The organism is Shinella daejeonensis, assembly GCF_024281235.1.
GTDB classification, from domain to species: Bacteria; Pseudomonadota; Alphaproteobacteria; order Rhizobiales; family Rhizobiaceae; genus Shinella; species Shinella daejeonensis.
The window spans coordinates 625090-682468 of sequence record NZ_JAHWXY010000002.1 but is presented as its reverse complement, the minus strand read 5'-3'; the positions used below and the strand labels follow the sequence as shown (position 1 = coordinate 682468).

General features: G+C 64.4%; 52 protein-coding genes (2 of these 52 running past the window's edge). 12 read left to right on the top strand and 40 right to left on the bottom strand.

Annotated elements, in window-relative coordinates; genetic code table 11:
- Positions 1-402 carry the end of a DMT family transporter gene (locus tag KYK29_RS09720; protein ID WP_437437245.1) on the top strand. 525 nt of this gene lie to the left of the window's left edge, so only the last 402 of its 927 coding nucleotides appear in the window; its start codon lies beyond the left edge, outside the window; it ends in the stop codon at positions 400-402.
- 16 nt (positions 403-418) lie between these two features.
- Here the strand turns inward: KYK29_RS09720 and KYK29_RS09715 are convergent, their stop codons facing one another.
- On the bottom strand, positions 419-2203 hold the full coding sequence (locus KYK29_RS09715) for an IlvD/Edd family dehydratase (protein WP_254690680.1): 1785 nt from the start codon (positions 2201-2203) through the stop codon (positions 419-421).
- 174 nt (positions 2204-2377) lie between these two features.
- On the opposite strand from KYK29_RS09715, the gene KYK29_RS09710 reads away from it, so the two are divergent.
- Positions 2378-3277, top strand: coding sequence for a DMT family transporter (locus KYK29_RS09710; RefSeq protein WP_254690679.1), 900 nt, complete (start codon positions 2378-2380; stop codon positions 3275-3277).
- Between the two features lie 126 nt (positions 3278-3403).
- On the opposite strand, the gene KYK29_RS09705 is transcribed toward KYK29_RS09710, so the two are convergent.
- The 4 genes from KYK29_RS09705 to KYK29_RS09690 form a co-directional block, all read right to left on the bottom strand.
- Entirely contained in the window at positions 3404-3775 is a 372-nt protein-coding gene (locus KYK29_RS09705; RefSeq protein WP_254690678.1) for a c-type cytochrome, read from the bottom strand.
- A 136-nt stretch (positions 3776-3911) separates the two neighbouring features.
- Positions 3912-5483, bottom strand: coding sequence for a GMC family oxidoreductase (locus tag KYK29_RS09700; RefSeq protein WP_254690677.1), 1572 nt, complete (start codon positions 5481-5483; stop codon positions 3912-3914).
- A gap of 84 nt (positions 5484-5567) precedes the next feature.
- Positions 5568-6098, bottom strand: coding sequence for a gluconate 2-dehydrogenase subunit 3 family protein (locus tag KYK29_RS09695; protein WP_254690676.1), 531 nt, complete (start codon positions 6096-6098; stop codon positions 5568-5570).
- 61 nt (positions 6099-6159) lie between these two features.
- Positions 6160-6555, bottom strand: a complete 396-nt coding sequence (locus tag KYK29_RS09690; RefSeq protein ID WP_254690675.1) for a VOC family protein — start codon at positions 6553-6555, stop codon at positions 6160-6162.
- Between the two features lie 213 nt (positions 6556-6768).
- On the opposite strand from KYK29_RS09690, the gene KYK29_RS09685 reads away from it, so the two are divergent.
- A complete protein-coding gene (locus KYK29_RS09685) occupies positions 6769-7077 on the top strand; it encodes a ribbon-helix-helix domain-containing protein (RefSeq protein WP_254690674.1) in 309 nt (102 codons plus the stop codon).
- Positions 7078-7080: 3 nt separating this feature from the next.
- Here KYK29_RS09685 and KYK29_RS09680 read toward each other — a convergent pair whose 3' ends face one another.
- Positions 7081-7899, bottom strand: coding sequence for a MerR family transcriptional regulator (locus KYK29_RS09680; protein ID WP_254690673.1), 819 nt, complete (start codon positions 7897-7899; stop codon positions 7081-7083).
- Between the two features lie 164 nt (positions 7900-8063).
- Here KYK29_RS09680 and KYK29_RS09675 point away from each other — a divergent pair, with 164 nt between their 5' ends.
- Together KYK29_RS09675 and KYK29_RS09670 are read left to right on the top strand one after the other, a co-directional pair.
- Positions 8064-9341, top strand: a complete 1278-nt coding sequence (locus KYK29_RS09675; RefSeq protein WP_254690672.1) for a 4-aminobutyrate--2-oxoglutarate transaminase — start codon at positions 8064-8066, stop codon at positions 9339-9341.
- A gap of 91 nt (positions 9342-9432) precedes the next feature.
- Entirely contained in the window at positions 9433-10914 is a 1482-nt protein-coding gene (locus tag KYK29_RS09670) for an NAD-dependent succinate-semialdehyde dehydrogenase (RefSeq protein WP_254690671.1), read from the top strand.
- A 67-nt stretch (positions 10915-10981) separates the two neighbouring features.
- On the opposite strand, the gene KYK29_RS09665 is transcribed toward KYK29_RS09670, so the two are convergent.
- On the bottom strand, positions 10982-11845 hold the full coding sequence (locus tag KYK29_RS09665; protein ID WP_254690670.1) for a fumarylacetoacetate hydrolase family protein: 864 nt from the start codon (positions 11843-11845) through the stop codon (positions 10982-10984).
- A gap of 104 nt (positions 11846-11949) precedes the next feature.
- On the opposite strand from KYK29_RS09665, the gene KYK29_RS09660 reads away from it, so the two are divergent.
- The 5 genes from KYK29_RS09660 to KYK29_RS09640 all read left to right on the top strand — a co-directional run bounded on the left by KYK29_RS09660 (position 11950) and on the right by KYK29_RS09640 (position 17822).
- Entirely contained in the window at positions 11950-12510 is a 561-nt protein-coding gene (locus KYK29_RS09660) for a DUF2585 domain-containing protein (protein ID WP_254690669.1), read from the top strand.
- 258 nt (positions 12511-12768) lie between these two features.
- On the top strand, positions 12769-13971 hold the full coding sequence (gene repA, locus KYK29_RS09655; RefSeq protein WP_437437244.1) for a plasmid partitioning protein RepA: 1203 nt from the start codon (positions 12769-12771) through the stop codon (positions 13969-13971).
- A gap of 2 nt (positions 13972-13973) precedes the next feature.
- The gene (gene repB / locus KYK29_RS09650; RefSeq protein ID WP_254690667.1) at positions 13974-15014 is read left to right on the top strand and encodes a plasmid partitioning protein RepB; all 1041 of its coding nucleotides are present in this window, start codon (positions 13974-13976) and stop codon (positions 15012-15014) included.
- A 155-nt stretch (positions 15015-15169) separates the two neighbouring features.
- On the top strand, positions 15170-16456 hold the full coding sequence (gene repC, locus KYK29_RS09645; RefSeq protein WP_254690878.1) for a plasmid replication protein RepC: 1287 nt from the start codon (positions 15170-15172) through the stop codon (positions 16454-16456).
- Positions 16457-16706: 250 nt separating this feature from the next.
- Entirely contained in the window at positions 16707-17822 is a 1116-nt protein-coding gene (locus tag KYK29_RS09640) for an RHE_PE00001 family protein (RefSeq protein WP_254690666.1), read from the top strand.
- Between the two features lie 9 nt (positions 17823-17831).
- On the opposite strand, the gene KYK29_RS09635 is transcribed toward KYK29_RS09640, so the two are convergent.
- From KYK29_RS09635 to proV, 4 genes are all read right to left on the bottom strand, one after another.
- Positions 17832-19067, bottom strand: a complete 1236-nt coding sequence (locus KYK29_RS09635) for a mechanosensitive ion channel family protein (protein WP_254690877.1) — start codon at positions 19065-19067, stop codon at positions 17832-17834.
- A 197-nt stretch (positions 19068-19264) separates the two neighbouring features.
- Positions 19265-20134, bottom strand: a complete 870-nt coding sequence (locus KYK29_RS09630) for a glycine betaine ABC transporter substrate-binding protein (protein WP_437437239.1) — start codon at positions 20132-20134, stop codon at positions 19265-19267.
- Positions 20135-20204: 70 nt separating this feature from the next.
- On the bottom strand, positions 20205-21089 hold the full coding sequence (locus KYK29_RS09625) for an ABC transporter permease (RefSeq protein WP_254690665.1): 885 nt from the start codon (positions 21087-21089) through the stop codon (positions 20205-20207).
- Between the two features lie 22 nt (positions 21090-21111).
- Positions 21112-22317 (bottom strand): glycine betaine/L-proline ABC transporter ATP-binding protein ProV, encoded by a 1206-nt coding sequence (gene proV, locus KYK29_RS09620; RefSeq protein WP_254690664.1) that lies wholly within the window; start codon positions 22315-22317, stop codon positions 21112-21114.
- A 379-nt stretch (positions 22318-22696) separates the two neighbouring features.
- Here proV and KYK29_RS09615 point away from each other — a divergent pair, with 379 nt between their 5' ends.
- Complete coding sequence (locus KYK29_RS09615; protein ID WP_254690663.1) at positions 22697-23521, top strand: amidohydrolase family protein; 825 nt, start codon at positions 22697-22699, stop codon at positions 23519-23521.
- Between the two features lie 21 nt (positions 23522-23542).
- On the opposite strand, the gene KYK29_RS09610 is transcribed toward KYK29_RS09615, so the two are convergent.
- The 23 genes from KYK29_RS09610 to KYK29_RS09495 all read right to left on the bottom strand — a co-directional run bounded on the left by KYK29_RS09610 (position 23543) and on the right by KYK29_RS09495 (position 49651).
- Positions 23543-25336 carry an ABC transporter ATP-binding protein gene (locus KYK29_RS09610; protein WP_254690662.1) on the bottom strand — a complete coding sequence of 598 codons (1794 nt, stop codon included), beginning with the start codon at positions 25334-25336 and terminating at the stop codon, positions 23543-23545.
- The gene (locus KYK29_RS09605; RefSeq protein WP_254690661.1) at positions 25333-26277 is read right to left on the bottom strand and encodes an acetamidase/formamidase family protein; all 945 of its coding nucleotides are present in this window, start codon (positions 26275-26277) and stop codon (positions 25333-25335) included. Before KYK29_RS09605 ends, KYK29_RS09610 begins: the two co-directional genes overlap by 4 nt.
- A complete protein-coding gene (locus KYK29_RS09600; protein ID WP_254690660.1) occupies positions 26267-27904 on the bottom strand; it encodes an ABC transporter substrate-binding protein in 1638 nt (545 codons plus the stop codon). The genes KYK29_RS09605 and KYK29_RS09600 overlap by 11 nt, the downstream gene beginning before the upstream one ends.
- Before the next feature lie 18 nt (positions 27905-27922).
- On the bottom strand, positions 27923-28843 hold the full coding sequence (locus KYK29_RS09595) for an ABC transporter permease (RefSeq protein ID WP_254690659.1): 921 nt from the start codon (positions 28841-28843) through the stop codon (positions 27923-27925).
- Positions 28840-29739 carry an ABC transporter permease gene (locus KYK29_RS09590; RefSeq protein ID WP_254690658.1) on the bottom strand — a complete coding sequence of 300 codons (900 nt, stop codon included), beginning with the start codon at positions 29737-29739 and terminating at the stop codon, positions 28840-28842. The genes KYK29_RS09595 and KYK29_RS09590 overlap by 4 nt, the downstream gene beginning before the upstream one ends.
- Entirely contained in the window at positions 29717-30322 is a 606-nt protein-coding gene (locus tag KYK29_RS09585; protein ID WP_254690657.1) for an ANTAR domain-containing response regulator, read from the bottom strand. The genes KYK29_RS09590 and KYK29_RS09585 overlap by 23 nt, the downstream gene beginning before the upstream one ends.
- Positions 30319-31434: a transporter substrate-binding protein gene (locus KYK29_RS09580; protein ID WP_254690656.1), complete on the bottom strand. Its 1116-nt coding sequence runs from the start codon at positions 31432-31434 to the stop codon at positions 30319-30321. The genes KYK29_RS09585 and KYK29_RS09580 overlap by 4 nt, the downstream gene beginning before the upstream one ends.
- Positions 31435-31692: 258 nt before the next feature.
- Complete coding sequence (locus tag KYK29_RS09575) at positions 31693-32079, bottom strand: ectoine synthase (RefSeq protein WP_254690655.1); 387 nt, start codon at positions 32077-32079, stop codon at positions 31693-31695.
- A gap of 19 nt (positions 32080-32098) precedes the next feature.
- Positions 32099-33427 (bottom strand): amidase, encoded by a 1329-nt coding sequence (locus KYK29_RS09570; protein WP_254690654.1) that lies wholly within the window; start codon positions 33425-33427, stop codon positions 32099-32101.
- A 46-nt stretch (positions 33428-33473) separates the two neighbouring features.
- Complete coding sequence (locus KYK29_RS09565) at positions 33474-34124, bottom strand: GntR family transcriptional regulator (RefSeq protein ID WP_254690653.1); 651 nt, start codon at positions 34122-34124, stop codon at positions 33474-33476.
- A gap of 3 nt (positions 34125-34127) precedes the next feature.
- Complete coding sequence (locus KYK29_RS22480; protein WP_367880981.1) at positions 34128-35657, bottom strand: amino acid ABC transporter permease/ATP-binding protein; 1530 nt, start codon at positions 35655-35657, stop codon at positions 34128-34130.
- 86 nt (positions 35658-35743) lie between these two features.
- The gene (locus KYK29_RS09550; protein WP_254690652.1) at positions 35744-36601 is read right to left on the bottom strand and encodes an ABC transporter substrate-binding protein; all 858 of its coding nucleotides are present in this window, start codon (positions 36599-36601) and stop codon (positions 35744-35746) included.
- A gap of 235 nt (positions 36602-36836) precedes the next feature.
- Positions 36837-37817, bottom strand: coding sequence for an NAD(+) synthase (gene nadE, locus KYK29_RS09545; protein WP_254690651.1), 981 nt, complete (start codon positions 37815-37817; stop codon positions 36837-36839).
- Positions 37814-39343: a class I adenylate-forming enzyme family protein gene (locus tag KYK29_RS09540; RefSeq protein WP_254690650.1), complete on the bottom strand. Its 1530-nt coding sequence runs from the start codon at positions 39341-39343 to the stop codon at positions 37814-37816. The genes nadE and KYK29_RS09540 overlap by 4 nt, the downstream gene beginning before the upstream one ends.
- Positions 39344-39359: 16 nt before the next feature.
- Positions 39360-39614 (bottom strand): acyl carrier protein, encoded by a 255-nt coding sequence (locus KYK29_RS09535; RefSeq protein WP_254690649.1) that lies wholly within the window; start codon positions 39612-39614, stop codon positions 39360-39362.
- A 2-nt stretch (positions 39615-39616) separates the two neighbouring features.
- On the bottom strand, positions 39617-41572 hold the full coding sequence (gene asnB, locus KYK29_RS09530; protein WP_254690648.1) for an asparagine synthase (glutamine-hydrolyzing): 1956 nt from the start codon (positions 41570-41572) through the stop codon (positions 39617-39619).
- Positions 41573-41580: 8 nt separating this feature from the next.
- Entirely contained in the window at positions 41581-42639 is a 1059-nt protein-coding gene (locus KYK29_RS09525; protein ID WP_254690647.1) for a hypothetical protein, read from the bottom strand.
- A 221-nt stretch (positions 42640-42860) separates the two neighbouring features.
- Entirely contained in the window at positions 42861-43880 is a 1020-nt protein-coding gene (locus KYK29_RS09520; RefSeq protein WP_254690646.1) for a carbohydrate kinase family protein, read from the bottom strand.
- Positions 43877-44908 carry a hypothetical protein gene (locus KYK29_RS09515; protein WP_254690645.1) on the bottom strand — a complete coding sequence of 344 codons (1032 nt, stop codon included), beginning with the start codon at positions 44906-44908 and terminating at the stop codon, positions 43877-43879. The genes KYK29_RS09520 and KYK29_RS09515 overlap by 4 nt, the downstream gene beginning before the upstream one ends.
- 50 nt (positions 44909-44958) lie before the next feature.
- Positions 44959-45753: an ATP-binding cassette domain-containing protein gene (locus tag KYK29_RS09510; RefSeq protein WP_254690644.1), complete on the bottom strand. Its 795-nt coding sequence runs from the start codon at positions 45751-45753 to the stop codon at positions 44959-44961.
- The gene (locus KYK29_RS09505) at positions 45750-46751 is read right to left on the bottom strand and encodes an ABC transporter permease (protein WP_254690643.1); all 1002 of its coding nucleotides are present in this window, start codon (positions 46749-46751) and stop codon (positions 45750-45752) included. Before KYK29_RS09505 ends, KYK29_RS09510 begins: the two co-directional genes overlap by 4 nt.
- A 152-nt stretch (positions 46752-46903) precedes the next feature.
- Positions 46904-47917, bottom strand: coding sequence for a substrate-binding domain-containing protein (locus tag KYK29_RS09500; RefSeq protein ID WP_254690642.1), 1014 nt, complete (start codon positions 47915-47917; stop codon positions 46904-46906).
- Between the two features lie 174 nt (positions 47918-48091).
- A complete protein-coding gene (locus KYK29_RS09495; RefSeq protein WP_254690641.1) occupies positions 48092-49651 on the bottom strand; it encodes an FGGY-family carbohydrate kinase in 1560 nt (519 codons plus the stop codon).
- A gap of 155 nt (positions 49652-49806) precedes the next feature.
- Here KYK29_RS09495 and KYK29_RS09490 point away from each other — a divergent pair, with 155 nt between their 5' ends.
- A complete protein-coding gene (locus tag KYK29_RS09490) occupies positions 49807-51036 on the top strand; it encodes an ROK family transcriptional regulator (protein WP_254690640.1) in 1230 nt (409 codons plus the stop codon).
- Positions 51037-51136: 100 nt separating this feature from the next.
- On the opposite strand, the gene KYK29_RS09485 is transcribed toward KYK29_RS09490, so the two are convergent.
- The 6 genes from KYK29_RS09485 to glgA form a co-directional block, all read right to left on the bottom strand.
- Complete coding sequence (locus tag KYK29_RS09485; RefSeq protein WP_254690639.1) at positions 51137-51469, bottom strand: RcnB family protein; 333 nt, start codon at positions 51467-51469, stop codon at positions 51137-51139.
- Between the two features lie 129 nt (positions 51470-51598).
- Positions 51599-52498, bottom strand: coding sequence for a mechanosensitive ion channel family protein (locus KYK29_RS09480; protein ID WP_254690638.1), 900 nt, complete (start codon positions 52496-52498; stop codon positions 51599-51601).
- Positions 52499-52671: 173 nt separating this feature from the next.
- On the bottom strand, positions 52672-53157 hold the full coding sequence (locus KYK29_RS09475; protein WP_254690637.1) for a MaoC family dehydratase: 486 nt from the start codon (positions 53155-53157) through the stop codon (positions 52672-52674).
- A 131-nt stretch (positions 53158-53288) separates the two neighbouring features.
- Entirely contained in the window at positions 53289-55262 is a 1974-nt protein-coding gene (gene glgX / locus KYK29_RS09470) for a glycogen debranching protein GlgX (protein WP_254690636.1), read from the bottom strand.
- A 2-nt stretch (positions 55263-55264) separates the two neighbouring features.
- Positions 55265-56896, bottom strand: a complete 1632-nt coding sequence (locus tag KYK29_RS09465) for an alpha-D-glucose phosphate-specific phosphoglucomutase (protein ID WP_254690635.1) — start codon at positions 56894-56896, stop codon at positions 55265-55267.
- Between the two features lie 3 nt (positions 56897-56899).
- Positions 56900-57379, bottom strand: partial view of a glycogen synthase GlgA gene (gene glgA / locus KYK29_RS09460; protein WP_254690634.1) — the 3' portion only. The gene runs 960 nt beyond the window's last position; the window shows 480 of its 1440 coding nt (coding positions 961-1440); the start codon falls outside the window, past its right edge — the gene reads right to left on this strand; its stop codon occupies positions 56900-56902.

The following is a 57379-nucleotide window of genomic DNA, read 5'->3' as shown; positions in this document are numbered from 1 at the left end:
ACCGCCGTCGTGGCCGCGATCTTCTACGCCGGCTACATGCTGGTCATCGCCTATATCCGCACCCGGTTCTCCACGCTGCGCATCATGGTCTGGTCGACGCTGGCCTCGGCCGTCTCGATCCTGCCCTTCACGCTTTTCTTCGAGCCCGCGCTGTTTCCGGCCACGCTGTTCGGATGGGCGATGGTCGTCGGGCTGGCCTTCATCTGCCATGTCGGCGGACAGGGCCTCGTCACCTATGCGCTGGCCTATCTGCCCACGGCATTCTCGTCGCTCACCCTGTTGCTGCAACCCGTCGTGGCGGCGATCCTCGCCTGGATTCTGCTTGCCGAACCGGTCGGGCCGATGCAGGCGGCGGGCGGAGCGATCGTGCTGGCCGGCATCCTGGTGGCCCGCCGCGGCTGAAGGATAGCCGCCGCCTTCAATGGTTATGGCGCGGCGGCGTTTCGGCGATCTTGCGGAAGTCGGCCGCGCCCTCGATCACCGCGCCGTCGGCAAGCTGCGTCACCGTCTTGCGATAGAGACGCTGCCATGGGGTGGCGTCGGCGGGAACCGGCGGGATGCCGTCCAGCTTGCGCCGCTCGATCTCCGCCTCCTCCACCAGCATATCGCATCGCCCCCCGGCAAGGTCGATGCGAATACGGTCACCCGTACGCAACCAGGCAAGCCCGCCGCCGGCGGCGCTTTCCGGAGAGGCATTGAGGATCGAAGGACTGTCGGCGGTGCCGGACTGGCGGCCGTCGCCGATGGTCGGCAGGCTGGTCACCCCACGCTTCAGGAGATGATCCGGCGGTTGCATATTGACGACTTCGGCCGATCCCGGCCAGCCGAGCGGCCCGGCGCCGCGGATGACGAGAATGGTCCGCTCGTCGATGCCGAGCGCCGGATCGTTGATGCGGCGGTGATAGTCCTCCGATCCGTCGAAGACCACGGCCCGGCCCTCGAAGATATCCTCCCGGCCGGGCTCGCTCAGATAGCGCTCGCGGAATTCCTGCGAGATCACCGAGGTCTTCATGATGGCGAAATCGAAGAGATTGCCCTTCAGCACCAGGAAGCCCGCCCGCTCCTTGAGCGGCGCATCGTAGGAGCGGATGACCTCGCGATCCGTCGCCATACGCCCTTCCAGGTTTTCGGCGATGCTGGCGCCGGTGACGGTCAGACAGCCTCCGTCGAGCCTGCCGGCGTCGAGCAATTCGCGCATGATCGCCGGCACGCCGCCGGCGCGGTGGAAGCGTTCGCCGAGGAAACGGCCGGCGGGCTGCACATCGGCCAGAAGCGGAATGTCATAGCCGTGGATCTGCCAGTCTTCGGGCCGCAGATCCACGCCCGCGTGCTTCGCCATGGCCGCCAGATGCGGCTGCGCATTGGTCGAGCCGCCGATGGCCGAATTCACCCGGATCGCGTTGAGGAACGCCGCCCGCGTCAGCACATGCGAGGGGCGGATATCCTCCAGCACCAGTTCGACCGCGCGCCGGCCGGTGCGATAGGCCATCTGACCGCGCTCGCGATAGGCCGCCGGAATGGCGGCGCAGCCGGTGAGCGCCATGCCGAGAGCCTCGGCGAGCGCGTTCATGGTCGAGGCGGTGCCCATCGTGTTGCAATGGCCGATGGAGGGCGCCGATTCCAGCGCGGCCTGGAGAAAGCCTTCTTCATCGAGCGTGCCGGCGGCCAGCTTGCGGCGCGAGCGCCAGATCACCGTGCCGGAACCGACCAGCTCGCCGTCATGCCAGCCGTCGAGCATCGGCCCGCCGGAAAGCACGATCGCAGGAATATCGACCGTCGAAGCGGCCATCAGCGCCGAGGGCGTGGTCTTGTCGCAACCGGTCGTCAGCACCACGCCGTCGAGCGGATAGCCGTAGAGGATTTCCACGAGGCCCAGATAGGCGAGGTTGCGATCGAGTGCCGCGGTCGGCCGCTTGCAGTTCTCGAAGATCGGATGGGTCGGAAACTCGATCGGGATGCCGCCGGCGTCGCGGATACCGTCCCGCAGGCGCTTGGCAAGATCGATATGATGCCGGTTGCAGGGCGTGAGGTCGCTGCCGCTCTGGGCGATGCCGATCACGGGCTTGCCGGAGCGCAGTTCCTCCGGCGTGGTGCCATAGTTCATGAAGCGCTCCAGATAAAGCGCCGCCATGTCAATATGGTCGCGGTTGTCAAACCAGTCCTGGGAGCGCAGCCTGCGCCCGGAAGCCTTGTCCTTGGTCATCGTCTCTTCCCTGCCGCCGACGCTTCGACCGCCGGTGCCGCACTGTCCCACCGGGGCTGCCGGTAATCAACCGTCTATCGCCGGGACCTCTGCGAACCCATCAAAATTGCTGACTGGAACCCCGTGCCGGAATATGCCAGAGCCTTGGATACCCGATATCGAAAGCCGATCGCCATGACCGACATCGCCGCCTCGTCGTCCCCCGCAGCCGCCGCCCGCCTCGGCGTGCTGACGATGCTTGTCGGCATGCTGATGTTCGCGCTGAACGACGTTCTCGGCAAATGGCTGGTGGCCACCTATTCCGTCGGGCAGGTCATGCTGATCCGCAGTCTGGCGGCGCTCATCATCCTGTCGCCCTTCTTCTGGCGTATCGGCTGGCGCCGGCTTGTCGGCGTCGACCGGCCGCGGCTGCATGTGCTGCGCTCGGTGCTTTTTGCCGCGGAGGCCTCCGGCTTCTACTTCGCGGTCGCCTATATGCCGCTCGCCGACGTGATGACCTACTGGCTGGCGGCGCCGATCTATGTGGCGGCGCTGAGCCCGCTCCTGCTCGGCGAACGGGTCGGCTGGCGACGCTGGGCCGCGATTCTCGTCGGCTTTGCCGGCGTGGTGATCGCGCTCGAACCATCGCGGGATTCGTTCACGCTGCCGGCGGTGATCGCGCTGGGCGGTAGCCTCGCCTTTGGCGGCGCGATGGTGCTGGGAAGGATGCTGCGCGCCGCACCGGATACGACGCTGGTGTTCTGGCAGGTTGCCGGCGCGGCCATTCTGGCCGGCGTCTGGGTCGTTTTCGATCCACAGGGCTGGACGCCGGTCAACGGCGTCGATCTCGGCCTGCTCGGCCTGCTCGGCGTCGTGGCGATGAGCGCCCACATGCTGGTCAACCGTTCGCTCAAGCTGGCCGACGCCTCGATGGTCGTGCCGCTGCAATATACGATGCTGCTGTGGGCCATCGTCTTCGGATGGCTGTTCTTCGGCGACCTGCCGCGCGCCGCCATGCTGGCCGGCGCGGTCGTCATCGTCGCCTCGGGCCTCTTCATCTTCTTCCGCGAGCAACAGTTGAAGCAGCGCGACTGAGCGGGCCGTTGCCTGGAGCGGTTCCGGTTTTCACAGGTTCGGCAGAACCGCTCACTCTCTTTGTCTTAGCCGCAGTTCCGGACGCAAAACCGCTTCGCGCTTTTGCTGGAAAGGCTCTGGCGCCGCCTATCGGCTTCCGTTGGCCTTGAGATAGGCGATGACATCGGCGATCTCCTGCTGGCTCTTCAGACCGGAAAAGGCCATGCGGGTCTTCGGGATCATCGTCTTCGGAGCCGCCAGATAGGCCGAAAGCGTCGTCTCGTCCCAGACGACACCCTGCGCGCCCGCCTCCTTCATCGCCTTTGAATAGCCGGCGTAATCCTCGACGGCTGCGGCAGGTCGCCCGACGACGCCCGAAAGATGCGGGCCGACCCGGTTCACCGGCTCCGCAACGCTATGACAGGCACTGCATTTCCTGAAGACGTCCGTCTCCGCGCGGGCATCGGCGGCGATGGCCGCCGGGACGGCGACACCCGCGAGAATGAGCAGGATCTTCATGCTGGACGATCTCCTTTGCAAGACCGGACGGGCCGGTCGTAAAAAAACGGCCGGTCGCCCGGCCGGAATCGGCGCGGCATGCCGGCCGCGCGCGGTCGCCGGCGGCCAGTCCGGCGGCCGGGGAGGATCCGGTGTTTCAGATCGTGCCCGAAGCCATTTCGCCGGCGATATAGTCTGCCTGGCGGATGGCGAGGCTGACGATGGTCAGCGTCGGATTTTCCGCGCCGCCGGTGGTGAACTGGCTGCCGTCGGAGACGAACAGGTTCTTGATGTCGTGGCTCTGCCCCCATTTGTTGACCACGCCGTCCTGCGGCTTCTCGCTCATGCGGTTGGTGCCGAGATTGTGGGTGGAGGGATAAGGCGGCGTCGGGAAGGTGCGGGTCGCGCCGACAGCCTCATAAAGCGCCTGGCTCTGCTTGTAGGCGTGATTGCGCATGGCGGTGTCATTGGGATGATCCGTAAACCAGACGTCCGGAACCGGCATGCCGTACTTATCCTTGATCTCGCCGTGCAGCCGGACCGCATTCTGCTCCTGCGGCATGTCCTCGCCGACGATCCACAGGCCCGCCATATGGGCGTAGCTGTCCATGGCGGAGGCAAACGACCGACCCCATCCGCCGGGATCGAGAAAAGCGGCCATGAAGGGCACGCCCAGCGCCAGCGTTTCCAGTTCGTAGCCGCCGACGAAACCGCGCGAGGGATCATGTCCCGCCTCGTCGCGGATGATGCCGGCCATGGTGGTGCCCCGGTACATATGGACCGGCTTCTCGAAGACGGCGTAGACCGAGCCGGTGGTATGGCGCATGTAGTTCCGCCCGACCTGTCCGGAAGAATTAGCCAATCCGTCCGGGAAAAGGTTCGAGGCCGAGTTGAGCAGCAGGCGCGGGCTCTCGATGGAATTGCCGGCGACACAGACAATGCGCGCCTTCTGGCTGTGCAGATTGCCCTCCTTATCCGCATAGACGACGTTCGTCGCCTTGCCGTCGGCGTCATGCTCGATCCGCACGACATGGGAATCCGGCCGGACCTCCAGCTTGCCGGTCGCCTCGCCCTTCGGGATTTCGGTATAGAGGGTCGACCATTTGGCCCCCCATTTGCAGCCCTGGAAACAGAAGCCCGTCTGCTGACAGCTCATCCGGTCGTCACGGTCGGCCGAATTGATCGCCATCCGGCCGGTGTGACATTCCTTGTAGCCGATTTTGTCCGCGCCGGCTTTCAGGACCTTGAAATTGTTGTTGCCGGGCAGGCCCTCGATGCCGTTGGTGCGGGTCACGCCCATCTTGTCCTCGGCCTTCACGTAATAGGGCTCGAGCTCTGCAAGCGTCAGCGGCCAGTCGAGGAGGTTGGCGCCCTCGACCTTCCCGTAATGGCTCAGGGTCCGGAACTCGTAATCCTGGAAGCGCAGGGACGCGCCGGCCCAATGGATCGTGGTACCGCCCACCGCCTTGACGATCCAGGCCGGCAGGTTCGGAAAGTCCTTCGCCACGCGCCAGCCGCCGCCAGTCGTGCGATGATCGAGCCAGGCGAGCTGGGCGAAACTGTCCCACTCGTCGTTGATGAAATCCTCGTATTCGATGCGCGCGCCGGCTTCGAGGATAACGACGTCGATGCCCTTTTGCGCCAGTTCGTTGCCGAGCGTGCCGCCGCCGGCGCCCGAACCTATGATGACGACCACACCGTCGTCGTCGAGATCGTAAGAAGCTGCCATGATTTCCTCCCGATACAGTTTGGCGGCGGACGCCGTCAGGCGCCTTCCGGCCGCGCCTCCTCCGGCGCGGGCGTCACACCGCCGTCAAAGCCACTCGATGTCGTCAAAACCGCGGGTGATGTAGCCGCCCTTGGAATAGGATTCGCCCTCGTAGCCGAAATGCGGCCACAGCTCCTTCTGGTTATAGAAGGAGACGACCAGATCGCCGCGCACCGCCTGGAAGAACGGCGTGGTCTCGATCTCGCGCAGGATGCGGACGCGGTCGTCCTCCCAGCCGAGGCCGCGATAACCACCCTCCCCGGCCCGCCGGTCGAGATCGGCGATGCCGGCCTCGATCAGCTCCTTGTGGCCGGCGTCGCCTGCCGCCCTGGTATCGTGTCCCTTGACCGCGATGGCGTAAAAGCGGTCGGCGATCGCATCATGGGGGTAGATATCGCGCGCGAGCCTGATAAGCGTCGCCATCGTATCCGGCTTGAGCGCCGCGCTCTCCAGACCCCACGCCCGGTCCGGGCTGATCACGGCATTGCCGGTAATGATCAGCGCCGCGCCGATCGTGCCGCGCTTCAGAAGCTCACGCCGCGAAAGACCGGGGCGCTGCTCGTAGATCGTCGTCATTTCACGTTCCTCCCATTCTGTTTTCCGGCGGCCGCCGTTCCTCCAGGCGGCTGCCGGCCGTTCACTCGAAGCGGCCGTGCCGCTGCACAACCTCGATCTTGTAGCCATCGGGGTCGGTGACGAAGAAGAAGCGGGCAAGCAGGTTGCCGTCCCGTTCGAACTCGACGATCTTTCCAGTCGCATAGCCAAGGCCGCTGATGCGCGCATGTTCGGCGTCGAGATCGTCCACCGAAACGGCGAGATGGCCGTAACCGTCGCCCAGCGCATAGGGTTCGGTCCGTCCCTTGTTGATCGTCAGTTCGAGTTCGAATGCGCTTTCGGCATTGCGCAGATAGACGAGCGTGAAGGTCTCGAAATCGAGCCTGTCAGCCGTCTCCAGACCGAATGCCTGCCGATAGAAGTCCGCGGAACGGTTTTCGTCCAGGACGCGGATCATCGAATGAATTGCCTTAGCCACGCTTGACCTTCCCAACAGTTGCAGTTCGCTGTGAAGGCCAGAGTGCGCCGCGGCGGGCGACAGGGGGTAGTAGCCCGCTACCGCACGTGCATTTTCATTTCCGGAGTATTTGAGGAAAGATTTTTCGCCTGAGGAACCATGCACGAACGGTTTGACCTGGGCCGGACCCGACCGCATAATCCCGGTCATAAGAACAAAGCCGGAGGATATGCCATGTGTGAGGTCTTCGCGGGCCAGGACCCGCAACGTTATCGGCCTGTCAACCGCTCGGTCCGCATCGGCGGCCATTCGACGAGCATCCAGCTTGAGGCCGCCTTCTGGGATCTGATCGACGAAATCGCCGCCGGCCAGAATTTCTCGACGTCCCGCTTCCTCTCGACGCTCTACGACGAGGCGCTGGAGATCAACGGCACCGTGACGAATTTCGCCTCGCTGCTGCGCACCAGCTGTCTGATCTACCTCATGGGCGGCGTCGAAAAGACGGCGGACCGGCGCGAATTCCACATCGTCGCGGCCGAATGACGCTCAGAATGTCGGGGGCGTGTTGATCCAGATCAGAACGGTCTCGCCGTCATGGCGATTGCGCCACGCATGGCGGCGGCAGCTTGCGAAATAGAGACTGTCGCCGGGGCCGAGATCATGGAATTCCTGTCCGTCGAGCACCAGTTCGACGCCGCCCGACAGGACATGCACGAATTCCTCGCCGTCGTGGCGGTATTCGCCGTCGCTCGACGCGCCCGGCGCGAGCACGAAGCGGTGGCAGTCCATCATGTTGCGCCCGTCGGCCAGCACCTGCACCGTAACGCCGGGCGAGGTTTCCGGCCAAAGTTGCCATTCGCCGGCCCGGACGAGCGAACGGTGCCGCTCCTCTTGTTCCCCGGAAAGCTTGGAGACGGTGGTGCCGTAGTAATCCGCCAGATCGTGCAGCACCCGAAACGTCACACCCCGGGAGGTGCGCTCGAAGGTCGACAGGACGGATGTCGCAATGCCGACGGCGCCCGCCACCTGCTCCTGCGTCTTGCCCGCCGCATGTCGCAGGCTGCGCAGCTTGCGGCCGACGCCCTGCGGCGCGTCCCCCTCCCCCGTAAAAGCAGGCCCGTCGCCGCCGTCTTCGACCTCCAGCGCCACCCGGATGGCGGCGGGATTGAGCCCGCGCTCAGTGCGATACCAGGCGATACGTTTCAGCCGCGCCACATCCTCCGCGCTATACTGGCGGTGACCCGTCCCGGAGCGTCCGGGCACGATCAGTCCCTGGACCTCCCAGAGCCTGAGCGTCGAGGGCGATACGCCGGTAAGCCGCGCCGCTTCCGCCACCTTGTAGTGCACCGGTTCCGCAGAACCCATGGCGTCGAGTCTCCGATTCGCTATGATGTCCGCCTATAGCATTTCGCGGCGTGGTTCCGTCGCAAAATGCCGTTGCATTCTTGCAGAAAAAATGTAGCAATTCCACCAAGCCTTGCAGAAAAAATGCAAGTTCTTCGTTCGACCCCTCATTTCAGGATAGCGCCATGACCGCAACGCCTCTCACAGACCGCAAGAACGCCGCCATTTCCCGCGGCGTGGGCATGACCACGCAGATCTACGCCGATCGTGCCGAAAACGCCGAGATATGGGACAAGGAAGGCAACCGCTACATCGATTTTGCCGCCGGCATCGCCGTCGTCAACACCGGCCACCGCCATCCGCGCGTCATCAAGGCGGTGAAGAACCAGCTCGACCGGTTCACCCACACCTGCCATCAGGTCGTTCCCTATGAGAACTATGTCGAACTCGCCGAACGACTGAACACCATTACCCCCGGTGATTTCGCCAAGAAGACGATTTTCGTCACGACCGGCGCGGAAGCCGTTGAAAATGCGGTAAAAATCGCGCGTGCCGCAACCGGCCGCCAGGGTGTCGTCGCTTTCGGCGGCGCCTTCCACGGTCGCACCTTCATGGGCATGGCGCTGACCGGAAAGGTCGTTCCCTACAAGGTCGGATTCGGCGCCATGCCGAATGACGTCTTCCATGTCCCCTTCCCGGTCGAACTGCATGGCACCACGCCGGACCAGTCGCTCGCCGCACTGAACAGGCTGTTTGCCGCCGACGTCGATCCGAACCGCGTCGCGGCCATCATCATCGAGCCGGTACAGGGCGAGGGCGGCTTCTATCCCGCGCCGGTCGCCTTCATGAAAGCGCTGCGCGAATTGTGCGACCGGCATGGCATCCTGCTGATCGCCGATGAGGTCCAGACCGGCTTCGCCCGGACCGGAAAGCTCTTCGCCATGGAACACTACGGCATTGCCGCCGACCTGACGACCATGGCCAAGGGTCTTGGCGGCGGCTTCCCGATTGCCGCCGTCACCGGCCGCGCCGAGATCATGGATGCGCCCGGCCCCGGCGGGCTCGGCGGCACCTACGCCGGCAGCCCCATCGGCGTGGCCGCAGCCCACGCGGTGCTTGATGTCATCAAGGACGAGGACCTGTGCAACCGTGCCGAAAGCCTCGGGGCGCGTCTCAAGCAGCGGCTTGCCGAAATCCGCGAGAAGGTTCCGGAGATCGCCGATATCCGCGGCCCCGGCTTCATGAACGCCGTCGAATTCAACGACGTCAAATCGGGGCAGCCAAGCGCGGACTTCGCCAACCGGGTGCGCCTCAAGGCGCTGGAAAAGGGCCTGATCCTTCTGACCTGCGGCGTTCATGGCAACGTCATCCGTTTCCTCGCTCCGATCACCATCCAGGACGAGATCTTCGCTGAAGCGCTCGACACGCTCGAAGCGGCGATCATCGAGGCGCGCGCCGCCTGAGCGGCAGGAAACGGTTTCAATCCACGATATCGGCGACACCCGGGGCTTTGGCTTCGGGTGAACGCCTTTTCTTTTCCTGAAGGAGGAACCCATGGCCTTCCATGAAGCGCTGACCCGGCACCTTTCGTCCACGGAACTCCTGCGCGATGCAGGCTATGTCAACGGCGAGTGGACCGGCGGCAACGCCACAGCAACCTTCGATGTCAGCGATCCGGCAACCGGCGAGAAACTGGCGACCTTGCCGGAAATGGGAGCCGCCGAGACCACAGCGGCCATCGACGCAGCCTATCGCGCGCAGCCCCTCTGGGCCGCCCTGCCCGCCAAGACGCGCAGCGCGATCCTGCGCCAGTGGCACGATCTCATCGTCGCCAATGCCGATCCGCTGGCGGCAATCCTGACGGCCGAAATGGGCAAGCCGCTGCCGGAAGCGCGCGGCGAAATCCTCTATGCGGCTTCCTACGTGGAATGGTTTGCGGAGGAGGCCAAGCGCATCAACGGCGAGACCATCCCCGCCCCTTCCCGCGACCGCCGGATGCTGGTGATCCGGCAGCCGGTCGGCGTCGTCGGCACGATCACCCCCTGGAACTTTCCCTCGGCGATGATCGCCCGCAAGATCGCCCCCGCGCTTGCCGTCGGCTGCGCCGTGGTTTCCAAGCCGGCGGAACAGACGCCGCTCTCCGCCATCGCTCTTGCCGTCCTTGCCGAAAAGGCCGGCATACCTGCGGGGGTCTTCAATCTCATCATCGGCACCGACGGACCGTCGATCGGCAAGGAACTTTGCTTCAATCCGAAAGTCCGCAAGATTTCCTTCACCGGTTCGACGGAGGTCGGGCGTATCCTGATGCGGCAATGTTCGGACCAGATCAAGAAGGTGAGCCTTGAGCTCGGCGGCAACGCGCCCTTCATCGTCTTCGACGACGCCGATCTCGATGCCGCCGTCGAAGGCGCGATGGCCTCCAAATATCGCAATGCCGGCCAGACCTGCGTCTGCGCTAACCGGCTTTACGTTCAATCCGGCGTCTATGACGCCTTTGCGGAGAAACTTGCCCGCAAGGTCGGCGAGTTGACCGCAGGCAACGGCTTCCGGCAAGGCGTGACGATCGGCCCGCTGATCGAGGAGGCGGCCATCGCCAAGGTCGAGACCCATATCGCCGACGCGGTTTCCAAGGGCGCCACCCTCCTTGCCGGCGGCAAGCGCATCGCGGGAAGCGGCACCTTCTTCGAACCGACGGTGCTGAAGGACGTGACGCGCGACATGATCGTGGCGCGTGAGGAGACCTTCGGGCCGGTAGCGCCGCTTTTCCGCTTCGAGAATGTCGAAGACGTGATTGCCCAGGCGAATGACACCGAATTCGGTCTCGCCGCCTATTTCTATGCCGGCGACCTGAAAAAAGTCTGGACGGTGGCCGAAGCCCTCGAATACGGGATGGTCGGCATCAATACCGGGGTCATCTCGTCGGAGGCCGCGCCCTTCGGCGGCATCAAGCAGTCCGGCATCGGTCGGGAGGGCTCCGTGCACGGCGTCGACGATTATCTCGAGATGAAATATCTCTGCATGGGCGCGCTTGCCTGAAAATCCTCTCCGCCGCCTCTTGCACAGGGGCGGCGGATTCCCGTTCTCCCATCGCCGTTTCGCCCCGTCAGGACGCGCCTGGCGTTTCCACGGCCTGTTCGATCGCCCCGAAAATCGAATGGCCTGCTTCATCCTTCATTTCGATGCGCATCCTGTCACCCGGTGCCGATCTTGCCGACACTCCCCTGCTCACCACGAGAATGGACCCGGCGTCGAGCGCCTGAAAGCGCGCCGCATGGGCGACGATCTCCGCAAAACCCGGCGTCGCTTTGGAAGCGGGCGTCTCCACATGCCGGCCGTTCAAGGAGACATGCAGCGGCGCATCCAGCCGCCAGTCACGCCATATTCCGCTCAGTTCATCCGGCGTGACGGCCACCGGCGAAAAGGCCGAACATAGCCGCAGCGGATGGCCGTCTCCATTCCCGTGGGATGGGAGTGGCTCGCGGGCCGACATGTCACCGGCCAGCATGACGAGCCGGATCGCGTCGCCTGCCTCCGTGAGGCTGGCCCCTGCCGGCACGTCATCGACGATCACCGCGATCCCGGCCACGATGTCGGCCTCTGCCACATCCTTCGGAAAACATATATCCGCGCGCGGCCCGAGAAAGCCGCCGGACGCCTCCTGACGAAGCGGGATTGCGTCTCCCACCTTTCCCGCGCACCCTTCGCGCGATGGATAATAGCCGAGACGCTGATAGGCGCGCGGCAATGGCGAGGCGGCTTCCTGCTCGTGAAAGCGCGTCGTCGGCTGCGCTCCGGCCTCCAGTCCCTCCGCCACACGGGCAAGCCGCGGCCCGACATGCGCCCAATCATCGAGAGCGTCCTGCAACGTTCGCGCGATATGGCCCACCTCGGAACAGCGGGTGAGATCCCTCGACACCACCACAAGCTGGCCGTCCCGTGTGGAATCCTTCAATGTCGCCAGTTTCATCGTTTCCCCTCCCATCTTGTTTCCGGCATCACGTCTGTGCCATCGTCCCGATATCCACTCCGAACGGCCGGATTGACTTGGCCGGATCGTCAAGGAAAACCGCAGTGAATCCCACGTTCGTCCGCTCTCTCCTGCTCACCGCCGGCGCAATCGCCATCACGGCACTGATCCTTTATACGATGGGCCAGCCCCTGATCTGCAAGTGCGGCTATGTGAAATTCTGGCAAGGGGTCGTGGCGTCCTCCGAAAATTCGCAGCATATCGCCGATTGGTATACGCCAAGCCACGTCATCCACGGAATTCTTTTCTTCGGCCTGTTTTCCTGGCTCCTGCCAAGGGCAGGCCTTGCAACCCGGCTGGGAGCCTCCCTCATCTTCGAATGCGCCTGGGAGATCGTCGAGAACACCGACATGGTGATCAACCGCTACCGCGAGTCGACGATATCACTGGACTATTTCGGAGACAGCGTTCTCAACTCCAGCGCGGACATCGCCGCCATGGCGGTGGGCTTCCTGCTGGCGGCACGTCTGCCGGTATGGACAAGCATTCTGATCGTCATCGGCTTCGAGACGCTTACCGCCTGGATGATCCGTGACGGACTGACGCTGAACGTGCTGATGCTTATCTGGCCGATGGATGCCGTCAAAGCGTGGCAGGGCGGATAAGGGTTTACCGCCGTCAACCCGGACCATATGAAATCGGGCGGGAAGACAACGATGAAGCGAATCGCGGCGATTTCACAAGCCATCCGGCGCGTCGAAAGCACTTATCGAGTTGACCGTCGTAAACTGCCGGAATTGCGGGATTCCCGGTTAACCTTGCGTTAACCATAAAGGCCTTGCCCCCGCGCCAGAATCGGTTCTAAATGCGGTTTAACCGGCCGGATAGGCTTAAAACTGCATTTTGAGTTTCTCGACATGAATATGGCAACAATGTTCGGGCAGACAATTTCTGATGCCGATCAACTGATCATAGCCCAGGCGCATGAACTTTCCGACAAGCTCAAGCAGCATCGCATGGAAATGTTCCCGCCGACGGCTCAAAAGACCCTGCGGCAGTTCCAGCTGAGCGAAGCCGCGCGCTTCCTCGGCGTCACGAGCGGGCACCTCCGCAATCTTTCCCTCGAGGGGAAGGGGCCTCAGCCGCAGGTGACCTCTTCCGGCCGCCGCTCCTATAGCGCCGAACAGCTTCTCGACATGCGAGCCTATCTCGAGCAGAACGGCCGCGGCCAGCGCTACGTCCCTCGCCGGCGCGGGTCCGAGCACTTGCAGGTCATCGCCGTCGTCAATTTCAAGGGTGGCTCCGGCAAGACCACGACCACCGCCCATCTCGCGCAGCATCTGGCCCTGACCGGTCATCGCGTGCTTGCTGTCGACCTCGACCCACAGGCAAGTCTTTCGGCGATCCACGGCTTCCAGCCCGAGTTCGATGTGGAGGAAAACGAAACGCTCTATGCCGCGATCCGCTACGACGAGCATCGCCGTCCCTTGCGCGAGGTCATCCGCAAGACCAATTTCCCCGGTCTCGACATCGTTCCCGGCAATCTCGAACTGATGGAATTCGAGCATGACACGCCCCGCATTCTCGCACAGGGTGGAGCCAGCGATTATGGTCGCATCTTCTTCGCCCGGCTCGACGAGGCGTTGTCGTCGGTCGCCGACGATTACGATGTGGTGGTGATCGACTGCCCGCCGCAACTGGGCTTTCTCACCATGAGCGCCATCTGCGGCGCGACCGCCGTCCTGATCACCGTGCATCCACAAATGCTGGACGTCATGTCGATGTGCCAGTTCCTGCAAATGCTCGGTGAGGTGCTGAACACCCTCAAAGGGGCCGGCGGCAACATGAATCTCGACTGGCTGCGCTATCTGGTCACCCGCTACGACCCGTCGGACGGGCCGCAGACCCAGATGGTCGCCTTCATGCGCTCGATGTTCAAGCAGCATGTCCTGACCAATCCCATGGTGCGCAGCGTCGCCATTTCCGATGCGGCGCTGACCAACCAGACGATTTACGAGGTGGACCGCAGCCAGTTCACCCGCGCGACCTACGACCGCGCCATGGAGTCCATGGACGGGGTCAATGGCGAAATCACCGATCTCATTCATAAGGCATGGGGACGCTGACCATGGCACGAAAGAACGTTCTCTCCAGCTTGATGGACCCTTCCAAGGACAGGTTGACCGCAGTAAACCCGCCATCGCCAGAGGCGTCCTCTCAACGCGCACCGCTTACCTACAAGGGCATCGGGGCGCTGGGGGCCGTTACCCGCAGTATCGATGCGCTCGCTGCCCGCGCCGACGCCGCACGCGAAATCGAGGCCAGACTGACGGCCGGCGAAGCCGTCATCGAGCTGGAGCCCAGCCAGATCGAGGAATCCTTCATTTCCGACCGGCTCGTTCATTCCGATGAACAATTCCAGGAGCTGGTCGAGGCGATCCGGGTGAGGGGGCAGGATTCCCCCATTCTCGTCCGCCCCCATCCGGAAAAGGAAGGCGTCTATCAGATCGCCTTCGGACACCGTCGCGCCAAGGCCGCCCAGCTGCTCGGCATACCGGTTCGCGCCGTCGTCAAGAAACTGAGCGATCGCGATCACGTCATCGCGCAAGGGCAGGAAAACAGCGCCCGCGCCGACCTTTCGTTTCTCGAACGCGCAACGTTTGCCGGGGAGCTGGAAGCACGCGGTTTCGACCGGGAAACCATCATGGCCGCGCTGAGCGCCGACAAGACGACCGTTTCAAAGATGCTGTCGGTCGTGAACCGCATTCCGGGGTCCGTAATGACGGCCCTCGGCCCGGCTCTTTCGATCGGCCGGGACCGCTGGCATGAACTTTCGATCCGCTTCGACGATGACGAGAGCGAGGAGCGCGCCCTTCTCTTCCTCGCCCGAGAGCGCATTCAAGGGAAATCACCGGACGAGCGGTTCGGCCTGCTCAGCAGCCATCTTGCTCGCGGCACCGCCGCCCCGGTCGAAAAGCAGCCCGCCCCCGCTTCGGAATGGCAGGGCCCGAGCGGCGCGATCCGCGCCAGCATCAAGGACACCGGCCGCAATTACACCATTGCCCTGAAGGCTGCGGAAGCCTCCGCCTTCGGCGCTTATATCACCCGGAATCTGGATCGCCTCTATGAGGCGTTCGAGACGGAACAACAATCAGAAACAGGAGACTGAACCGCAAAAGAAAAAGGCCCCCTCAACGTTACCGTCGCGGAAGCCCTTCTCATCGTTTAGCAGCCTGAGAATCGCACTTCCCCGAATCACAGTCAAGCGTTTTCGACACCGGTTTCGGTGATGGGACCTCTTTTGCCTTCGAAAAGGTGAAGGACATGGATATCGGACGTGTGACGACGCCCTTCGGGCGGCGGACGATGACGCTTGGCCTCTTGGCAAGCCAGGCAATCGCCCGCGATATCGCACCGGAAACGTGCGTCGACAAATGGAAACTCTATCGATCGCTTTGCGAAGGCCGCAGCCGACTGGGGGTCAGCGACCGCTCGCTGGCCGTGCTGAACGCCTTGATCAGCTTCTACCCCAAGACCGAGCTTTGCGCGGAAGATCCGCTGGTCGTCTTCCCCTCGAATGCGCAGCTCTCGCTGCGCACGCATGGCATGGCGGAAGCAACGCTGCGCCGGCATCTGGCCGCGCTCGTAGAGGCCGGCCTGATCCTGCGGCGTGACAGCCCCAATGGCAAGCGCTACGCTCGCAAGAGCGGGCAGGGGGGCATCCGCGAGGCGTTCGGCTTCTGCCTCTCGCCTCTGCTCGCCCGGGCCGAAGAGATCATTCAGCATGCCGCAGACGTCGCTGCCGAACGCCGCCAGCTTCAGACCTTGCGCGAACGGGTCACTCTGCTCCGGCGCGACATCGTCAAGCTGATCGCGACCGGCCGGGAAGAACAGCTATCCGGCGACTGGGATGCCTATGAGGCCGTCTATCGGACCGTACTCGATGCTCTGCCGCGTGTCCCCCTCAACGATCATCTGACCGCCGCGCTCACCGGATTGCAGCATCTGCGCGCAGATATCATCAACCGTCTGGAACAACAGATAAAATCGCGGGAAGTGACCGGCAATGCCGGTCAAAATGAGCGGCACATACAGAATTCAAATACCGAATCTCATAAGGATTCTGAAGCCTCGATTTCGCACGACCATGAAAAGCGCCATCTTTCCGCTCCGGAAGAGCGTTCAGGTATCCCGCAAACAGAATATCAAGACGATCGTCCTGAACGGCTGATTAGCCAGGAAACACACAAGAGCCTGCATTCGCCGGAGATCTATCCGCTCGCCCTGGTCCTGCAAGCCTGCCCCGAAATCACTCCCTTCGGTCCCGGTGGCGGAATACGAAGCTGGGAGGACCTCTCGTCCGCCGCCGCCGTTATCCGATCGATGCTCGGGGTTCAACCGGACGCCTATCAACAGGCCTGCAAGGTGCTTGGTCCGAAAAATGCCGCCGCCGTCATGGCCTGTATTCTCGAACGATCCGAGCACATCCGTTCCGCAGGCGGATATCTTCGAAACCTGACGCATCGGGCATATCGCAACCAGTTCTCTCCCGGCCCCATGCTGAGAGCCCTGGCGAGAGCCCAGAGCCAAAGGGAGGCACAGGCAGCATGACCGCCGTCAACCTTCAGTCCGCCGCACCAGGAAGCCAGACACCTGGAAAAGCCTCCGCACCTTCTCCGGGCTTGACGAGAAAGCTGAAAAATGGACTATATAGGGGCGTTTCCCTCTCAGGGCATGCAGGCCCTGATCCTTTCATATATTCCTCGTTGCGATATGGAATTCGCAGCGAAAGGGAGTGTATGAGTAGCGAAACTCAAGGCACCCATCGCTTTCATAACGCAAAAGCTTTATAAGAAGATCAATGCGTTACGATCTCGCGAGCTTACCCATCCAATCCCTGTTTCCGGCTGTCTGCCGGGCCACTGCCGCCCTGACACGGCTCGACGAGCGTATAGGCTGGTCGCCGGTGGGCGAGGGCTGGATCTCGCGCAGCCATTTCGCCGATGCGGCCGCCTCGTTGTGGATAGACGGCGAACTCGTCCATATGGAAGAGCTTGTCCTGCATGACGCCGCCATGGGCGTGCGCGCGCCGACGCATGAACTGGCGATCGCCATGGATGTGCTCCGCAGCCGTCGCCGGATCGTTTCGCATCCTGCCGGATGGGCTGCAAGCGCCGAAGGGCTGCGCAAGCTGCGCGGTGGAGAAGCGGCGGAGCAGATACCCTTCGAGACCAAAGGCGTATCGATATATGAGAAACCGGATAATGAGGAAAGCGCCGCAGAACGGGAGGGCGATCGTTCCTGGCGGGAACATCTGGCGGCGGTGGACGCGCTGCTCGCCCGCAGTGAAGCGGTTCTGGCGGGGAATTCTCGACCGGATATAAGACCACGCCCGCGCGAGCGTGACCCGATGATTTATGAGCCGGACTGGGACGAGGATGAAAGACTGGACGCCTGGCGGACGGTGGTCGGCGAGACCACGGACCTGCCGCCGGTTCTTCGCGCCGCCGTGGCGCTCGACGCCTGGAGCCACCTTCAGGTCTTCCAGCATGCGCCATGGTTCGGCCGTCTATTGGCCGCTGACCTGTTGCGCGAGGCCGGGCTTGCCGGCGGCCACCTGCCCGCTTTCAATCTCGGGCTGAAGCAGATCGAGCGCAAGCATCGGGCAAACCGGGACAGGACAGCGCGGCTTCTCGCCACGGTGGAAGCCCTGATCGCCGCCGCGGAAACCGGGCTGAAGGAAAACGACAGGCTTCTTCTTGCCCGGCAGCAGATGCAGCATCGTATCAAGGGCCGTCGGCAATCGTCGAAATTGCCGCAACTGGTCGACCTGGTGCTGTCGCGTCCACTGGTCACGACCGGCATGATCGCCGAGACGCTGTCGGTCACCCCGCAGGGAGCGTTGAAGCTCGCCGCCGAACTCAATCTGCGGGAACTGACCGGCCGCGGCCGTTTTCGCGCCTGGGGGATTATCTGACCGCGTCAGTTACCGCTCGCTGGCTTCCGTTCCCGCCTGCGACAGAAACTGGAGATCGCGTCCGCTCGGGTTCTGGAAGACGCGCAAGCCGAACTCCGGCAGGATCGAATAGAGGTGATCGAAAATATCCGACTGGATGCCCTCGTAGAGCGCCCAGGTGACGGTGTTCGTAAAACAATAGACTTCGAGCGGCAGGCCGTCGGGCTGCGGGGAAAGCTGGCGCACCAGCAGCGTCATGTTCTTATGCACCCCGGGATGATTGCGCAGATAGGCTTCCACATAGGCGCGGAACGTGCCGATATTGGTCGCCCGGCGTGTATTGGCGGCAATCCGGGCGCGCGCTCCAAGCTTGCCGTTCCATTCCGCCAGTTCCGCCTGCTTGTCCTTGAGATAGGATTCGAGCAGGCCGAACTCCGTCAGCCTTTCAAGATCCTGCGAGGTGAGGAAGCGGATGCTGGTCTGGTCGAGGTGAATTGCGCGCTTGATCCGCCGTCCGCCCGTTTCCTGCATGCCGCGCCAGTTCTTGACAGGATCGGTCACCAGTTTGCGGATCGGCACCGTCGTGATGGTCTTGTCGAAATTCTGCACCTTCACGGTGTGAAGCGCGATCTCGATAACGTCTCCATCGGCGTTCTGACCGGGCATCTCGATCCAGTCGCCGACCCGGACCATGTCGGTGGAGGAAATCTGGATGCCGGCGACGAGCGACAGAAGTGTATCCTGGAACACCAGGATGAGGACGGCGGCCATCGCGCCGAGGCCGGACAGCAGGATCAACGGCGACCTGTCGATCAATGTGGCGATCATCAGGAGCGCCGCGATCACGTAGATCGCGATCTTGACGACTTGGATATAGCCCTTGATCGGCTTCAACCGCGCTTCCGGGCGGCGATGATAGATCGTGTCGACGACGTTGAAGGCCGCGCTGATGGCCATGGCCGCCGTCAGGATCATGAAGGCATGGGCGACGTTCTGGACGACGACGACGACGAACGCCGGCAGATTGGGAACCAGAACGATACCGGCGGAAACCACCAGCGCCGGCATGATGTTCGCCAGCCTCTCGATGAAGCCATGCCGCCGAAGCTCGGGATCACGGCCAAAGACCGTGAAGGACAGAGCACGGTTGAGAATGCGCACCAGCAGCGCCTTGACCACATAGTTGGCGAAAAGGGCGGCCAGCGCCAGGATGAGCAGCGCAACGACGGTGCCGAGCAGCGGATGCAGGTCGGTCAGGTTCGACATCATCATTCAGTCTCCAGTTCGGTCGAATTCAGGAAAGGGCAAGATCTTCCACCTTGGGCGTTGCCTAACACGAATGCGCGGCGAAGGCTTGAGGAAGGCAGAGAAGACATCCAGAAAACGACGATCTCCGCGGCCGTTGCCGACCGCGGAGATCATCTGTCATGACGGGTTCCCGAGATCCGGGGAAGGCCGGGGTCTCATTCGTCCCCGGAACCGACCCAAGTCTTGATCTGGTCCGGATGATCCTTGATGTATTTCTCCACGGCCGCCTCATAGGAGGTTTCCTGGGCAACGAACATCGCCGCCTCCAGGTCGGCGATCGGCAGTTTCATGCGGGAGAGGAAACCGGCGACCTTCGGATTGTCCTTCTCGAAGTCCTTGCGCGCGAGAATGTCGACGTGCTCGGCTTCGCCGAGTGCGCCCTTCGGGTCGTCGAGATAACGCAGCTCGTATTTCCCGAACATCCAGTGGGGGCTCCAGGCGGTCGCCACGAACCAGCCCTCGTTGCGGACGGCCCGATCGACGGTCGTCAGCATGCCGGCTTCGCTGGAGATCTGGAGCTTGTAGCCGTCCAGGCCGTAATCCTCGACGGCCGTTTCGGACAGGCGCGTCAGGCCCGCTCCGGGATCGATGCCTTCGATCCGGCCCTTGAGCTTCTCCTTCACCTCGTCCTTCTTCAGGTCCTCGATGGAGGCGATAGCGTCTTCCGGAATATATGTCGGAACGACCCAGCCGAGCTTGGCGCCGTCGTAGACCGTGCCGAGCGTCGTGACCTTGTCCTTCACCTTGGCGTAATAGTCCGCGTGGGTGGCCGGCAGCCAGGCCATCATCATGGCGTCGAGATCGCCGCGGCTCACGCCCTGATAGAGCGGGGCCACGTCGGTCTGGACCAGTTCCACGTCCTGGCCGAATTCGTCCTCGATGAGCTTTGCGGCAAGCTTGGTCACGAATTCGGCGTCCGACCAGGCGGCCCAGCCGAGCTTCACCGGTGTTTCAGCTTGCGCCGCGCCGAAGGCGCCGGTGAAGATTCCGGCGGCAAGGCCCATGGTAACGAGTGTCTTGAACATTTCTGCTCCTTTTTTGAAGGTTCGCATTCGGCCGCCGGCAAGGGCGGCCATCTTTCAGCGCGGCGACGGCTCAGGCCGTCGCGGTGGAAGCCGCCTCCGGCCGCGCTGTCCGGCGGAAGGGAAGGCGCCAGACACCAGCGCGCTCCTTTCCGAGGCTCTGGGTGATCCTGTCGAGGATCACCGCGAGAATGACGACGGCGATGCCGCCTTCGAAGCCGGTGCCGACGTCGAGACGCTGGATGCCGGTCAGGACGGTGTTGCCGAGACCGCCGGCGCCGATCATCGAGGCGATGACCACCATCGACAGCGACAGCATGATCGTCTGGTTGATCCCGGCCATGATCGAGGGCATGGCGTTGGGCAGTTGCACCTTGAAGAGAAGCTGCGACGCCGTGCAGCCGAAGGCGTTGCCGGCCTCCACGAATTCGGCATGGACCTGCCGGATACCGAGATTGGTGAGGCGCACCACCGGCGGCATCGAGAAGATGACGGTGGCGATGGTGCCGGGAACGGCTCCGAGCCCGAAGAACATCGCCGCCGGAATCAGATAGACGAAGGCGGGCATGGTCTGCATCAGGTCGAGCACCGGCCGCACGACGGCCGCCACGCGGTCGCTGCGGGCCATCGCGATGCCGAGCGGCAGGCCGATCACCCCGGCGACCAGCGTGGAGGCAAGGACCAGCGACAATGTCTCCATCATCGCCGACCACAGGCCCATATGCTCGACCAGCCAGAGGGAAAGGCCGGTGAAGACGGCGAAGCCGAAACCGACCCGCCAAAGCGACAGAAGCACGAGGATGGCGAGGCCTACGAGCATCGGCATCGCGAGAAGCGAGGCCTGGATGCCATTGGTGACCGTGCCGATGCCTGCGGCTACGGCGTCCAGAAGCGGCGCGAAATTGTCGAGGATATAATTGACGACGGCGTCGACGCCGTCACCGAGATCGAATGTCATGAAAAATCTCCGGGCGTCTGGGTCAGCTTGTACGATCGAGCGTTTCGAGAAGCGTGGACTTGCTGATGGAACCGACGTAGCGGTGGTCGTCGTCGACGACCGGAACCGGCCAGGGGCTGGAAGCGACCCTGCCCAGCACGTTCGACAGGCTTTCGGATGCCGGAATCGGTTCGATGTCGGATAGAAAGGCTCGCCTATAGGGGTCGGAGCCGCCGGCCCGCGCCGTCTCGATCAGCGACGTGCGGCTGACCATGCCGTGATAGCGCTTGTCGCGGCCGATGATGATGGCGACGTCGCGGTCGAAGTGCTCCATGCGTTCCAGCGCCGCAGCGGTGGAAACGCCTTGCCGCTCGATGAGGGTGACCTGCGTCTTGCGGGCGATGTCGCCGGCGCGGAAGACCTGCGAGACATCCACATTGCGGAAAAACGAGCGGACATAGTCATTGGCCGGCTGCAATACGATCTCGTCCGGCGTGCCGACCTGCACGACCTTGCCGTTCTGCATGATGCAGATGCGGTCGCCGATGCGCATCGCCTCGTCGAGATCGTGGCTGACGAAGACGATCGTCCGGCTGCGGTCGGCCTGAAGCCGGACCAGTTCGTCCTGCATCTCGGTGCGGATGAGCGGATCGAGCGCAGAGAAGGCCTCGTCCATCAGCAGGATGCTCGGTTCGGCGGCCAGAGCGCGGGCAAGCCCCACGCGCTGCTTCATGCCCCCGGACAGTTCGTCGGTGCGGCTGTTGTCATAGCCTTCAAGCCCGACCGCTTTCAGCGCGTCGCGCGCGCGGCGCTTGCGGTCGGCCTCGCCGACACCGGCGACTTCGAGGCCGAAGGCCGCATTGTCGATCACGTTGCGGTTCGGCAGCAGGGCGAACGACTGGAAGACCATGCTGATATCACGCCGGCGCAGGGCGATCAGTGCGTCGCGCGACATGGTGGTCACCTTGCTGCCGTCGATTTCGATTTCGCCCGACGTGGGTTCGATCAGACGATTCAGCAGCCGGAGCATCGTGGATTTCCCCGAGCCCGACAAACCCATGATGATGAAGATCTCGCCGGCGCGGATATCGAAGCTGGCGTCGTCGACGCCGATCGAGCAGCCGGTGGCCGCATGGATTTCGGCCTTGGTCTTGCCTGCCTTCAGCAGGTCGAGAGCCCGTTCGGGCCGGTCTCCGAAGATCTTGAAAACATTCCTGATACTGATCTTGACCGGACGTTCGGTGTTCAACGGGTCACTTTCAGTCGCAAAAGCCATATTGTCGGGCCCGGCCGGGAACGCGGGCTCTCTCCTTCATTCTGTTTGTCACGGACAGGAAATTTCACCGCACCGGGTGAAAAAGGACTGTCGTCGATTGCCAAGCGGATGCTTCGCAAATACGATATCTAGTCGCATTTTGGCCATTGATTAGAACAAACAACCGTTGAAGTCCATAGTTTCTTCAAAATTTCCGATATTCCGCGCTTTTCCCGGCATATTAAGGAATTTCAATCCTTACAGACTGGAGAGGGCATTCTTTGTCGCCGGATTGCCTGTCGCGACCTGCCGGCTATGATCCGGCTGGATCCGACGGGGCGCAAGACGCCTCACGCAGGGCAGGGGGCGGAATATGCTGGATGCGCATCAACATTTCTGGCAGGTCGCACGCGGCGACTACGGCTGGTTGACATCGGAGGTGGAGCCGCTGTTTCGCGATTTCGGACCGGCGGATCTGGCGCCCCTGATGCAGGCGGCCGGGATCACCCGCACCATAGCGGTGCAGGCGGCCGAGACCGAGGCGGAAACGGATTTCCTGCTGGAGATTGCCGCGTCAACGCCTTTCGTCGCCGGGGTGGTGGGATGGCTCGATATGCTGAAGGCGGATTTTCCGGCGCGTCTCGACCATTATGCCGCGCAACCGAAATGGGTCGGGCTCCGGCCGATGCTCCAGGATCACCCTCCGGCGATGATCGCCGATCCACGGTTTCGCGCGTCGCTGGGGCTGGTGGCGCGCCGGCGCATTCCCTTCGATATCCTGTCCTTCCCCCGTCACCTGCCGGCGATCGTGGAGACGGTGCGGGCGATCCCGGACCTGCACGCCATCATCGATCATATTTCCAAGCCCGACATGCGGGCGCCGATGACGCCGGAATGGCGCGACGGCATGGCGGCGCTGGCCGCCATGCCGGGCCTGTATTGCAAGATTTCGGGCCTCGTCACGGAGGCGGGCGACGATTGGTCCGCCGAACGGATCCGGCCCTTCGTGGACCATGTGGCGACGCTCTTCGGTCCGCAGCGTCTGGTCTTCGGTTCGGACTGGCCGGTCTGCACGCTCATGGCCACCCATTGCGAGGTGGTCGGCTTGGCGCGCACATTGCTCGGCGAACGTTTCGGCGCGGATGACATGCAGGCGATCATGGAGACCAATGGCCTGCGCTTCTACGGTCTGATCTGATCGCCGGCTTGCAAGCCGCTTTCACGCGGCGACCAGATGGCCGCCGCCGATATCGCGCAGGACGACCCGTTGCGGTTCGTCGCCCACGGCCCGGGTCGGGCTCGGGATTTCGCCGTCCATGCGGGAGAAGCGGGCGCGGCGCCGGGCCGGATCGGGTATCGGCACGGCATCGATCAGCCGCTGCGTATAGGGATGGGCGGGGTTCGAGAACACCTGGTCGCGCGTGCCTGTTTCCACGATCTGGCCGAGATACATCACGGCCACCCGGTCGGAGATATTCTCCACCACCGCCATGTCATGCGAGATGAACAGATAGGCGACGCCGAGGTCCTGCTGCAATTCGCGCAGCAGCTCCAGCACCCGGGCCTGTACCGAAACGTCGAGCGCCGATACGCTTTCGTCAGCGATGACCAGCCTCGGCCGCAAGGCGAGCGCGCGGGCGATGCAGATGCGCTGGCGCTGGCCGCCGGAAAATTCGTGCGGGTAACGCTCCATGCCGTCGGCTGGCAGGCCGACCCGCTCGAAGAGCGCGGCGACACGGTCACGGCACTCGCGGCGGGTGGCGATCTTGTGGATGATCAGCGGTTCGGCCACCAGGTCCCCGACGCGCATGCGCGGATCGAGCGAGGCGAAAGGATCCTGGAACACCATTTGAACCTCGCGCCGCACCGCCTTGCGCTCGTCCTTGCCGAGGCCGGCAAGATCGCGCCCGCCGACGCGGATGTCTCCGGCATAGGGGATCAGTCCGGCCAGCGCCTTGGCGGTCGTGGACTTTCCGCAGCCGGATTCGCCGACCAGCGCCAGCGTCTCGTTGGGGCGGATCGAAAAAGACACGCCTTCGACGGCGTGCACGCGCCGCTGGACGCGCCCGAGCAGGCCGCCCCGCAGGTCGAAGCGCACCTGTAGATCGCTGACGGAGGCCACCGGTTCCGCGCTGCCCGGCGGCCGGCTTTCCTGTCGGCCGGAGCCGCCGCCGATCCGGGGTACGGCGGCCAGAAGAGCGGTGGTATATTCGGTTGCCGGCGCTTTGAAAATCTTCTCCGTCCGGCCGTTCTCGATCATCGCGCCGTCGCGCATGACGATGACGCGGTCGGCCATCTCGGCGACAACGCCCATGTCGTGGGTGATCAGGATGATGCTGGTGCCGCGGCTGCGCTGGAGATCGCGCAGCAACTCCAGCACTTCGCCCTGCACGGTCACGTCGAGCGCGGTGGTCGGCTCGTCGGCGATCAGTATGTCGGGATCGAGGGCGAGCGCCATGGCGATCATGACGCGCTGGCGCATGCCGCCGGAAAGCTCGTGGGGAAACTGTTTCATGCGGGTTTCGGCTTCGGAAATCCGCACGGCGCGCAGCGCCTCGATCGCCTTCTCGCGCGCCTGGGACCGCGACAGGGCGGTATGGGTCTCGATTGCCTCGACGAGCTGGCGGCCGATGCTCAGCACCGGGTTCAGCGAGGTCATGGGCTCCTGGAAGATCATCGCCACGCGGTTGCCGCGGATGCGGCGCATGCGGCCTTCTTCCAGCCGGGCGAGATCGAGGTCGCCGAACAGGATGGAACCGGCGGAAACATAAGCGGCCGGTTGCGGCAGCAGCCCCATGATGGCCAGCGAGGTCATCGACTTGCCGGAGCCGGATTCGCCGGCGATGCACAGCGTTTCGCCGCGCGCCAGCGTGAAGGAGAGGTCGCGCACCACATCGCGCGCGCCGTCCTCGCCGCGCACGCTGATGGTCAGTCCCGAGACGTCCAGGACCGGCTTACCGGCAGCGGCGGGGGCCGAGGCTCCCGCCGCCCTGTTGATTTCCCCGGTGCTCATTCGAAGACGCAGCGCGGGAAATAGAAGGACACGACCCAGTTCGGCATGTCGACGATCTCGCTGATGCGCAGGTCGCCACAGACCGACGCCAGCATATAGGCGTCGACGGGGTCGAGATTGTAGCGGCCGGCCAGAAGGTCGACCATCTGGGAAACCGCCATTCTGGCGCCCTCCATCAGGTCCGGGCCGACGCCGGTCGTCACTTCGTAGCCCTTGGCGTCGAGATGGCGCGTGACCGGTCCCGGCGTGGTGAAGCGCGGCATCTTGAGATTTGCCCCTTTCACCAGATCGAGTGTCAGCACGACGTTCATCGGGCTTTCGATGGCCGTGCCGCAGACCTCTCCGTCGCCTTGCGCGGCATGGGTGTCGCCGACGGAAAACAGCGCGCCCGCCACTTCCACCGGCAGGTAGAGTGTCGTGCCGGCGGCAAGGTCGCGGATATCGAGATTGCCGCCGACCCGGCGCGGAGGAACGATGGAATGCAGGCCCTTGTCGGCCGGCGCATTGCCGATGGTTCCGGCGAAAGGTTTCAGCGGCACGCGGGCGTGCTCGCCGAACAAGGCCGGCTCCAGCGTCGAGGCGTCGTATTTCCAGATCGCCAGCGCCGGCTCCTTGAAGTCGTCGGCGAGCAACCCGAAACCGGGAATGTTCGCCGTCCAGCCGAAGCCGGACGGTTTGAACTCCTCGATGGTGACCTTCAGCGCATCGCCCGGTTCCGCCCCGTCGACGAAGATCGGTCCGGTTACCGGATTGATCTTCGCGAAGTCGAGCCCGGCGATATCCTCGACCGTGCTTTCCGGCGAAAGCTGTCCGCCGGAGGAATCGAGGCATTCGAAGAAGACGGTGGAGCCCGGTGCGACCTTTTCGGCCGGGACGATGGAATTGTCCCAGCCGAAATGATGGTGGCGTCCGTGGATGGTGTAGTTGCAGTTATTGCACATCGTTCACATACACATGGTCGTAGTTGACGGGGATATGGACCGGGTCGACATAGAGATTGTCGCCGCCGCCCATGCGAGTGGATTTCATCGTGAAGCGCTGCTCGTTGAAGACAGGCGCCCAGGGCGCGTCTTCCATGATCTTCACATAGATGTCGCTCCACATCTCGTTGCGCTCCTCGGCCTTGGCCGGATCGACGATGGAGTCGGCTTCCTCGGCCTTTTTGTCCAGGTCCGCATTGCAGTACCAGGACCAGTTCCAGCCGCCCGGAACCGCGCCGCCGCAGCCGAGGATCGGACCGTAGAAGTTGGACGGATCGGGGAAGTCGGCGATCCAGGCCATGCCCCCCGACCAGATCATCGGCGCGCCTTCCTTCTCGCCGCCGGCGGCAATCACGTTGGCTTGCGCCAGCGCCTGGATGTTGGCTTTGATGCCGATGGCGGCCAGATCCTGCTGGATGCCCTGCGCGATGCGCGGGTTCGGGTCGGTGTTCATGACGTAGAGATCGGTTTCGAACCCGTCGCCGACGCCGGCTTCCGTGAGCAGCGCCTTGGCCTTTTCCGCGTCATAGGCATAGCCCTGATAATCCTTGGCATAGCCCGGCATGGAGGGCGGCAGCGGCTGATTGGCGGGCACGGCGCGATTGTTGATGAGCTGGACGATGCGCTCCTTGTTGATCGCCATATTGACCGCCTGGCGCACCTTCACATTGTCGAAAGGCGGGATGTTGACGTTCATCGTGACATAGCCGGTGTGGAGCTGGCCGCCTTCGACCACGCGCGCCTTCTGCTCGGGATCGTTCATGACTTCCTGGAACTTGGCCGGTGGAATGCCGTCGCCGGGAATGTCGATCTCGCCCTTTTGCAGGCGCAGGAGTGCGACGATCGGCTCCTGTCCGATCTCGAAGGTGATGGCGTCGAGATGCGGCAGCCCCTTGTTCCAGTAGTCGGCGTTCTTCTCGAACACCACGCGCTGGCCGAGCGCCCATTCCCCGAGCTTGAAGGCGCCGGTGCCGACCGGGTTCTTGCCGAAGTCGGGGCCATGCTTTTCCACTTCTTCCTTCGGCACGACATGGCTGAAGTTGATGGCCATGACATGCAGGAAGGTGGCGTCGGGGCGGGTCAGTTCGAACTGGACGGTCAACGGATCGATGACGGTGATGCCCGAAACGCCGTCCGCCTTGCCCTCGGCCGCCTCGTCGTAGCCCTTGATGGACGCGAAGAAACCCTGGCCGGGGCTCTGGGTCTGCGGGTTGACGACCCGGTCGATGGAATATTTCACGTCTTCCGCGGTCATCTCGCGGCCGTTGTGGAATTTCACGCCCGCACGCAGCTTGAAGGTGAAGGTCTGTCCGTCCTCGGAAATCGTGTAGCTTTCGGCGAGATCGGGAACGAGATTGGTGGTGCCGGGCTCGTAATCCATCAGGCCGTCGAACAGGCTCTTGATCATCGACCAGTTCTGCCAGTCGTAGCCGATGGCGGGATCGAGCGTGGCCACGTCGTCCTTGTAGGTGATGATGATCGAGCCGCCGTTCTTGGCGTCGGGGTCGGGGACGACCTGTGCGGAAGCGGCCGACAGGCCGAACGCGAGCGCCGCCACGGCTACGGTTGAAGCGAGATAGGTCTTCATATTGTTCCCTTTCGTTGATTATCTGAGTTTGATGCGCGGATCGATAAGCGGTGCGATGATGTCGGCCAGCAGGTTGCCGAGGACGATGGCCAGCGCCGACACCAGGGTCACGCCCATGATGATGGGAATGTCGACGCGCTGGATCGCCTGCCAGACGAGCTGGCCGATGCCGGGCCAGCCGAACACGCTTTCGACGACGACGATGCCGCCCATCAGGATACCGATGTCGATGCCGATCATGGCGATGATGGGCAGGATGGCGTTGGGGAGCGCATGGCGCAGCAGCACGGTGGCGCGGGCAAGACCCTTGGCGCGGGCGGTGCGGATATAATCCTGGCGCAGCACGTCGATCATCGACGAGCGCATCATGCGCGCATACCAGCCCGAACTCATCACCGCTACGGTCAGCGCGGGCAGCACGAGATGCGAGAAGGTGCCGTAGCCGCCGATCGGGAACCAGCCGAGCTTGACGGCAAAGACATAGAGCAGCAGCAGGCCGACCACGAATTGCGGTGCGGACACGCCGATGAAGGAGACGACCATCAGCGACTGATCGGTCCTGGTGCCGCGTCGAACGGCTGCCACGATCCCCATCGTCAGCCCGATCAGCAGTTCGAACACGATGGCGCCCAGCATCAGCAGCAGGGTGGCCGGAAGACGCGCCACGATCAGCTGCGACACTTCCGAGCGCTGGATGTAGGACCGGCCGAGGTCGCCTTGCAGCAGGCTCCACAGATAGCGGCCGTACTGCACGAGGAAGGGCTGGTCGAGACCGAGCTGGCGGCGGATGCTTTCCACCGTCGCCGGCGTGGCGCTGCGGCCGGCGATCTGGCGGACCGGATCGGCCGGCAACAGGTAGAGCAGCGCAAAGGTGATGAGGGAGATGCCGAGCAGGATCAGGATCGACTGGATGATCCGCCGTCCGAGATAGGATATCATGAGCGCCCCCGCTGGGTCGGATCGAGGATGTCGCGAAGCGCATCACCCACCAGATTGAAAGCGAGCGCCAGGGCGAGAATGGCGATGCCGGGGAAGAAGACCAGCCAGGGCGCCGCCTGGAAATAGGTCTGGTTCTCGAAGATGATATTGCCCCAGGAGGGCGTCGGCGGCTGCACGCCGATACCCAGATACGACAGCGTTGCCTCCAGAAGCACCGTGGTGGAGATGCCGAGCGTCCCCCATACGATGATGGTGGGGACGAGATGCGGCAGGATATGCAGGAAAAGGATCCGGGAGCTGCTTGCGCCGATGGTGCGTTCGGCGTCGATGAACTCGCGCTCGGCAAGCGAGCTTGTCTGCGTGAACATCACGCGCGCCGTCTGCACCCAGTTCACCAGAGCGATGACGAGCGCGACGATCCACAGGCTTGGCTGGAAGACGGCGGCCAGGCAGATGGCGAGAAGAAGGGCCGGGAAAGCCATCATCAGGTCGGTGAAGCGCATCAGCGCACCGCCGATCCAGCCGCGGTAATAGCCGGCGGTAACGCCGATCAGCGTACCGATGACCAGCGCGATGCCGTTGGCGACGATGCCGATGAACAGCGAGGTGCGCGCGCCATGCAGGATGCGTGTCAGGAGATCGCGCCCCAGAAGGTCGGTGCCGAGCCAGAAGGTCGCGTTGGGCGGCAGCGGTTCGCCATAGAGGGTGAGACCGTCGAAAATCTGCTCGTCCGGCCGGAAGGGGGTGAGATAGGGCGCGAATGCCGCCCCCGCCACGACGATGAAGATGATCGCAAGGCCGATGACCGCCAGCGGCCGCCCCAGCAGTTTGCCGAGCGCTCCCTTGCGCGGCCGGCTTGCGGCCGGCTGGATGTCAGGCGTGATGGCGTCGGTCATTCCCGTCCTCGTTTTCCGCCATGGCGACGACGCGTCCGGCGGCCTCCTCGATGCTCGTCTGCCAGTTCATGGCCAGCAGGCGCAGGCGCGCGAAACCCTGCTCGTAATCACTGTCCTTCGACAGGGCCGCCACGGCGCGCACGATCGTATGACGTTCGGCGACGCGCGCCTGAAGGGCGTCGATGCGCGCGGCGAGTTGCTTGCGCTCCTCGAAGTTCTGCCTTGCGATCAGAAGGCTGCTGTAGATGCCGGCCGTGCCGACCGGTTTGAGGACATGCGCATTGGCGCGATGGGTGAACAGCGCCCATTCGATGCGGCCCGGCGCTTCCGAACCGATCAGCGCCACCATCGGCATCGGGGCTTCGCCCGGTTTCCAGGGAAACTGCTCGTCAAAGCCGAGATCGACGTCGAAGAATACGAAATCCGCCGAAAGCGCCGCCGGCGGCAGCTCCGGCCAGCAGTCGATGGCCGTCAGACCGATCGCCGATAGCTGCCGCACCAGCGTCTGGGCGGTCGGATGCGCCCGGTGCAGCACATAGGCGGTCGCGCCGCCAAGGGTGGGGATGCGCGCACGCCGGTTCATGGCGCCACCACGCGAAGGCGGGCCTCGCCGAACTGGGCAGCGCGGTCGTAGCGGGACAGATAGGGGTCGGGGGCCACGTCCGTCTTGCGGCTGACGATTCGGAAACCATCGTCCTCGATCCTGCCGATGACCACCGGCAGCGTGGCGTGCTGCGTGCGCGGATCGATGGCGGTGGCGCCGAACGGCGTCTCGAAGCGGCGCTCGGCGAAGGCGGCCGGCAGGTCCTCCCAGCCGGCGTCGGGGTTGTCGGCGAGGATTTCCGCCAGCACCCGCACGCTCGCATAAGCGGCGGCCTCGAACGAACTGCGCGGCCGGTAGCCGCCCCGGTCATCGCCTCGGGGCTCGTGAAAATAGGGGCCGGCCGAAAGATGCCCCTTGCCGGCGGCGCCGATGGCTTCCAGTTCGCATTCGGTCAGATTGCACGAGATGACGGGGCAGTTCTGCGGCAGGAAATGGCCGTCCGTCCGGCCCAGTTCCGCATAGGCCCTGAGGAACGCATAGGAGGAGGAGCCGATCAGGTTGTTGAACACGAAGCCGGGACGCGTCGCGCGGATTTCCTCGATCAGACGCGCAACATCCGTTTCGCCGAGCGGCAGATAGCGTTCCCCGCGCACTTCGCCGCCGGCATCGGCGATAAGATCGCGGGCCACCCGGTTCATCTCCCACCCCCAGATATAATTGGAGCCGAGGAGAAAACCGTTTGCCCCGAAGCGCGGCACCACATGGGAAAACAGCGGCAGCAGCTGCTGGTTGGGGCAGGCATGCATGTAGACGACATGGTCGCTGGTTTCGAATCCCTCGTAGGGGCAGGCGTACCAGAGCGTGCCGCCGCTTCGTTCCAGCACGGGAATGACTTCCTTGCGGCTCCAGGACGTGATGCAGCCGATGATATGGCGTGCGCTGCTCTTCTGGAGAATCTCGGCGCATCCGGCGGCATAGCCGTCGGCGTTGCCCTGGGGATCGTAGTCGACGGGGGCAAGGGCCACAGGGCTTGCGGGATCGGCATTTACGTCCGCGATAGCGGACAATGCGCCCTTGCGGCAGGCATCGGAGACAAGCCGATAATTGCCGGAACGCGAGTAAAGGATGCCGATTTCGAAGCGGCGCTTCAAACTGTCCCCCCAGAAAAGAAAAAGCCCCGCAGCCTCGCCCGTGAGGGTAAGGCTTGCGAGGCACTATTGCCGCTCGGCGAACGAAGCCGATATTTTCCGGCAGCCTAGTCGAACGGCTGGTGCAGTCAAGTGGAAAGCGCAGGCGGTGCGGCCCCGGCCTTGCCGTCTGCGGGGAGGCGCAAAGACCGGGAACCCGCGGTTGACCGCAGTCAAGCCCTTGTGCCGGTTGGTATTTACCGGCGAAGGGTGCCGCAGCCGTCAGCCGGCCGGCGCGTAGCTGCCGTCTTCGCGATGAACCTCGTTGCCGGCCAATGGCGGCGTGAAGACGCAGACGAGGAGAAGATCGCCTTTGGTGGCGCGCAGGATATGCGGGTCGTTCTCGTTGAGTGCGTAGATGGTGCCGGGCCGGATGGGGAAGACCTCGCCGGTGTCGCGATGCTCGACCTCGCCTTCACCGGAAATGCAGTAATTCGTTTCGAAATGGTTCTTGTAGTGCAGATGCAGCTCGGCACCTTCCTTCACGCGGGTCTCGTGAACGGAGTGGCCCATGCCGTCGTCGCGCACGATCATGCGGCGGCTCTGCCAGCCCGGACCGGAGGCATCGCGATCGGTGCCGGCGATTTCTTCGGAAGTTACAACAATCATCGCAGTCTCCTTGGGTGCGTTAACGGTGGAGTCCGGTGATCCGGACAATGGGTTCCAGAATGCCGGCGATCGACAGGAGCCGGCGGTCGGCGCCGCGCGTTCCGGTCAGCATGAGGCCGACCGGTGCCGCGCCCGTCGGCAGGGTGATACTCGGCAGATCCAGCCGGTTTGCAAATTCTGCCAGCGAGAACGAGCGCCGGTTGAGCGCCAGGTAGATATCCTCGTCGGCAAGCTCGGCAAGGGTGGGCGGCAGCATCGGCACGGTCGGCAGAACGAAGCCGTCGAAGCCGGCGCTGGCCGCATCGAAGCGGATACGGCAGGCTTCCAGCGCACGCAGGGCGCCGATATAGCGGTGGGCGGGAATTTCCGCGCCCTTCACCAGCCGCGAGCCGACAAGAGGGTCGTATTTGTCGAGCGCTTCGGCGAGATGGTTGCTGTGCAGGTGATAGGCTTCCGCTCCGATCACCCCGCCTTCCGCAGCGATGCGCGCGCTTTCGCCAAGATCGGGAAGCGGAACTTCCACAATGGTGACGCCGGCCGTGCGGAGGGCGGACAGGCAGGCATCGAAAATCTGCCCCACCTCGCTGTCGAAGGCGGCGCCGAAGCCGGCCGGGAGCGCTAGGCGGATATCGGCGGCGGTCAGCGCCGGTGTCGCCGTGTCGCCGGTGACGATCGTATCGATCCTACGGCAAAGCGCGGCATCACGGGCGATCACGCCGGGGACGTCGAAGGTCGTGGAGAGCCAGGCCATGCCCCCGGTCGGGTAGCGGCCCCGGCTCGGCTTGAAACCGGTCACGCCGCAAAAGGCCGCCGGTATGCGCGCCGAGCCGCTGGTGTCGGAGGAAAGGCCGAAATCGGCATAGCCGCGTGCGACGGATACCGCGGCGCCCGAACTGGAGCCGCCGGCGATCCGCTCGTCCGCCGGATCGAGCGGCGTGCGCGGCGTGCCGAAATGCGTGTTCACGCCGAGCGCGCCATAGGCGAATTCCGTCATATTGGTCTGGGCCAGAAGCGTCGCGCCGGCTTGCCGGAGGCGGCGTACCAGCGGGGCGCTGCTTTGTGCCGGCGGCCTGTCCGCCAGCACGCGCGATGCGCAGCTCGCCGTCCATCCGGCGACGTCGAAACAGGCCTTGACGGTCATCACCGCTCCGGCGAGAGGCGGCAGCTCCGCGCCTTCATTTGCGAACGCCTGCCAGCGGGCGATTTCCCGCCGTGCAGCTTCGAAGCGCTCGGCAAGGAATATCTCGCGGCCTTGCCAGTTCCGGCCGGCATAATCGGCAAGGGCGCTGTCGAGATCGCTCCGCCAATCCTGTCCGGCAGCGGCTTTGGAGAAAGAATCGGGGACCATGTCTTCGGCTCCTGTTTTCAACGTTCCACCGGTTCGGCCCCGGCCTTCAGACCAGAGTGCTCAGAACGGCTTCGGAATCCGTCAGGTAAAGTTCGAGCCGGTCGGCGGCGGCGTCCCATTCTCCCTGCTGAAGGAGACGGTACATCTCCGCCTCGCGCGCAAGCCAGGGTTCATGGAACGCCTGCGCGCCCTTGCCGGCGATGAAGACGAGCGAAAGCTGGGCGGCGATCAAGGAAAACATCCGGTCGAGGATCGCGCTGCCGTGCAGCGAGACGATTTCCTGATGGAAACGCAGGCTCTGGCGGGCGACGCCCGGCCAGTCGGCCGCGGCGATCGCCTCGCCTTCCGCGTGAATGACGTCGCCCAGCCGGTCAAGCCAGCCGTCGGGTGCTGCCGTGCGTCCGCGCAATGCGCCCGGTTCCAGGAGGTGCCGGACGATGAAGACGTCGCGCACCTCGGCAAGGCTGAGCCGCTTGACGCGTACGCTCTTGCTCGGCTCCTGCGAAACGAGACCCTGCTGGCGCAGAAGCTGCAAGGCTTCGCGCAGCGTATTGCGGGAAACGCCGTAGACGTCGACCAGGTCCGCCTCGATCAGGCTGGTTCCGCTGAGCAGGCGACCTTCGAGAATATCCTCCTTTATCGCGGCGGCTATCCGGATGAAGGCGGGATCGCGCGGGGCGCTTATCGATTGTTCCATGTTTCAGACTGTCAGATTCTTCAGGAACGGTTGCAGCTGCGGATAGTCGCCCGACTTCAGCTGTTCGGGCGTATCGTCATGGACCACCTTCCCGGCGTCCATGAAGACGATCCGGTCGGAAACCTCGAAGGCGAAATTCATTTCGTGCGTGACGATCACCATCGTCACGCCTTCCTCGGCCAGCGAGCGGATGACGCCCAGCACTTCGCCGACGGTTTCCGGGTCGAGCGCCGAGGTCGGCTCGTCGAAGAGGATGATGCTCGGCGACATCATCAGGGCGCGGGCGATGGCGACGCGTTGCTGCTGTCCGCCGGAAAGCTGATGGGGGTACTTGTTGGCATGGGCGGCCATGCCGACCTTGTCGAGATAACGCAAGGCGAGCCCTTCAAGCTCCTTGCGCTTGCCTATGCCGTGGTAGAGCGGGGCAAGCAGGATATTGTCGAGCACGGTGCGGTGATTGAAGAGGTTGAAGCTCTGGAACACCATGCCGACGTCGCGAACGAGCGAATGGTCTTCCTGGACGATGCTCGGGCCGGTGCCTGACGGGCGGGCCGAGATGAAGGGGGAGCCATGCAGGCGCACGGTGCCGGCATCGAGCCGTTCAAGCCCGTTCAGCAGGCGGATGAATGTGGTCTTGCCTGAACCGGAGCGGCCGATGATCGAGATCACCTCGCCCGGCCGGACGGTCAGGTCGACGCCTTTCAGCACCGGCAGATTGCCGAAGGTCTTGTGAAGATCGATGGCTTCGAGGGCAATCGCACCGGTATCCTGCCGTTCGGTGCGGGCAGCGGGCGGCAGCCGGACGTCGGAACATCTGGCGGCGATTTCTTCGGCCGTCAGCGTCTGCGCCTTCTGGCCGCGGCGGTGCACGTCGGCGCGCCGCTCCAGCCATGTCAGCCCCCGGTCGAAGACCGTGACGACGAGAATGTAGAAGAAGGCGACGGCGGTCAGCGTCTCCAGAACGAGGAAGTTCTGGGTATAGAGGCGCTGGCCGACCAGCAGGATCTCGGCGAGTGAAATGACCGAGACCAGCGATGTCAGCTTGATGATGGTGACAAGCTCGTTGGCAAGGGCCGGCAGCGCCACGCGGATTGCCTGCGGAATGACGATGAGGCGCTGGATGCCGACGAAACCGAGGCCGAGCGCCCGCCCGGCTTCCATCTGTCCCTTGTGGATCGACAGGAGGCCGCCGCGATGGATTTCCGCCATATAGGCCGTCTCGCTGACCACCAGGGCGATCAGGCCGGCGACGAAAGCGTTCGAAAGGATCGGCCGCAGGGCGGGAAAGACCTGCGGCATGCTGTAGATGAAGATCAGCAGGACGAGAAGCGGCAGGCTGCGGAAGAACCAGATGTAGATTCGTGCCGGGCGGCTGAGGATCTGCCAGGAAGATTGCTTCGCGAGCGCCAGTCCGAAGCCGAGGACGGCGGCCAGGAACCAGCTCAGGAAGCTGAGCTGCACGACGACCCAGGTCGCCTGCCAGAAATCGGGATTGACCAGCAGGCCGAGCGCATATCGCCAATCGTAGTTCACGGGAAGCCTCTCGTTTCGGAAAATGAGACGGGGCAGCGGGCAGACATGCGCGCCGCCCCGTCAGGAAGGGGTGGTCGAATGCGGTGTTACTGGGCGGCGTCGACGACGGCGTTGATCTCGTCGTCGCTCAGGCCGACCATGTCGTAGGACTTGACCAGCGCCTCATAGGCGCCGTCCTTGCGCATTTCGGCAAAGGCGTCGGCCATTGCCTTGAAGAGTTCGGTGTTCTCCGGCGTCGAGGCGATGCCGACGAGGATCGGATAGATCAGCGCCGTGGAAGTGACCTCGTAGTCGTCGGGAAATTTCTCCAGCAGTTCGGCTGCGACGACGCTGTCCATGAATTCCACGTCGACCGCACCGGCGCGCATCGCCTGCGTCGCCTGGGCGTCCGTATCGAATTCGCGGGTATCGATCGGGGGGAGGCCGTTTTCGGCGCAATAGCCCTCGGAGACGGTCTTCAGCTTCGGCAGCCAGGATGCGCCCTGGATGGAGGCGACGACCTTGCCGCAGAGTTCCGTCTCATTGGCCGGGCGGAATTCGGCGCCCTTGAGAACGAGGATCGACGTTCCGGCCTTGATGTAGGGAATGAAGTTCAGGACCTTCTGGCGTTCGGGTGTGACATAGAGCGCCGAAGCGATGACGTCGAAATGGCTGGCCCGCGCGCCGGTGATGAGGCTTGCGAAACGGGTGTCGACGAATTCTGGCGTCAGGTTCAGCCGCTTGGCTATGTCCTGCATGAATTCCACGTCGAAGCCGGCCGGCTTGCCTTCGTTCATATAGGCGAAGGGCGGATAAGTCAGGTCGGAGCCGACCGACAGCGTGTTTTCCTTCACCGTTTGCGGGCCGGCGGCGACGGCCGGGCCGGCAAGGCCGATAAGTGCGGCGGCGACGATGCCGAAGGAGCGGATTGCGGACGTGCGTGCCCTCATTGCCTGGCTGAACATATTTCCCTCACATTGTTCAATGATATTGTTCAACAATTTTCGTAGCACAGCGAAATTTGCGCGGCAAGAGACCTCCGCTTCTTTTCCAGACCTCTGAAATAGAGCGAAAAAGGCGGTTTGACAGGGACGAGCACGCCCTGCCGTCCCTTCCGGGAGAGCGAGCGCCTTATGTTGCTGGAAAACCTGGTTTTTTCTTTCTGCGCGAACCCGGTCCGTCGCCTGAATCAGGCCGGTCTTATGCGTCCATGACGAGCGGCTGGCAGTGCAGATAGCGCGCTACCTTGCGTTTGGCGGCAATGTCCTCCCAGACGAAAGCGACATTTTTCTCCGACAATCCCGTGGCGTCGGCGACGGTTGCTGCCGGCAGCCCGTGCTCCAGTCCATAGAGGCAGATATCCATCTTGTCATAGGGCAGGGCGAAGTAGAATTCCTCCTGCGTCTGCGGCAGCGAATAGGTGTCGGTGGTCGGCGGACGCGACAGGATATCCGCCGGCAGGCCGAGATAGGCGCCGATCTGATAGACCTGTGACTTGTAGAGATGGGCGATCGGCTTGATGTCGGCTGCGCCGTCGCCGTTCTTGACGAAGAAGCCCTGATCGTATTCCAGCCGGTTCGGCGTGCCGACGACAGCGAAGTTCAGCCGGTCGGCATGGTAATATTCGGTCTGCTTGCGGGTGCGCTGCTTCATGTTGGTGGCGGCGACGATGCCGAGATAGGCCGCTGCCGGCAGGCGCACCTTGCGCGTCTTGCCGTCGGGCGAACGCACGACCAGCGAGGAGATGCTGTAGCCGCCCGTCGTCATCGCATTGTCGAAGACGATCTTCGAAGCCCAGTCCGGCCGGTAGTCCGGAACGGCCTGGCGGATAAAGGCGTCGCGCCGCTCGTAGCAGCCCATGGCGGCGAGCGCCGGCCCGATATCCTCGATCACGCTGTCGATCCCGAGCATTGCCGCAAGCGCCTGCCCGAGACGAAGGCTTTCGGGATCGGAATCGTTTTCCGGCATGAACAGGCCGAAGACGTTGCGGGCTCCGAGCGCCCGTACGGCAAGGGCCGCCGAGACGCTGGAATCGATGCCGCCGGAAAGGCCGAGCACCAATCCGCGCTTGCGCAGGTCGGTGCGCAGCCTCTCGCGAAGCCAGCCGGTGATGCGGTCGACTTCGGCGGCGGGATCGAGAACGAGCGGAGCGAAGGCGGGGGTGCGGGTCTGGGCGTTCATGGGTTCGTTCCTGTTGCGGCGGCAAGCCGGCGGCTGGCCTTGCCGGAATCGGTTCTGGGCAAGGTGTCCCGGAACTCGACGATCCGGGGCACCATGTGATCTTCGAGGTTTTGTGCGCAGTGACGCATGATGTCGCGCGCCGAAAGCGACGGGTCGGAGACGACGACGATCGCCTTGACGGCCTGGCCGGAAATCTCGTCCGGAACACCGGTCACCAGCGCCTCGGCCACGCCGGGCAGGCGGTGGAGTACCTCTTCCACGGCCTGCGGCGCGACTTTCTCGCCCCGCGTCTTGATCATGTCGTCCATGCGGGCGACGAAGGTGAGATAGCCGTCGCCGTCGGCGGTAAAGAGGTCGCCGGTATGGAGACGGAGACGGCGGGAGCCCGGAGCGGTCCGCAGCGTGCGTCGCGTCGCCTCCCGGTCGCCCCAGTAGCCGCGCATGACGTGCGGCCCGCTGACCGTCAGTTCGCCGATTGCGCCGGCCGGCAGCGTATGCCCTGCCTCGTCGACGATTTCCGTGACCGTTCCGGGTATCGCGATGCCGACCGAGCCTTGCCGGCGGTCGATTTCCGCGGGCGGCAGATAGGCGGCGCGGGTGCATTCGGTCTGGCCGTACATGCAATAGAGCCGCGCATGGGGAAGAAACGTGCGCAACCACTGCCGATGTGCCTGCGGCAGCGGCGCGGCGGCGGCGGTCAGATAACGCAGGCTGGAAAAAAGCGACGGATCGAGATCGCGTGCCTGCCGCATCAGCGCGACCATCGTCGGCACCAGCGCAAAGCCTGTCACCTTCTCGTCCCGGATACGCTCGAAGATCGCCTGCGGAAAGGTGAAGGACTTCTCGATGACCACGGTCGCGCCGGCGAGAATGCCGGTCACCAGCTGGTTCAGTCCGTAGCCGAACGACATGGGCAGCACGAGAAGAAGAACATCGGACGCCCGGTTTTCCAGATAGGAGACGATGGAACGGGCGGCGGCGGCCATATTGTCATGGCCGAGCATCACCCCCTTCGGTTCGCCCGTCGAACCGGACGTGTAAAGCAGTGCGGCCAGATCGCTGTCGGAACGTGTCGCCGGGGGCGGTGTGGGTGTCCCTTCGAAGAGGACGTCGAAGGCTCCGGCGCTCCCGGCGGATTGCGCCGGGCCCGTCAGGATGCGCGGCACCTCGTCGAGTTCCGGCACGCAGGACAGCAGGCGCTCCAGCCGTCCCTCGGCAAGCACCAGCGAGGGCGTGCAACTGCGCGCGATGCGCGACAGCCGTTCCGGTTTCACGGACGGATTGACCGGGCAGACGACGGCCCCGGCGATCCAGGTGGCGAAGAGCGAGACGGCGCAACGCCAGCCGTTGTCGAGCACGAGCATCACCCGCTCGCCCGGCTTTACGCCGTATTCGCGAAGGGAGGTGGCCATGCGATGGCACAAGTCGGAAAATTGCGCGTAGCTCAGGCGCGTATCGCCGGCGACAATGGCGGTCTTGCCGCCATCGGCTTTCATGCTGGCCTCCAGAAAGCGCTCGATCCGCATCGCCGGCGTTCCCCCGTCAGGCGGCCTGCTTGCGCGCGATGAAACCGGCGATGCGATCGATCGTATCGAGGTTTGCCGGCACGATATCCGCATCGGCGACGGTGATGGCAAAGCGCTCCTCCAGAAAGCCCACCAGTTCCAGAATGCCGGTGGAGTCGATCAGGTCGTTGTCGATGAACGACAGGTCGCTTGCAAGCGGCTGGCTGTCGTCGCCGAACAGGAAGTTCTCCACCACGAAAGTGCGGACGGTGGTCTTGATTTCATCGGACATATCTAACCCATCCCGGTCTGTGCTGAATGTTGCGTCGATTGCGCGGCGAAGGCGTCGCGCAGGAGTTCCGTCGAAAGGATGCCGATGAAGGCGGCATTGTCGCGAAAGCCGGTCGCCTGCCCCCGGATGACCTTGTCCTTGAGCTTGGCCACCGCCGGCGGGTTGAACAGGCCCGTTTCCGCCAGCCGTTCGGGAGAAAGCGCGGTGTCGAGCCAGGCCGCTGCCGCGGGAGCCGTGAAAGCCTCGCTGTCGGGCGCCCGATAGGGCTGTTTCGGCCGGTTGACGATCTCCGCCGGCACGAGGCCGTGCGCCGCCTGCTTGAGAATATGCTTTTCCCGCAGACCGCAAAGCTTGGCTTCCGGCGGAAGAGCGGCGGCGAAATCCACGACCCGGGGATCGAGGAAGGGAAAGCGGCCTTCCACGCCATTGGCCATCATCACGCGGTCGCCCTGGCTTGAGAGAATATAGCCGGGCAGCAGAAAGGCGGTTTCGAGATATTGCGCCTGATGCAGCGGGTGCCAGCGGGAAAAATCCGCCGGCAGCCGCTCCGCCAGTTCCGCCGTCGCGTCATAGTCGCCGATCTCCCGGCGCAGCCCGGCGGAGAAGAAGAGCTTGGCGGCGGCGGTCGAGCGGAAGCGGGGACGATGGGAATAGAGCGGGTCGTCGAAGGTCTCGGAGCCGGTGGCGAAGAAGCGCGCCAGATATTCCGGCGACTGCTGTTTCAGGCCCGGCAGATAGGGATAAAGACGCTGGAAGAGCAGGGGTCGGCGGGTGGAGCCCGGCTGCCGCCCGCAGAAACGGCGCACCCGCGCCTCGCGGAAAATATCGTAACCGGCGAAAAGCTCGTCCGCGCCCTCGCCGGTCAGCACCGCCTTCATGCCGCTTTCCCGCACCCGGGACGACAGGAGATGGAGGGGGACGGGTGCGGTGCGCAGGACCGGGCTTTCCACATGCCGCATCGTTTCGGGAAACAGGGCGGCGATGGCCTGTGCGTCACAGGCGACGCTTTCGCTGGTCACGCCCAGCGTTGCTGCCATCTTGCGCTGCCAGCCGCTTTCGTCGTGTTCCGCGCTGTCGAAGGTCAGCGAGAAGGTGCGCAAGTCGTGCGGGGCGGTTTCAGCCGCCAGAGCCGCGATGAACGAGGAATCGAGACCGCCGGAGAGATAAGCGCCCACCGGAACATCGGCGCGCAGCCTCAGGCGCGTGGCATCGGCAAGCAGCGCGCGCAGTTCTTCCGTCCGATCGTGCGGCGGACGTGGCGTCGTCGTCTCGCGGTGATCGGGAAAGGACGCCTGCCACCAGGGACGGATGGCGATCCGCCCGTCCCGCACGGTCATCAGGTGGCCCGGCGGAAGCTCGCGGATGCCGCGGAAGGCCGTGCGTGGCGGGATCGGAAACCATAGCGTGAAGATCTGGTCGAGCGCCAGCGGGTCGATTTCCGCCGTCATGCCCGGCAGGGCGAGCAGCGCCTTGATCTCCGAGGCGAAGAACAGCGCACCTTCATGCTCGGCATAGTAAAGCGGCCGCACGCCCATGCGGTCGCGCGCCAGCACCAGCGTCCGGCTGGCCTCGTCATGGATGGCGAAAGCGAAGTCGCCGTTCAGGTCGGCAAGGCAGTCGACGCCGTTGCGGGCGAAAAGCGCCAGCAGGACCTCGGTGTCAGACTGTGTGTGAAAGCGGTGGCCGCGCGCGATGAGATCCTCGCGAAGCTCGACATAATTATAAATCTCGCCGTTGAAGGCGACGGCAAGCGCGCCGTTTTCGGATGCCATCGGCTGTGCGCCATCCGCAAGGCCGACGATTGCAAGCCGTCGATGGGCAAGACCGGCTTCGGTGCGCAGCAGCGTGCCTTCGCCGTCCGGGCCGCGGTGGCGAAGGGTCGCGACCATCCGGCGCAGATAATCCGCTCCGCGCTCCGGCGAGAGTGTTCCCCCGCAATATCCCGCAATTCCGCACATGTCGTTCCCTATCCGAACCGGTCGCCGATGAGACGTGTCCAGCCCTCGCCGGCCAGTCCGTTGAGAAAGGCCTGGCCGTTGACGGCAGCCTGGAGAAGTTCCGGATCGCGGGCGTGGACAAGGGTGGCCGACGTCTGGAGGAAAGCGAATTTGCTGCCGATCATCGCCTGTAGCAGGTTGGGCTGGGTACGGCCGCGAATGGCGGCGAGGCCGCGTTCGCTGGCGCTGCGCAGCAGCCGGTCGAGGACGATCGCTTCATGGCCCGCTGCCGCCATGACCTGGACGGTGCGGCCGATCCCGCCACGATCGCCATAGTAGAGATAGAGGCCGACGGGCTTGCCCGCGCGGGTCCTGACCACGCGCTGCACGCGTTCGCCGTGCAGCGCCTTGCGTTCCGCGTGGCCCAGCATCGTTTCGAGCGTTGTCTGGTCCCAGTCCGGCCGCAGCGCGAAGCGGCCGGCAAACTCCAGGCAGAGGCCGGCGAATTCGTCATTTTCCGCTTCCGTGTCGACGAGGGCGTCGGCGCGGCCGGCGGCGGGGCTGTAATGGATCCACGCCTGCTGGCCGCCGCGACGCGTGACGAACCGGTCCGCGCCGCGTGCGAGAGGTGCAAGAAGCTTCAGCCCGGGCAGGCGGGGCGCGGCTGCGGCGAGCAGGAAGGCGGATGGCTTGAGAACCCGCAGCCACTCGAGACTGTAGGGGGCCAGCGGCGTTGCGCGCATCGACCGCCACATGCTGGTGGAAATATCGTTGGAGGTCTCCGTGAAGGACAGGTCCTGCGGGCCGGAAAGCACGTCGCGCAGCAGGCGCGCGCCGGCGAAAGGATCGCTTTCACGGGTGTCGGAAACGAAAGTGCCGCAGGCTGCGGCCCGCACGGAACGGTCCCCAAAGCGCATATCGAACGGCAGGACGCCAAGAAAACCCGAGACCGTGCCGTCGTCGCGCACATGCACCCGCGAGCAGATGTCGGGATCATGCTTGCAGAAGTCGAGGAACAATGCGCGCAGATAGGCGCGCAGGTCGGCGCTTGCCGGCAGCCGGCTCTTGCGCAGAAGCCGCTGGAACATGTCCGCGACCGCGTCGACGTCTCCGGCTGCAAATGGTCGTACGCTTGGCATGGTGATCCGTCGGCTCTGCCCCCTCTGGCGCCTCCAAGGTGGAGACGACAGGAACCTGCTTACGCGAGGACCATGAAAAAAAGGTCAAGAAGGCCGGGGCCGCCTGAAAACCGGCTTTCGATGACGAGGGGCGGAGAGGTCCGCCCGGCGTCGGTGCGCCGGGTGGCGGGTCAGAGAGGACGGTATCCCCATTGCCGGGCGAGGGCGAGGCATTCCTGCCACGACACGACGGATCCGGTGGTGGAGATACTGCGCAGCGAGGCGGCCGCGGCGGCGTGGGCGAGGGCGAGGCAATCCTCCACCGCCCAATCCTCGTGCAGACCGTAGAGCATGCCCGCGGCAAAGGCGTCGCCGGCGCCGTTTGCTCCCAGCACCTCCTCCCTCGGGATGGCGACGGACGGCAGCGTCACGGTCTTGCCGTGGCGGCTGACGGCGATCGCGAAGGCCGGGCAATGGACGGCGACCACCTGCATCGCGCCGCGTTCCAATGCGATATGTGCGGCGCGCTCGCAGGCCTCACGGTCCGTCCGGTCGTCGCGGATGGTCTCCATGCCGGCGATCGCGCCGATTTCCATGTCGTTGACGACAAGGAAGTCGAGATGCGGCAGGCAGGGCGCGGTGAGCTGCGCCATCAGGTCGCGATCGACGCTTGCCAGCTCCAGATTGGTCTTGAGGCCCGCGGCACGGGCTTTTGTCAGCACCGCCACCCAGCCGTTCGGCAGGTCGTGCCATGGGGCGTCGAGCGTCTTGTGCACGCCGGGCAGGCCGAGATGCAGGAAACGCGCGTGCGTGGCGGTGAAGTCGAAGTGGTCGGGCGTCAGATAGGCACCGACGCCGGCGTGGAAGATATGCGTGCGCCGATGGGATTGCAGGGATACATAGGCGTCGCAGAATTGCGTCGCCGCCCTGTTGCTGACCGCCATCTGGCGCACATCGATCCCCGCCTCCTCGGCGAGCGCCTGGAGATAGCGCCCGTCGTCGTCGTCGCCGACGAGGGTGATGGTCTCGACCGGCATGGCCGGGTCGAGACGCTTGATGTCGAGCGCGAGATTGCAGCCGGAGCCGCCGCCATGCCGCTCTTCCTCGAGAAGTTCGGCAAGGCCGTCTTCACCCGGCCAGTGGCTCACGCTGCGATTGTAGTCGACGCACCAGGTGCCCCCGGTGAGGACCCCCCTTCGCGCAGTCGTCATTTCGACTGCTCCGGCTTGAGAACGGCTTCGGTGGTTTCGTTGTCCGCGGCAAGGTCGCGGATCGGCGTGATGCCGTCCTTGCGCAGGCTGTCATGGTAGCCCTTCACCGCTTCCGAAGGCGAAATATTGCCCGATGCGACCTCACGCATGAAGCGGATCATCGCCAGCGGGTTTTCCGCCAGATTGATCTTGCGGCCGAAGAGGGCGACGCGTGCGCCGAAACGCTCCGCCTGGTGAAGCAGTTCGAAGCAGTCGCGCGTCGTGCCCGCGCCGCCGCCCAGAACGCCGACGACGGTGCTTGGATCGTAGGAGGCCAGTTCCTCCATCGCCTTGGCGCCGTTGAAGGGGATTTTCAGGAATCGCGGGCGATCCGCCCTGGTGACGCCGGCGATGCAGCGCATGATCATGTCGTTGACATAGTGCGGCAGCAATTCCGGATCGATGCCGCAGGCCACGTTGGGATTGAACACTTCGAGGAAGTATTTGAAGTTGTTGCGGGCCGCGTCCTCGCGGAATTCCCAGAACGCCTCCATCGACTCGTAGTCATGGTCGAGATCGTTGTTGAAGGTGATGGAATAGAGGCCGAGATCGGTGCCGGTGATCGGCGCGCCGGGGGCCGGATCGATGGTGCCTGTGGCGACGCGCGACAGCGAGGCGGTGCGGAACGGGCGCGAAGGCTTCTGCGCATAAGCCGCGCCGCGGCCGACCCAGACGTCCGTGGTGTCGTTCGCGCGGATCGCCGGCTTGATGGCGCTATCGCGGTAGACCCCCATTTCGATCAGCGCTTCCAGGTTGGAGGCGGAGGTCAGCATGATGTCGACGATGTCCTGCTCCACGACCGCGCGGATATTCTCCAGGAATTCCGGCCGGGTGTGATAGCGGGTCCATGTGCCGTCCTTGCCGCGCCGGGGGCCGCAGGAGGTCATGCTCGGTCCCATGTCGCCGTCTTTCGCGTCGGCGATGATGAAATCGTCGCGGGTATATCGGCCGGCGTGGATGCGGGACAGTTTCTGGTCGAGGCGATACATGGGAGCACTCCGTTCTGAGAAAGCCTGCCCGGACGGGCCGGCGGAAGGGATCAGGCTGTGGCCGCGCCGGTCATGATGGCGACCACATCGTTCATCGAGTGCGATTTTGGTGTTACCACGGCGGCACGCCGGCCGAGCCGCATGATATGGATGCGATCGGCGATCTCGAAGACGTTCGGCATATTGTGACTGATCAGCACGACGGGCAAGCCCCGGTCGCGGATCGAGCGGATCAATTCCAGCACCTGGCCGGTCTCGCGCACCCCGAGGGCGGCGGTCGGCTCGTCCATGATGACAAGCTTGCGGGCGAAGAGCGCCGCGCGGGCGACGGCGACGCCCTGCCGCTGGCCGCCCGACAGCGCCTCGACGGCGTTGCTGATCGAGGGCAGGCGGAATTTCAGCTCGTTCATCGCGCGCTGGGCTTCATCGCGCATCCGCCTCTTGTCGAGCCGCCGGAAGATGCTGCCGAGAACGCCCGGGCAACGAAGCTCGCGCCCGAGGAACAGGTTGGAGGCGATGTCGAGCGCTGGCGCGACGGCGAGGTCCTGGTAGACCGTCTCGATACCGGCATGGCGTGCGCCGAGCGGTCCCTTGAACTGGATCGGCCGGCCGTCGAGCAGGATTTCGCCGCTGGTCGGGTGGACGGCCCCCGTCAGTGTCTTGATGAGCGTGCTCTTGCCGGCGCCGTTGTCGCCGACGATCGCGAGGATCTCCCCGTCGCGCAGTTCGAAGTCGACCCCGTCGAGCGCGGTGACATGGCCGTAGGTCTTCACGACGTTGCGGGCTTCCAGAACGATGTGCGGCGCGTCGCCGGCCGCCGGCTGAAGGCTGATGTCTCCGGTCATCGGTTTTTCCTCCGCGACATCTGGTCGAGGGCGACGGCGACGATGACGAGGATGCCGGTGATGAGATCCTGCCACAGCGGATCGATGCCGGCGAGCGTCAGGCCGTTGCGCAGGACGCCGACGATGAGGGCTCCCACCAGCGTGCCGATGAGACCGCCGCGACCGCCGAACAGGCTGGTGCCGCCGATGACCACCGCCGTGATGGAATCGAGATTGGCGGTTTGCAGCGCATTGGGATCGGCGTTGGGAATGCGGCCGAGCGCCAGCCAGGCGGCGATGCCGTAGATCAGTCCTGCAAGCAGATAGACCGAAACCAGATGGCGGCGAACCGGGATGCCGACCAGACGGGCGGCTTCCGGATTGTTGCCGATAGCGTAGAGATGCCGGCCCCATTTGGTCTCGTTCAGAAGATACCAGACGAAGACATAGAGCCCCGCCATGATCAGGATACCATAGGTCAGCACGAAGCCGCCCGTCTTCAGCGTCGTGCCGGTCCAGGCGAGAAAGGGATCGCGAACGGGAAAGGCGCCGCCCTCCGAAATGAGGCGCAGCGCGGCCGTCAGGATGCCGAGTATGCCGAGCGTGACGATGAAGGGCGGCAGCCGCAGGCCGGCGACGAGCCCCCCGGCGGCAAGACCGGAAAGCGTGCACAGCAATATGGCGAAGCCCATCGACAGGACCGGGTCGTAGCCGAGATTGACCAGCTTGCCGGCGACGATCGTCCCGAGCACGCAGATTGCGCCGACCGCCAGATCGATGCCGGCCGTCAGGATGATGAGCGTCTGCCCGATGGCGAGCGTGCCGATGATGACGGTCTGCTGGAGGATGATCGAGATATTGTGCGTGGCGAGGAAACGCGGATTGGTGAATGCGAAGATCACGCAGAAAACGATGAGCACCAGAAGAGGTCCCGCCGACGGCGTGCCCAGAATACGGGCCTTCAGGCTGGGCGACGAGCTGGATGACGTCGGGGACGGAGAAGCGCTGGCTGCGTTCATGGAAATCTCATGTCTCACGGCGACCAGGAGAGATCGCGGCGCAGGACCGGCCGCGATCTGTCGGAGCGCTGTGCGGGCGTGCTCCACCGGCATGGATGCGTCGAGTAGACGTCATGCCGGTGTGAGGTGCCGTCCCGCACAGGATGGCGGGATCAGTCGCCCCAGCAGTTTTCCAGACCCCAGGCGGTGTCCTTGGATTCGAGCCCTTCCACCGGCTTGTCGGTGATCAGTTCCGAGCCCGTGTCGACGAAGCCGCTCGGCTTGTCGCCGGTGGCGGCATATTCGGCGATGGCGTCGACGCCCATCTCGGCCATCTTGTAGGGGAACTGCATGACCGTCGCGGCGATCTTCCCGTCCTTGACGTCGCGAACGCCGGCGCAGCCGCCGTCGATCGAGGTCAGCATGACGTCGTCTTCCTTGCCGAAGGATTTCAGCGCCGCATAGGCGCCGGCGGCCGCCGGCTCGTTGATGGTGTAGACCGCATTGATATCGCCGTTCTTGGACAAGAGGTTCTCCATGCCGACCTGTCCCTTGTCCTGCGCGCCGTTGGTGATCGCCGCGCCGACGATGGCCGGATCGCCCTCGGCGATGCCGAAGCCCTTGAGGTAGCCGTCGTGACGGAAGGTGTCGACGGTGCCGCCGGGCGTGCCGTCCAGCATCGCGACGACGGCTTCCTTGTCGCCCATCGCCTTGCGCGCATAGGCGCCCTGTTTGACGCCGGCCTCGAAATTGTCCGTGGCGAAGGTGGCGTCGACCGCATCGGCCGGATCGGTGGCGGTATCGAGCGCAATCACCAGGATGCCGCTCTCGCGCGCCCGCTTGATGATGTCGAGCATGCCGGACGAATTGTTCGGCGTGACGAGGATGCCCTTCGCGCCGGCGCTGATCAGATCCTCGATGGCCGCGACCTGGCCTTCGTTGTCGCCGTCGAACTTGCCGGCGCGGGCGATCAGCGTCAGTCCCTTCTCCTTGGCGCGGGTTTCGGCGGCCTGACGCATCTTGACGAAGAACGGGTTGACTTCCGTCTTGGTGACGAGCCCGACGATGACGTCCTCCGCCGAGGCGGAAGCGGGCGTAAGGGCAAGGCCGAGCATGAGGCCGAAGGCGCTCAGGCCGGCATAAAGGCTTTTCGAGCGCGCGGATGCGCGAATGCGATGAAACGACATGAAAACCTCCCAAAAACAACGGTCCGCCCCGTTTCCGGTTGTCCGGGCGGCCAGCCTCTCCTCAAAGGCCGATGGGATTAGGGCATCAGTTTTGGATGAAGTCAAATGGTAATAAGAATTCTTTTGTCTATTTTTGTCCAAAATAGACCGGCTGCAAGACCCGCCTGTCCTTCGTCAGGCTCCGTCGAGACGGCGCAGGCCATGCAGCGCCTGGCGCAGTCCGTCCTGCCGGCCGAGATCGCCGTGAAGCCGGTAGGCCGCGGCATAGACCCTTGCCTGCGCCGGGCGCGGCGTCACGCGGGAGACGTCATGCGCGCCGAAGCGACGCGCCCCTTCCGCGTAGTCTGCGACCACGCCGCCGGCCACCGCACCGTGGATGGCGGCGCCGACGGCGGTGGCGTTGTCTATGTCGGGAACCGAAACAGGCCGGTCGAGCACATCCGCGATGATCTGCACCAGCAGCGGATTGGCGCGGGCAAGACCGCTGGTCATCAACACCTGCCGGGGTGACAGTCCGCTACGGGTGAAGCAGTCGAACACGGTGCGCGTGCCGAAACACAAGCCCTCCATCAGGGCAAGATAGATCTCGCCGGCCGTCGTCTCCCGCGTCAGTCCGGCGAGCACGCCGGAAAGATTGCCGTCGGCGTGGGGGACGCGGTTGCCGCCCCACCAGTCGAGCGCAATCAGCCGCCCGGCCGCCGGCGCAAGCGCGGCGGCCTCCGCGTCATAGGCGCGAAAACTCTCCGCCATGTCCGCGCCTCGCGGAAAGGTCCGCACGAACCAGGCAAGCGTGTCGCCGAAGCTTGCCTGCCCCGCTTCGTAGAGCCAGAGGTCGCGCATCGAGCCGTTGAAGGCCATGCCCTCGATCCCGTCGGGAAGACGGCCGGGGCGGTCGTCGAGATAGAGATAGGCCGCGGACGTGCCGAGCGCGCCGACGAAACAGCCGGGGGTCACCGCGCCGATCGCCGGCAGCACGACATGGGAATCGATGACTGCGACGGCGACCGTTGCCGGACCTTCGATGCCGGTGCGCCCGCGCCAGGCCGGCGTCAGTGCGCCGGCGGCCGTCCCCACCGGCAGCGGCGGCGTTACCCGGCGGTCGAGACCGTCGACGATCCCCTGCGGATAGCCGGCCTCGGTGGAAAACTGCGCCTTGTAGGCGGCAAAGCCGAGGCCGCGCGCTTCCCTGCCGGTCAATTGCCACACGAGCCAGTCGCCGCCTTCGATGAAACGGTCGGTCGCCGCCCATAGTTCAGGCGCTTGCGCGGCGACCTGCGCCGCCTTCGCAAGCAGCCACTCGCCCGAAACCCGGCCGCCGAAACCGGCGAGGAAGGGATGGGGGTGCGCGTTGATGGCATCCGCATAGGCCTGCGCATTGTGTTTCCAGAGCTTGACATAGGCATGGGGAGCGTCGCGTGCGATGCGGGAGAGCGGCGTGCCGTCGGCGCGGGCGGGAAGCGGGGAACTGGCGGTGAAGCCGATGCCGATGCCTTCCACCGTCCGTCCGCGTCCCAGGCGGGACAGGATCCCGGCCGCGGCCTCGGTGTAGTCGTCGGCGTCCTGCAATACGAAATCCGGCGGCAGCGGCGTGCCGTCGGCAAGGTTGCGCGTCAGGATGCCGTGGCGATAGGGATGCACATGGCTTGCCACCTGCGCGCCCGTCGCCGTGTCGATCAGTACGCCCCGGGCGGATTCCGATCCATAATCCAGCCCGATGAGGTAGCTCGCGGCCATCTGCTTCTCCCGGCATCCCGCCGTATAAATACAAAACCAGACATAAACTCCGAACTTATGTATTTTATTTTACATAATTAGCAAGGCGGTTGCAAAAGTACGGCTTTATCTCGATCCGGTTTCCGGCTAAACCCGGACGATCAAGGGAGCGATGCATGGCAAGGGCAGGGGACGGGCGTGATTGGCCGACGCTGGAAAGCGCCGGCGGCATCCTCTCCCTGATCGCCACGGGGGCCGCCTCGTCGCGTGCCGGGCTCCTGCGGCAGTCCGGCCTGTCACGGGTGACGGTGACGCAGCGTCTCAATGCGCTTCTGACCGCCGGCCTCGTGCGCGAGACGGAGGAAACGCTGCCGAGCGGTGGCCGGCCCACCCGGATGCTGGCTGTCAACGCCGCCGCCGGCTTCATGCTGGTCGCCAATATCGGCGAGACCCACATCCATTTGGCCGCCATGGATCTCACGCCCGCCGTCATCGCCCAGACCACGCTGCCCTTCGTCGTCGCAAGCGGCCCTGAAGCCACCCTGGCGCGGATGGCCGAGGCTTTTCAATCGCTCATCGAGGCAGCCCTGCCGACCCATCGCTTCTTCCTTGGAATCAGCCTCAGCCTGCCGACGCCCGTGGATTTCAAGCGCGGTCGTGTCGTCGGGCCCTCCGTGCTGCGGGACTGGGACGACGTCGACATCATCGGACGGCTGCGGGAGCGTTTCGCCGTGCCCGTCTATGTCGAGAACGACGTGAACCTGATGACGCTTTGCGAGTACCGGCGCAACTTCCCGGACACGGAGGATATGCTCTTCGTCAAGATCGGCACCGGTATTGGCAGCGGCATGATTTCCGGCGGGCGCATCTTTCGTGGTGCGCAAGGGGCCGCCGGCGATATCGGTCACATCCAGTTTCTGTCGGATGACGCGCCTCTCTGCCGCTGCGGAAAGTTCGGCTGCGTCGAGGCGCGGGCGGCCGGGTGGGCGATCGCCCGCGACCTTGCCCGTCGCGGCTTCAGCGCTGGGACGGCGCGCGATGTGATCGGTCTGGTGGAGCAGCGCGAACCGGAGGCGATCATGCTGCTGCGGGCGGCGGGCCGCACCATTGGCGAAGTCGTTTCCGATGTCGTCAGCATCATCAACCCGAGCCTTATCGTGGTGGGTGGCACCCTGGCGCGCGGCGGTGATTTTCTGTTGTCCGGTATTCGGGAACTCGTCTACCAGCGCTGTCTGCCGCTCGCCACGCGCGATCTTTCCATCGTGCTGTCCGCCGCGGAGGAAGACAGCGCCCTTTTCGGCGCTGCCTATCTGCTCCTGGAAAACCTGTTCGCCCCGGCTGAAGTCGATCGTTTGCTGCATCGCTTCCTGCTCAGCCGCCCCGTCCTGGCGGCCCTGCCGGGATAGTTTCTGCTTCCGGGCAGGGCCGCGCCATGGCGACGCGGCCGGGCGTGGCGGGGCCGGAACGGACGGCCGAAGACATCGGCAATCCCGCGACGGTTCAGGCTTACCGGCCGGCGGCCATGCCGAGGATGACGCCGGTGGCGAGGCTGATCAGCAGGTAATCGTTATCGACCTTCACCCACTGCTGGTTGCGGGCCGGCGCATGCAGCTTGTGGCGCTTCCAGTCCCGCACGGCAGGCCGCCGCTTCCAGTCGGTCACGCGCTGGCCCTTGCGCCAGTTGTGGCGCTTGTTGGGCTGGTGCTTTTGCATCTGGTGCTTGTGGCTGGATTGATAGGACGGCTTCTTCTGGCCGCCGTGATATTGCGCATGCGCCATCGGCGCGGCGACGAAGGAAAGGGCCAGCGCGGCGGCAAGGGAGCGGGTGAACAGCTTCATGGTGTCGTTCCTCGTTGTTGATGAGAGGACCCTAGAAGCCGGCCAGTGAACAGGATATGAACGGGATGGTTAACTATTTTTAATGAAAACAATACCTTATATATGCCCCTGCCCTGTGGTCGGGCAGGGCTAGCCGGCCTCCTGCGCCGGGTCGATGAGCTTGACGCGGCTGTAGGGTGGCGGAAGACCGCGCTTGCGGATCGCCGTATCGATCGCCACGAGGATGACGTCGCGGCAGTCCATGTCGTCGAGAAAGCTCGGCACCCAGTAACGTACGGCAAAGCGCACGCCCTCCATATCGTAGGAGAGCGCACGTACGTCCGGCCGGGGCGATTTCATGATGAGGTCGGTCGAGGCGGCTGCGGCGGCAAGCAGTTTCTTGCCCTCGCTGACGGGGATATCGTGGCCGAGCACGATCTCGATGCTGGCGCGGTAATGTTTTCGCGGCGCGCTGAAATTCGTCATCCTCTGGCGCGAGACCTGACTGTTGGGCAGGATCATATAGGTGTCGTTGCGGGTCTGGAGCCGCGTGGTGCGCCAGCCGATCTCGGTGACGCGGCCCCGGATGGTGCCGTCGATCTCGATCCAGTCGCCGATCCGGAAGGGCGCTTCCAGCCCGAGCGCCACGCCCGAAAGCACGTCGGCGAGCACATTGCGGATGGCGAAGCCGAGAATGGCGATGATCAGGCCGGAACCGGCGAGCGCGCCGCCGGCCGATTGGCCGAGCAGCATGGCCACCGTTATCAGCGTCGCGATCATGAACAGCGCCGCCGTGACGAGTTCGTGCAGAAGCTTCGGCACCTTGCGGCGGCCATTGCCGGACCGGCGCAGGGTCGCTCCGATGATGCGTGCAAGCAGCCAGGCTCCCGCGTAACAGGTGACGACACCGCTCAGCTGGCCGATGATGTTGCGATCGGCCTGCGGTGCGAAATGCTGGAATGCCGCGTCGTGGAACACATAGATGCCGATCGATACGGCAAAGAGCAGCGCCGGCCAGACGAAATGGCCGGCTTTTTTCGATTGTGACATACAGTTCTCCTTGCAGGCGGCCTGCTGTATACGCTTGCGCGGGCGCGGCGCCTGCCTGTCTTGCGGTATAGCAGTGAACGGCCGGGCGAGCACCCTTGCGTTCCGGCCCGTCAGGCCGGCGGTGATCGCAGGGAAGGGCCGGCTTTTCCGGCCGGAACCTGCAATGCGGCCCCTTATTGCAATGGCCGGTCCTTGGGGTCGAACTGGATGATGGTGATCCAGTCGGCGGTCAGTGCCGGCTTCCGCTCGTTCTCGATCTCGACGGTCACCTGGTAGCGGACGGTCAGCATGCCCGCTCCGCGAAAGCGTGCGTCGGCCATGACGAAGCGGCCGCGCACGCGCGCGCCGCATTTTACCGGCGTGATGAAACGGATTTTCTCGAAACCGTAATTGATGCCCATGGTTTGCTCGACGATGCGTGGAACGCAATCGAAGTTCATGGCGGAGAGAAGGGAGAGCGTCAGGAAGCCGTGCGCGATCGTGCCGCCGAAGGGCGTCTCGGCGGCGGCGCGCACCGGGTCCGTATGGATGAACTGATGATCTTCCGTCGCGTCGGCGAAACGGTCGATCATCGTCTGGTCGACGGTGAACCATCGCGACAGGCCAAGTTCCGTCCCGACGAGGACGCTGACGTCCTTCAGATGTATGTCTTGCGGCATGCACGATCCCCAGCAATCGAATGTCTGCTTCTAGAGCATTTCCGTTTTATCCTGAAATACGAAAAATCGTGTGTTCCTCTGTTTTGACGGCAATCCCGCGATACGGCTTCCGGTTTGCGCCCGGATGAATCTCAGACGGTTTCGACGAAAACCTCCACCGTTCGCGCTGGAAACAGGCCGGAGGGAGGACGATTGGCGGCCAGCAGGCTCGTCCAGCGCCTGCCTTCGGCCTCCGGCAGGCGATAGGCCTGAGCGGCATGGGTGCGGTTGACGGCGATGGCGAGGGAGAGGGTACGGGCCTGAAGGGCGTCATAGGTGCGAAGCACGGCAAGGAGCGTTCCGGCCTCCGGTGCTTCCCAGTCGCCGACCGACATCGGCGCGCCGGCGAAGGTCAGCCATTCGACGTCGCCTTCGCCGGTCAGAAAGCGCGTCTCCCGCAGGGCGGGGAAACGCCGCCGGAGAGCGGCGAGCGTTGCGGTGTGCGCGATCAGGTCCTCGTCCATCCGGTCCCAGTGCAGCCAGGTGAGCGCATTGTCCTGGCAATAGGCATTGTTGTTGCCGTCCTGGCTACGGCCGCCCTCGTCGCCGGCGGTCAGCATGATCGTCCCGCGTGAAAGGAAGAGGCTGGCGAGAAGCGCTTCGACATCCTGACGGCGGGCGGCGAGCACCGCATCGTCCGTGGTCGCGCCTTCCACGCCGTTGTTCCAGGAGTGATTGTCGTCATGACCGTCGCGGCCGTCCTCGCCGTTGGCTTCGTTGTGCTTCCTGGTATGGGAGACGAGATCCATGAGCGTGAAGCCGTCATGGGCGGCGATGAAATTGACGCTGCGGGTCTCTTCCTCGTGCCTGCGGGAAAAGATATCGGACGATCCGGCCAGCGCGGTGGCGAAACCGCCGAGGGCGTGGCCGTCGCCGCGCCAGAAACGGCGCATGCCGTCACGATAACGGTCGTTCCACTCGAGGAAGGAGGGGGGGAAATTGCCAAGCTGGTAGCCGCCGGGGCCGGGATCCCAGGGTTCGGCGATCATCACGCGGTCAGCCAGCAGGGGATCGGCCCGCATTTCGGTGAAAAGCGCGGCGTTCGCGTCGAAACCGGACGGGCCGCGTCCGAGGATCGTGGCAAGATCGAAGCGGAAGCCGTCGACGCCGGCCTGACGTACGAAGTGCCGCAGGCTGTCGAGGATCAGCCGGCGCACCATCGGGTGGTCGCAGGCAAGCGTATTGCCGCAGCCGGTATCGTCGACGAGCTTTCCGGGATGGCCGTCGACGTGACGATAATAGGCGGCATTGTCGAGCCCGCGCATGGAAAGCGTCGCGCCGAGCCGGTCGCTCTCGCCGGAATGATTGAAGACGAGATCGAGAATGACGCCGATCCCTTCCCTGCGCAGGGCCGCCACGGTCGCGGCCAGTTCGGCCATGCCGCCCGGAACGATGCGTGGATCGAGAGCCATCAGGGCGACGGGATTGTAGCCCCAGGCATTGCTGAGCCCGAGCGGCGGCAGGTGGCGCTCGTCGATCCGGGCGGTGATCGGCATGAGTTCGACCGCATCGACGCCGATCCGCTTCAGGTGCCGGAGCACGACGGGATGGGAAAGCGCGCCGACAGTGCCGCGCAACGCCTCCGGCACATCGGGATGAAGCTGCGTGAAGGCGCGCACCGCGATCTCATAGATGAAGCCGCCGGGACGAAAGATCGGCCGGCGCCCTGCCACGGGGATGTCCCGCGTCACGATGGCTTTCGGCACCAGATCGGCGGTCTCCGCCCCGAAGACCGCAAGGCGCGGATCGTGCAGGAAGGGACGGTCAAGTTCCTTCGCATAGGGATCGACCAGCAGCTTGGCCGGGTCGAACCAGAGGCCATCGTCCGGTGAATATACGCCCGTTGCGCGGTAACCGTAACGCGTTCCGGCGGATGCCCCTTCGACGAAAACCCGGTGAAAACCGCTTTCGTCGCGGCCCATGGGCATGCGGGCGACTTCTGTGCCGCCGTCCCGGTTAAACAGGCACAGGTCGACACGGTCTGCCGCGTGGGAATAGACGGAAAACTCGACCCCGTCCCCGCAGAGCGTGACGCCGGGGGCGAAGGAGGGCGCGACCAGTCCCATGATCAGGTGATGACGCTCGGTGCGTCCCGGCCGGTGCGACGCCGGATGCCGGCCACGTCGTCGGCAACGGCGATGAGATCGGCGAGCGCCTCCTGGGTATCGAGATCGTGGCGCGCGGGGTCCGGCTCGAAACGCTCGATATAGACCCGCAGCGTCGCGCCGGTCGTGCCGGTGCCGGAAAGACGGAACACCACACGCGATCCGTCCTCGAACAGAAGGCGGATGCCCTGATGCTCGCTCACCGACCGGTCGACGGGGTCGTGATAGGCGAAATCGTCCGCCGCGCGTATCCGCAGTGCGCCGAAGACCGTTCCGGCCAGCGTGGAAAGCTGGCCGCGCAAGGCAGCGACGAGGTCGTTTGCGGCCGTGGTGTCGACTTCCTCATAGTCATGCCGCGAGTAGTAGTTCCGGCCGTAGGTCGCCCAGTGCTGGCGGGCGATGTCCTTCACGCTCTCCCTGCGCATGGCGAGAATATTCAGCCACAGGAGGACGGCCCAGAGGCCATCCTTCTCGCGAACGTGGCTGGAGCCCGTGCCGGCGCTTTCCTCGCCGCAGATCGTGGCCAGGCCCGCATCCAGCAGGTTGCCGAAGAATTTCCAGCCCGTCGGCGTTTCATAGATGGCGATGCCCATCTTTTCGGCCACCCGGTCGGCCGCGCCGCTTGTCGGCATGGAACGCGCGATGCCGGCAAGTCCCTTGGAATAGCCGGGGGCGAGATGGGCGTTGGCGGCCAGCATGGCGAGACTGTCGGAAGGGGTCACGAAGATACCCTTGCCGATGATGAGGTTGCGGTCGCCGTCGCCGTCTGAGGCCGCGCCGAAGTCCGGGGCGTCGTCGCCCATCATCGTTTCGTAGAGCGCATGGGCGTGGACGAGATTGGGGTCCGGGTGATGGCCGCCGAAATCCGGCAGAGGCATGAAATTCAGCACGGACCCCTTTGCCGCACCCAACCGGTTTTCGAGGATCTCCTTGGCGTAGGGGCCGGTGACGGCGCTCATGGCGTCGAAGACGATCCGGAAGCCGCCGGAAAGCAGCGCCCGGATCGCATCGAAGTCGAAAAGCTCCTCCATCAGTTCGGCGTAGTCGGCTACAGGGTCGATCACGGTCACCGTCATGCCCGCCACCTCGCGCGAGCCTTCCGCGTCGAGATTGACGTCCGGCGCGTCGGCGATGCGGTAGCTGTCGATCGTCCGGCTGCGCGCGAAGATCGCCTCGGTGATCTTCTCGGGCGCCGGTCCGCCATTGCCGATATTGTACTTGATGCCGAAGTCCCCGTCGGGGCCGCCGGGATTGTGGCTGGCGGAAAGAACGATGCCGCCGAACGCCTTGTTCTTGCGGATGAGGTGGGAGGCCGCCGGCGTCGACAGGATGCCGCCGCGTCCGACCAGAACGCGGCCGAAACCGTTCGCCGCCGCCATCCGGATCGCCAGCTGGATGACCTCGCGATTGTAGAAGCGGCCGTCGCCGCCGATCACCAGCGTCTCGCCCGCAAAACCTTCCAGCGAATCGAAGATCGACTGGAGGAAGTTTTCCGCATAGTTCTTCTGCTGGAATACCGTGACCTTCTTGCGCAGGCCCGAAGTGCCCGGCTTCTGGTCGGAAAAGGGCGTGGTCTGTACGGTTTTGATCGTCATGGCTCAGGCTCGCAAAAGAAGACTGGAATAAAGATTGGCGTAGCGATCGGCGCTCTTTTCCCATGAAACGTCCGACTTCATGCCCTGGTTCTGGAGACGCGTCCAGGTTTTCGGTTCCCGCCAGGCGTGAAAGACGCGGCGAAGGGCCTGACGCAGCCCCTCGGCGGAAACCGGCGTGAACTGGAAGCCCGTCGCCACCCGGGCCGAAAGCGCCGCCTCATTGGCGTCGATTATCGTGTCGGCGAGACCGCCGGTGCGCGCGACCACCGGAACGCAGCCGTATCGCAGGCCATAAAGCTGCGTCAGGCCGCAGGGCTCGAAGCGCGAGGGAATGAGGATCGCGTCGGCGCCGGCCTGCATCAGGTGCGACAGGGGCTCGTTATAGCCGATGACGAGGCTGATACGGCCGCGATTGCGCGCGGCTGCGGCAAGAAGCGAACCCTCCAGCGCTTCGTCGCCGGCGCCGAGCACGACGAGCTTGCC

Coding starts and splice junctions, on each gene's coding strand:
- KYK29_RS09715 (WP_254690680.1), bottom strand. CDS start 2,203: ATGACCAAGGACAAGGCTTCCGGGCGCAGGCTGCGCTCCCAGGACTGG.
- KYK29_RS09710 (WP_254690679.1), top strand. CDS start 2,378: ATGACCGACATCGCCGCCTCGTCGTCCCCCGCAGCCGCCGCCCGCCTC.
- KYK29_RS09705 (WP_254690678.1), bottom strand. CDS start 3,775: ATGAAGATCCTGCTCATTCTCGCGGGTGTCGCCGTCCCGGCGGCCATC.
- KYK29_RS09700 (WP_254690677.1), bottom strand. CDS start 5,483: ATGGCAGCTTCTTACGATCTCGACGACGACGGTGTGGTCGTCATCATA.
- KYK29_RS09695 (WP_254690676.1), bottom strand. CDS start 6,098: ATGACGACGATCTACGAGCAGCGCCCCGGTCTTTCGCGGCGTGAGCTT.
- KYK29_RS09685 (WP_254690674.1), top strand. CDS start 6,769: ATGTGTGAGGTCTTCGCGGGCCAGGACCCGCAACGTTATCGGCCTGTC.
- KYK29_RS09680 (WP_254690673.1), bottom strand. CDS start 7,899: ATGGGTTCTGCGGAACCGGTGCACTACAAGGTGGCGGAAGCGGCGCGG.
- KYK29_RS09675 (WP_254690672.1), top strand. CDS start 8,064: ATGACCGCAACGCCTCTCACAGACCGCAAGAACGCCGCCATTTCCCGC.
- KYK29_RS09670 (WP_254690671.1), top strand. CDS start 9,433: ATGGCCTTCCATGAAGCGCTGACCCGGCACCTTTCGTCCACGGAACTC.
- KYK29_RS09665 (WP_254690670.1), bottom strand. CDS start 11,845: ATGAAACTGGCGACATTGAAGGATTCCACACGGGACGGCCAGCTTGTG.
- repA (WP_437437244.1), top strand. CDS start 12,769: ATGGCAACAATGTTCGGGCAGACAATTTCTGATGCCGATCAACTGATC.
- repB (WP_254690667.1), top strand. CDS start 13,974: ATGGCACGAAAGAACGTTCTCTCCAGCTTGATGGACCCTTCCAAGGAC.
- repC (WP_254690878.1), top strand. CDS start 15,170: ATGGATATCGGACGTGTGACGACGCCCTTCGGGCGGCGGACGATGACG.
- KYK29_RS09640 (WP_254690666.1), top strand. CDS start 16,707: ATGCGTTACGATCTCGCGAGCTTACCCATCCAATCCCTGTTTCCGGCT.
- KYK29_RS09635 (WP_254690877.1), bottom strand. CDS start 19,067: ATGTCGAACCTGACCGACCTGCATCCGCTGCTCGGCACCGTCGTTGCG.
- KYK29_RS09630 (WP_437437239.1), bottom strand. CDS start 20,134: ATGTTCAAGACACTCGTTACCATGGGCCTTGCCGCCGGAATCTTCACC.
- KYK29_RS09625 (WP_254690665.1), bottom strand. CDS start 21,089: ATGACATTCGATCTCGGTGACGGCGTCGACGCCGTCGTCAATTATATC.
- KYK29_RS09615 (WP_254690663.1), top strand. CDS start 22,697: ATGCTGGATGCGCATCAACATTTCTGGCAGGTCGCACGCGGCGACTAC.
- KYK29_RS09610 (WP_254690662.1), bottom strand. CDS start 25,336: ATGAGCACCGGGGAAATCAACAGGGCGGCGGGAGCCTCGGCCCCCGCC.
- KYK29_RS09605 (WP_254690661.1), bottom strand. CDS start 26,277: ATGTGCAATAACTGCAACTACACCATCCACGGACGCCACCATCATTTC.
- KYK29_RS09600 (WP_254690660.1), bottom strand. CDS start 27,904: ATGAAGACCTATCTCGCTTCAACCGTAGCCGTGGCGGCGCTCGCGTTC.
- KYK29_RS09595 (WP_254690659.1), bottom strand. CDS start 28,843: ATGATATCCTATCTCGGACGGCGGATCATCCAGTCGATCCTGATCCTG.
- KYK29_RS09590 (WP_254690658.1), bottom strand. CDS start 29,739: ATGACCGACGCCATCACGCCTGACATCCAGCCGGCCGCAAGCCGGCCG.
- KYK29_RS09585 (WP_254690657.1), bottom strand. CDS start 30,322: ATGAACCGGCGTGCGCGCATCCCCACCCTTGGCGGCGCGACCGCCTAT.
- KYK29_RS09575 (WP_254690655.1), bottom strand. CDS start 32,079: ATGATTGTTGTAACTTCCGAAGAAATCGCCGGCACCGATCGCGATGCC.
- KYK29_RS09570 (WP_254690654.1), bottom strand. CDS start 33,427: ATGGTCCCCGATTCTTTCTCCAAAGCCGCTGCCGGACAGGATTGGCGG.
- KYK29_RS09565 (WP_254690653.1), bottom strand. CDS start 34,124: ATGGAACAATCGATAAGCGCCCCGCGCGATCCCGCCTTCATCCGGATA.
- KYK29_RS09550 (WP_254690652.1), bottom strand. CDS start 36,601: ATGTTCAGCCAGGCAATGAGGGCACGCACGTCCGCAATCCGCTCCTTC.
- nadE (WP_254690651.1), bottom strand. CDS start 37,817: ATGAACGCCCAGACCCGCACCCCCGCCTTCGCTCCGCTCGTTCTCGAT.
- KYK29_RS09540 (WP_254690650.1), bottom strand. CDS start 39,343: ATGCGGATCGAGCGCTTTCTGGAGGCCAGCATGAAAGCCGATGGCGGC.
- KYK29_RS09535 (WP_254690649.1), bottom strand. CDS start 39,614: ATGTCCGATGAAATCAAGACCACCGTCCGCACTTTCGTGGTGGAGAAC.
- asnB (WP_254690648.1), bottom strand. CDS start 41,572: ATGTGCGGAATTGCGGGATATTGCGGGGGAACACTCTCGCCGGAGCGC.
- KYK29_RS09525 (WP_254690647.1), bottom strand. CDS start 42,639: ATGTTCCAGCGGCTTCTGCGCAAGAGCCGGCTGCCGGCAAGCGCCGAC.
- KYK29_RS09520 (WP_254690646.1), bottom strand. CDS start 43,880: ATGACGACTGCGCGAAGGGGGGTCCTCACCGGGGGCACCTGGTGCGTC.
- KYK29_RS09515 (WP_254690645.1), bottom strand. CDS start 44,908: ATGTATCGCCTCGACCAGAAACTGTCCCGCATCCACGCCGGCCGATAT.
- KYK29_RS09510 (WP_254690644.1), bottom strand. CDS start 45,753: ATGACCGGAGACATCAGCCTTCAGCCGGCGGCCGGCGACGCGCCGCAC.
- KYK29_RS09505 (WP_254690643.1), bottom strand. CDS start 46,751: ATGAACGCAGCCAGCGCTTCTCCGTCCCCGACGTCATCCAGCTCGTCG.
- KYK29_RS09500 (WP_254690642.1), bottom strand. CDS start 47,917: ATGTCGTTTCATCGCATTCGCGCATCCGCGCGCTCGAAAAGCCTTTAT.
- KYK29_RS09495 (WP_254690641.1), bottom strand. CDS start 49,651: ATGGCCGCGAGCTACCTCATCGGGCTGGATTATGGATCGGAATCCGCC.
- KYK29_RS09490 (WP_254690640.1), top strand. CDS start 49,807: ATGGCAAGGGCAGGGGACGGGCGTGATTGGCCGACGCTGGAAAGCGCC.
- KYK29_RS09485 (WP_254690639.1), bottom strand. CDS start 51,469: ATGAAGCTGTTCACCCGCTCCCTTGCCGCCGCGCTGGCCCTTTCCTTC.
- KYK29_RS09480 (WP_254690638.1), bottom strand. CDS start 52,498: ATGTCACAATCGAAAAAAGCCGGCCATTTCGTCTGGCCGGCGCTGCTC.
- KYK29_RS09475 (WP_254690637.1), bottom strand. CDS start 53,157: ATGCCGCAAGACATACATCTGAAGGACGTCAGCGTCCTCGTCGGGACG.
- glgX (WP_254690636.1), bottom strand. CDS start 55,262: ATGGGACTGGTCGCGCCCTCCTTCGCCCCCGGCGTCACGCTCTGCGGG.
- KYK29_RS09465 (WP_254690635.1), bottom strand. CDS start 56,896: ATGACGATCAAAACCGTACAGACCACGCCCTTTTCCGACCAGAAGCCG.